The sequence below is a fragment of the Nocardia sp. NPDC049526 genome (assembly GCF_044465765.1).
In the GTDB taxonomy this organism is placed as follows: domain Bacteria; phylum Actinomycetota; class Actinomycetes; order Mycobacteriales; family Mycobacteriaceae; genus Nocardia.
Genome location: NZ_JBITMA010000021.1, coordinates 28,926 through 85,259, shown reverse-complemented (window position 1 = coordinate 85,259; position 56,334 = coordinate 28,926). Strand labels below are relative to the sequence as shown.

Annotated in this window: 55 protein-coding genes and 1 tRNA gene (1 of these 56 cut by a window edge); 25 read left to right on the top strand and 31 right to left on the bottom strand. The window is 65.1% G+C overall.

Going from position 1 to position 56,334, the window contains the following annotated elements; translation table 11 throughout:
* A protein-coding gene (locus ACIBW7_RS39540; protein WP_397055725.1) for a trehalose-6-phosphate synthase crosses the window boundary here: on the bottom strand, positions 1-1,564 show its 5' portion. 14 nt of this gene lie to the left of the window's left edge; the window shows 1,564 of its 1,578 coding nt (coding positions 1-1,564); its start codon is at positions 1,562-1,564; its stop codon lies off the left edge, out of view.
* An 83-nt stretch (positions 1,565-1,647) separates the two neighbouring features.
* Positions 1,648-1,818, bottom strand: coding sequence for a hypothetical protein (locus ACIBW7_RS39535; RefSeq protein ID WP_169338030.1), 171 nt, complete (start codon positions 1,816-1,818; stop codon positions 1,648-1,650).
* A gap of 188 nt (positions 1,819-2,006) precedes the next feature.
* On the opposite strand from ACIBW7_RS39535, the gene ACIBW7_RS39530 reads away from it, so the two are divergent.
* The 3 genes from ACIBW7_RS39530 (at position 2,007) to ACIBW7_RS39520 (ending at position 3,414) form a co-directional block, all read left to right on the top strand.
* Entirely contained in the window at positions 2,007-2,840 is an 834-nt protein-coding gene (locus ACIBW7_RS39530) for an alpha/beta fold hydrolase (RefSeq protein ID WP_397055648.1), read from the top strand.
* A gap of 129 nt (positions 2,841-2,969) precedes the next feature.
* On the top strand, positions 2,970-3,212 hold the full coding sequence (locus tag ACIBW7_RS39525; protein WP_011207082.1) for an MbtH family protein: 243 nt from the start codon (positions 2,970-2,972) through the stop codon (positions 3,210-3,212).
* A 127-nt stretch (positions 3,213-3,339) separates the two neighbouring features.
* A tRNA-Thr gene (locus ACIBW7_RS39520) sits at positions 3,340-3,414 on the top strand.
* 570 nt (positions 3,415-3,984) lie between these two features.
* Here the strand turns inward: ACIBW7_RS39520 and ACIBW7_RS39515 are convergent.
* The 12 genes from ACIBW7_RS39515 to ACIBW7_RS39460 all read right to left on the bottom strand — a co-directional run bounded on the left by ACIBW7_RS39515 (position 3,985) and on the right by ACIBW7_RS39460 (position 15,668).
* Complete coding sequence (locus tag ACIBW7_RS39515) at positions 3,985-4,521, bottom strand: h domain protein (protein ID WP_397055646.1); 537 nt, start codon at positions 4,519-4,521, stop codon at positions 3,985-3,987.
* Positions 4,518-5,246, bottom strand: a complete 729-nt coding sequence (locus ACIBW7_RS39510) for a hypothetical protein (RefSeq protein WP_397055643.1) — start codon at positions 5,244-5,246, stop codon at positions 4,518-4,520. Before ACIBW7_RS39510 ends, ACIBW7_RS39515 begins: the two co-directional genes overlap by 4 nt.
* 73 nt (positions 5,247-5,319) lie before the next feature.
* Positions 5,320-6,729 (bottom strand): MCE family protein, encoded by a 1,410-nt coding sequence (locus ACIBW7_RS39505; protein ID WP_397055641.1) that lies wholly within the window; start codon positions 6,727-6,729, stop codon positions 5,320-5,322.
* Entirely contained in the window at positions 6,726-7,946 is a 1,221-nt protein-coding gene (locus ACIBW7_RS39500) for an MCE family protein (protein WP_397055639.1), read from the bottom strand. Before ACIBW7_RS39500 ends, ACIBW7_RS39505 begins: the two co-directional genes overlap by 4 nt.
* Positions 7,943-9,211, bottom strand: a complete 1,269-nt coding sequence (locus tag ACIBW7_RS39495) for an MCE family protein (RefSeq protein ID WP_397055636.1) — start codon at positions 9,209-9,211, stop codon at positions 7,943-7,945. Before ACIBW7_RS39495 ends, ACIBW7_RS39500 begins: the two co-directional genes overlap by 4 nt.
* Positions 9,208-10,275 (bottom strand): MCE family protein, encoded by a 1,068-nt coding sequence (locus ACIBW7_RS39490; RefSeq protein ID WP_397055634.1) that lies wholly within the window; start codon positions 10,273-10,275, stop codon positions 9,208-9,210. Before ACIBW7_RS39490 ends, ACIBW7_RS39495 begins: the two co-directional genes overlap by 4 nt.
* Complete coding sequence (locus ACIBW7_RS39485) at positions 10,272-11,306, bottom strand: MCE family protein (protein ID WP_397055632.1); 1,035 nt, start codon at positions 11,304-11,306, stop codon at positions 10,272-10,274. Before ACIBW7_RS39485 ends, ACIBW7_RS39490 begins: the two co-directional genes overlap by 4 nt.
* 76 nt (positions 11,307-11,382) lie before the next feature.
* On the bottom strand, positions 11,383-12,594 hold the full coding sequence (locus tag ACIBW7_RS39480) for an MCE family protein (protein WP_397055630.1): 1,212 nt from the start codon (positions 12,592-12,594) through the stop codon (positions 11,383-11,385).
* A 6-nt stretch (positions 12,595-12,600) separates the two neighbouring features.
* Positions 12,601-13,452, bottom strand: a complete 852-nt coding sequence (locus tag ACIBW7_RS39475; RefSeq protein ID WP_397055628.1) for an MlaE family ABC transporter permease — start codon at positions 13,450-13,452, stop codon at positions 12,601-12,603.
* A gap of 4 nt (positions 13,453-13,456) precedes the next feature.
* Entirely contained in the window at positions 13,457-14,221 is a 765-nt protein-coding gene (locus tag ACIBW7_RS39470) for an MlaE family ABC transporter permease (protein WP_387286415.1), read from the bottom strand.
* A gap of 296 nt (positions 14,222-14,517) precedes the next feature.
* Positions 14,518-15,435 (bottom strand): 3-oxoacyl-ACP reductase, encoded by a 918-nt coding sequence (locus ACIBW7_RS39465; RefSeq protein WP_397055625.1) that lies wholly within the window; start codon positions 15,433-15,435, stop codon positions 14,518-14,520.
* Positions 15,436-15,479: 44 nt separating this feature from the next.
* Positions 15,480-15,668: a ferredoxin gene (locus ACIBW7_RS39460; protein WP_397055623.1), complete on the bottom strand. Its 189-nt coding sequence runs from the start codon at positions 15,666-15,668 to the stop codon at positions 15,480-15,482.
* Positions 15,669-15,876: 208 nt separating this feature from the next.
* Here ACIBW7_RS39460 and ACIBW7_RS39455 point away from each other — a divergent pair, with 208 nt between their 5' ends.
* The gene (locus ACIBW7_RS39455; protein ID WP_397055621.1) at positions 15,877-17,070 is read left to right on the top strand and encodes an acyl-CoA dehydrogenase family protein; all 1,194 of its coding nucleotides are present in this window, start codon (positions 15,877-15,879) and stop codon (positions 17,068-17,070) included.
* Between the two features lie 96 nt (positions 17,071-17,166).
* A complete protein-coding gene (locus ACIBW7_RS39450) occupies positions 17,167-18,273 on the top strand; it encodes an acyl-CoA dehydrogenase family protein (RefSeq protein WP_397055619.1) in 1,107 nt (368 codons plus the stop codon).
* 123 nt (positions 18,274-18,396) lie between these two features.
* Here ACIBW7_RS39450 and ACIBW7_RS39445 read toward each other — a convergent pair whose 3' ends face one another.
* Together ACIBW7_RS39445 and ACIBW7_RS39440 are read right to left on the bottom strand one after the other, a co-directional pair.
* Positions 18,397-19,164 (bottom strand): helix-turn-helix transcriptional regulator, encoded by a 768-nt coding sequence (locus tag ACIBW7_RS39445; RefSeq protein WP_397055617.1) that lies wholly within the window; start codon positions 19,162-19,164, stop codon positions 18,397-18,399.
* A 47-nt stretch (positions 19,165-19,211) separates the two neighbouring features.
* Positions 19,212-19,823, bottom strand: a complete 612-nt coding sequence (locus ACIBW7_RS39440) for a TetR/AcrR family transcriptional regulator (RefSeq protein WP_397055615.1) — start codon at positions 19,821-19,823, stop codon at positions 19,212-19,214.
* A gap of 86 nt (positions 19,824-19,909) precedes the next feature.
* Here ACIBW7_RS39440 and ACIBW7_RS39435 point away from each other — a divergent pair, with 86 nt between their 5' ends.
* From ACIBW7_RS39435 to ACIBW7_RS39410, 6 genes are all read left to right on the top strand, one after another.
* On the top strand, positions 19,910-21,049 hold the full coding sequence (locus tag ACIBW7_RS39435; protein WP_397055613.1) for a cytochrome P450: 1,140 nt from the start codon (positions 19,910-19,912) through the stop codon (positions 21,047-21,049).
* The gene (locus ACIBW7_RS39430) at positions 21,046-21,945 is read left to right on the top strand and encodes an SMP-30/gluconolactonase/LRE family protein (protein ID WP_397055610.1); all 900 of its coding nucleotides are present in this window, start codon (positions 21,046-21,048) and stop codon (positions 21,943-21,945) included. The genes ACIBW7_RS39435 and ACIBW7_RS39430 overlap by 4 nt, the downstream gene beginning before the upstream one ends.
* 37 nt (positions 21,946-21,982) lie before the next feature.
* Complete coding sequence (locus ACIBW7_RS39425) at positions 21,983-23,092, top strand: cytochrome P450 (protein WP_397055723.1); 1,110 nt, start codon at positions 21,983-21,985, stop codon at positions 23,090-23,092.
* Positions 23,093-23,163: 71 nt separating this feature from the next.
* On the top strand, positions 23,164-23,955 hold the full coding sequence (locus tag ACIBW7_RS39420; RefSeq protein ID WP_397055608.1) for an alpha/beta fold hydrolase: 792 nt from the start codon (positions 23,164-23,166) through the stop codon (positions 23,953-23,955).
* A gap of 189 nt (positions 23,956-24,144) precedes the next feature.
* Positions 24,145-25,119 carry a hypothetical protein gene (locus ACIBW7_RS39415; protein WP_397055606.1) on the top strand — a complete coding sequence of 325 codons (975 nt, stop codon included), beginning with the start codon at positions 24,145-24,147 and terminating at the stop codon, positions 25,117-25,119.
* A complete protein-coding gene (locus tag ACIBW7_RS39410; RefSeq protein ID WP_397055604.1) occupies positions 25,116-25,877 on the top strand; it encodes an SDR family NAD(P)-dependent oxidoreductase in 762 nt (253 codons plus the stop codon). The genes ACIBW7_RS39415 and ACIBW7_RS39410 overlap by 4 nt, the downstream gene beginning before the upstream one ends.
* On the opposite strand, the gene ACIBW7_RS39405 is transcribed toward ACIBW7_RS39410, so the two are convergent.
* Complete coding sequence (locus ACIBW7_RS39405; protein WP_397055602.1) at positions 25,850-26,464, bottom strand: TetR/AcrR family transcriptional regulator; 615 nt, start codon at positions 26,462-26,464, stop codon at positions 25,850-25,852. The genes ACIBW7_RS39410 and ACIBW7_RS39405 overlap by 28 nt on opposite strands.
* Before the next feature lie 100 nt (positions 26,465-26,564).
* Here ACIBW7_RS39405 and ACIBW7_RS39400 point away from each other — a divergent pair, with 100 nt between their 5' ends.
* Entirely contained in the window at positions 26,565-27,746 is a 1,182-nt protein-coding gene (locus ACIBW7_RS39400) for an FAD-dependent oxidoreductase (RefSeq protein ID WP_397055600.1), read from the top strand.
* 99 nt (positions 27,747-27,845) lie between these two features.
* Here ACIBW7_RS39400 and ACIBW7_RS39395 read toward each other — a convergent pair whose 3' ends face one another.
* Together ACIBW7_RS39395 and ACIBW7_RS39390 are read right to left on the bottom strand one after the other, a co-directional pair.
* Entirely contained in the window at positions 27,846-28,673 is an 828-nt protein-coding gene (locus tag ACIBW7_RS39395; RefSeq protein ID WP_397055598.1) for a thioesterase family protein, read from the bottom strand.
* A gap of 102 nt (positions 28,674-28,775) precedes the next feature.
* On the bottom strand, positions 28,776-30,425 hold the full coding sequence (locus ACIBW7_RS39390) for an acyl-CoA synthetase (RefSeq protein ID WP_397055596.1): 1,650 nt from the start codon (positions 30,423-30,425) through the stop codon (positions 28,776-28,778).
* A 105-nt stretch (positions 30,426-30,530) separates the two neighbouring features.
* Here ACIBW7_RS39390 and ACIBW7_RS39385 point away from each other — a divergent pair, with 105 nt between their 5' ends.
* Positions 30,531-31,307: a crotonase/enoyl-CoA hydratase family protein gene (locus ACIBW7_RS39385; RefSeq protein ID WP_397055594.1), complete on the top strand. Its 777-nt coding sequence runs from the start codon at positions 30,531-30,533 to the stop codon at positions 31,305-31,307.
* A gap of 94 nt (positions 31,308-31,401) precedes the next feature.
* Here the strand turns inward: ACIBW7_RS39385 and ACIBW7_RS39380 are convergent, their stop codons facing one another.
* The gene (locus ACIBW7_RS39380) at positions 31,402-31,821 is read right to left on the bottom strand and encodes a VOC family protein (protein WP_397055592.1); all 420 of its coding nucleotides are present in this window, start codon (positions 31,819-31,821) and stop codon (positions 31,402-31,404) included.
* A 242-nt stretch (positions 31,822-32,063) separates the two neighbouring features.
* On the opposite strand from ACIBW7_RS39380, the gene ACIBW7_RS39375 reads away from it, so the two are divergent.
* Positions 32,064-33,056 (top strand): sigma-70 family RNA polymerase sigma factor, encoded by a 993-nt coding sequence (locus ACIBW7_RS39375; protein ID WP_397055590.1) that lies wholly within the window; start codon positions 32,064-32,066, stop codon positions 33,054-33,056.
* A 146-nt stretch (positions 33,057-33,202) separates the two neighbouring features.
* Here the strand turns inward: ACIBW7_RS39375 and ACIBW7_RS39370 are convergent, their stop codons facing one another.
* Together ACIBW7_RS39370 and ACIBW7_RS39365 are read right to left on the bottom strand one after the other, a co-directional pair.
* A complete protein-coding gene (locus ACIBW7_RS39370) occupies positions 33,203-34,756 on the bottom strand; it encodes an acyl-CoA synthetase (protein ID WP_397055588.1) in 1,554 nt (517 codons plus the stop codon).
* Positions 34,757-34,778: 22 nt separating this feature from the next.
* The gene (locus ACIBW7_RS39365; protein WP_397055586.1) at positions 34,779-35,816 is read right to left on the bottom strand and encodes an LLM class F420-dependent oxidoreductase; all 1,038 of its coding nucleotides are present in this window, start codon (positions 35,814-35,816) and stop codon (positions 34,779-34,781) included.
* Between the two features lie 152 nt (positions 35,817-35,968).
* Between ACIBW7_RS39365 and ACIBW7_RS39360 the strand changes: the two genes are divergently transcribed.
* Genes ACIBW7_RS39360 through ACIBW7_RS39340 form a run of 5 tightly spaced genes read left to right on the top strand, consistent with a single transcriptional unit; the run spans position 35,969 to position 40,513 of the window.
* Entirely contained in the window at positions 35,969-36,934 is a 966-nt protein-coding gene (locus ACIBW7_RS39360; RefSeq protein ID WP_397055584.1) for a Zn-ribbon domain-containing OB-fold protein, read from the top strand.
* A 24-nt stretch (positions 36,935-36,958) separates the two neighbouring features.
* A complete protein-coding gene (locus tag ACIBW7_RS39355; protein WP_397055722.1) occupies positions 36,959-38,035 on the top strand; it encodes a thiolase domain-containing protein in 1,077 nt (358 codons plus the stop codon).
* On the top strand, positions 38,032-39,201 hold the full coding sequence (locus tag ACIBW7_RS39350; RefSeq protein ID WP_397055582.1) for a thiolase domain-containing protein: 1,170 nt from the start codon (positions 38,032-38,034) through the stop codon (positions 39,199-39,201). Before ACIBW7_RS39355 ends, ACIBW7_RS39350 begins: the two co-directional genes overlap by 4 nt.
* An 8-nt stretch (positions 39,202-39,209) precedes the next feature.
* Positions 39,210-40,100, top strand: coding sequence for a TIGR03619 family F420-dependent LLM class oxidoreductase (locus tag ACIBW7_RS39345; protein WP_397055720.1), 891 nt, complete (start codon positions 39,210-39,212; stop codon positions 40,098-40,100).
* Positions 40,097-40,513, top strand: a complete 417-nt coding sequence (locus tag ACIBW7_RS39340; protein ID WP_397055580.1) for a nuclear transport factor 2 family protein — start codon at positions 40,097-40,099, stop codon at positions 40,511-40,513. The genes ACIBW7_RS39345 and ACIBW7_RS39340 overlap by 4 nt, the downstream gene beginning before the upstream one ends.
* A gap of 134 nt (positions 40,514-40,647) precedes the next feature.
* Here the strand turns inward: ACIBW7_RS39340 and ACIBW7_RS39335 are convergent, their stop codons facing one another.
* Positions 40,648-41,955, bottom strand: coding sequence for a cytochrome P450 (locus ACIBW7_RS39335; RefSeq protein ID WP_397055578.1), 1,308 nt, complete (start codon positions 41,953-41,955; stop codon positions 40,648-40,650).
* Positions 41,956-42,054: 99 nt separating this feature from the next.
* On the opposite strand from ACIBW7_RS39335, the gene ACIBW7_RS39330 reads away from it, so the two are divergent.
* Together ACIBW7_RS39330 and ACIBW7_RS39325 are read left to right on the top strand one after the other, a co-directional pair.
* On the top strand, positions 42,055-43,218 hold the full coding sequence (locus tag ACIBW7_RS39330; protein WP_397055576.1) for a steroid 3-ketoacyl-CoA thiolase: 1,164 nt from the start codon (positions 42,055-42,057) through the stop codon (positions 43,216-43,218).
* A gap of 361 nt (positions 43,219-43,579) precedes the next feature.
* Positions 43,580-43,996, top strand: a complete 417-nt coding sequence (locus tag ACIBW7_RS39325) for a helix-turn-helix domain-containing protein (protein WP_011207048.1) — start codon at positions 43,580-43,582, stop codon at positions 43,994-43,996.
* A gap of 304 nt (positions 43,997-44,300) precedes the next feature.
* Here ACIBW7_RS39325 and ACIBW7_RS39320 read toward each other — a convergent pair whose 3' ends face one another.
* The 5 genes from ACIBW7_RS39320 to ACIBW7_RS39300 all read right to left on the bottom strand — a co-directional run bounded on the left by ACIBW7_RS39320 (position 44,301) and on the right by ACIBW7_RS39300 (position 49,139).
* Positions 44,301-45,311, bottom strand: coding sequence for a hypothetical protein (locus ACIBW7_RS39320; RefSeq protein ID WP_397055574.1), 1,011 nt, complete (start codon positions 45,309-45,311; stop codon positions 44,301-44,303).
* A complete protein-coding gene (locus ACIBW7_RS39315) occupies positions 45,308-45,823 on the bottom strand; it encodes an ImmA/IrrE family metallo-endopeptidase (RefSeq protein ID WP_397055572.1) in 516 nt (171 codons plus the stop codon). The genes ACIBW7_RS39320 and ACIBW7_RS39315 overlap by 4 nt, the downstream gene beginning before the upstream one ends.
* An 11-nt stretch (positions 45,824-45,834) precedes the next feature.
* The gene (locus tag ACIBW7_RS39310; protein ID WP_397055570.1) at positions 45,835-46,878 is read right to left on the bottom strand and encodes a hypothetical protein; all 1,044 of its coding nucleotides are present in this window, start codon (positions 46,876-46,878) and stop codon (positions 45,835-45,837) included.
* 514 nt (positions 46,879-47,392) lie between these two features.
* Positions 47,393-48,304 (bottom strand): SDR family oxidoreductase, encoded by a 912-nt coding sequence (locus tag ACIBW7_RS39305; RefSeq protein WP_397055568.1) that lies wholly within the window; start codon positions 48,302-48,304, stop codon positions 47,393-47,395.
* 37 nt (positions 48,305-48,341) lie between these two features.
* On the bottom strand, positions 48,342-49,139 hold the full coding sequence (locus ACIBW7_RS39300) for an SDR family oxidoreductase (protein WP_397055566.1): 798 nt from the start codon (positions 49,137-49,139) through the stop codon (positions 48,342-48,344).
* 152 nt (positions 49,140-49,291) lie between these two features.
* Between ACIBW7_RS39300 and ACIBW7_RS39295 the strand changes: the two genes are divergently transcribed.
* From ACIBW7_RS39295 to ACIBW7_RS39280, 4 genes are read left to right on the top strand one after another with little or no spacing between them, the layout of a single operon-like run.
* Positions 49,292-50,065: an enoyl-CoA hydratase family protein gene (locus tag ACIBW7_RS39295; protein ID WP_397055564.1), complete on the top strand. Its 774-nt coding sequence runs from the start codon at positions 49,292-49,294 to the stop codon at positions 50,063-50,065.
* Positions 50,065-50,949 (top strand): CoA transferase subunit A, encoded by an 885-nt coding sequence (locus ACIBW7_RS39290; RefSeq protein ID WP_397055562.1) that lies wholly within the window; start codon positions 50,065-50,067, stop codon positions 50,947-50,949. Before ACIBW7_RS39295 ends, ACIBW7_RS39290 begins: the two co-directional genes overlap by 1 nt.
* Positions 50,946-51,755: a CoA-transferase subunit beta gene (locus ACIBW7_RS39285; RefSeq protein ID WP_397055560.1), complete on the top strand. Its 810-nt coding sequence runs from the start codon at positions 50,946-50,948 to the stop codon at positions 51,753-51,755. The genes ACIBW7_RS39290 and ACIBW7_RS39285 overlap by 4 nt, the downstream gene beginning before the upstream one ends.
* Positions 51,752-52,816 carry an NAD(P)H-dependent flavin oxidoreductase gene (locus ACIBW7_RS39280; protein ID WP_397055557.1) on the top strand — a complete coding sequence of 355 codons (1,065 nt, stop codon included), beginning with the start codon at positions 51,752-51,754 and terminating at the stop codon, positions 52,814-52,816. The genes ACIBW7_RS39285 and ACIBW7_RS39280 overlap by 4 nt, the downstream gene beginning before the upstream one ends.
* A gap of 357 nt (positions 52,817-53,173) precedes the next feature.
* On the opposite strand, the gene ACIBW7_RS39275 is transcribed toward ACIBW7_RS39280, so the two are convergent.
* The 3 genes from ACIBW7_RS39275 to ACIBW7_RS39265 form a co-directional block, all read right to left on the bottom strand.
* Positions 53,174-54,361 carry an acetyl-CoA C-acetyltransferase gene (locus ACIBW7_RS39275; RefSeq protein ID WP_397055555.1) on the bottom strand — a complete coding sequence of 396 codons (1,188 nt, stop codon included), beginning with the start codon at positions 54,359-54,361 and terminating at the stop codon, positions 53,174-53,176.
* 94 nt (positions 54,362-54,455) lie between these two features.
* Positions 54,456-55,061: a TetR/AcrR family transcriptional regulator gene (locus ACIBW7_RS39270; RefSeq protein WP_397055553.1), complete on the bottom strand. Its 606-nt coding sequence runs from the start codon at positions 55,059-55,061 to the stop codon at positions 54,456-54,458.
* A gap of 45 nt (positions 55,062-55,106) precedes the next feature.
* Positions 55,107-55,835 carry a hypothetical protein gene (locus tag ACIBW7_RS39265; protein WP_397055551.1) on the bottom strand — a complete coding sequence of 243 codons (729 nt, stop codon included), beginning with the start codon at positions 55,833-55,835 and terminating at the stop codon, positions 55,107-55,109.
* Positions 55,836-56,334 lie beyond the last annotated feature (499 nt).

The following is a 56,334-nucleotide window of genomic DNA, read 5'->3' as shown; positions in this document are numbered from 1 at the left end:
CTCGCGACTCCGGGTACACATCGTCGTCGGTGAGCAGCGCGCTCCCGGCGACCTGGTCCTGAGCCAGCGCCTCCAGGAATGCCCGCGCCCAGCGGTCCACATCGTGCGCGAGCACCTGACGGCGCAGGGAGCGCATGCGGCGACGACGCGTATCGCGGTCGTCCTCCAGCGCGGAGATGACGGCATCCTTCACACTGTTCAGGTCGTGCGGATTGCACAGATATGCCTGACGCAATTCCGCTGCGGCACCGGTGAATTCGCTCAATACCAACGCTCCGTTGAGACCGCTGTGACAGGCGACGTACTCCTTGGCGACCAGGTTCATCCCGTCACGCAGCGGCGTCACCAGCATGACGTCGGCGGCCACGAAGAATGCGACGAGTTCGTCGCGCGGAATCGGGCGGTGCAGATAGTGCACGACCGGATAGCCGACCCTGGCGAATTCACCGTTGATCCGGCCGACCTGGCGCTCGATATCGCCGCGCATCTGGATATAGCTCTCCACCCGCTCACGGCTCGGGGTGGCCAACTGCACCATGACGGTATCGGCCGGATCCAGCCTGTTCTCCAGCAGCAATTCCTCCAGCGCGGCCAGGCGGATATCGATGCCCTTGGTGTAGTCCAAGCGGTCGACGCCGAGCAGGATATTTTTCGGATTGCCGAGTTCGGCTCGGATTTTCGCGGCCCGTTCGCGGACCGAGCGGCGGCGCGAATGCTCATCGAGTTCGGCCGAGGCGATCGAAATCGGGAACGCGCCGACCCGGACCGTGCGGAAGCCCACCTGCACCACGCCGAGCTTGGACCGCACACCGACGGTGCCACGCGAGGTGGGCTGGCCTGCCAACCTGCGGGCCAGGTAGAGGAAGTTCTGCGCGCCGCCCGGCAGGTGGAAGCCGATCAGGTCGGCGCCGAGCAGACCCTCGATGATTTCGGTCCGCCACGGCATCTGCATGAACAGCTCGACCGGCGGGAACGGAATGTGCAGGAAGAATCCGATGGTGAGATCGGGCCGCAGCATCCGCAGCATCTTCGGCACCAACTGCAATTGGTAGTCCTGCACCCAGACGGTCGCGCCCTCGGCGGCGACCTTCGCGGTGGCCTCGGCGAAGCGCCGGTTCACCGTGACATAGGCGGCCCACCACGCCCGGTCGTAGACCGGGCGCACGATCACATCGTGGTACAGCGGCCACAGCGTGCCGTTGGAGAAGCCCTCGTAGTACTCGGAGACTTCCTCCGCGGACAGCGGCACCGGATGCAGTTCGAGGCCGTCCTCGATGATCGGATCGATATCGACATCGGGAACGCCGGCCCAGCCGACCCACGCCCCCTTGTTATTACGGAGCACCGGTTCCAGTGCGGTCACCAAACCGCCCGGACTGCGCTTCCAACGAGTGGAACCGTCGGGCAGTTTCTCCAGGTCGACCGGCAGCCGGTTGGCGACGACAACGAAGCCGGAACCGGCCCCGCTCATCTCGGCGAGGGCGGAGGGGACCACCGTGGTGTCGGGTTCGGATGGGGGCTCTAGAAAGGCGTGTTCGGAGTCCTCGGACGGCTGTTGGGTCATCTGGTCCACTCACGCATCCTTTGCGCGTCGCTTTCGGCGTTTGAAGTTGTGAATAGTCGACGGCCCCGTTGACGTCGAGGTGGTTACTCGCCCCGAGAGTTAGGCCCGATGCCCAGCATGGACAGCAGCATCCGGCATTCGTCCGCATCCTCCGCGTAGGCCGCGACAACTCGCTGCGCCTGACGGGCGGTCTCGTCGGCGAGTGGTTCCAGATCGTCGTCCGCGATGTCGTTCGCGCTGCTCTTCGCGGCCATCTTCTTGTCCTCCCGGCTCAGTACGCTCGTACGTGCGAATAGTCAATGGTATCTGGCCACCACGGCGGTATGCCGCACCCGGATCCGGGTGACCTCCGACACGTTCGGCGTCATACCCTTCGCCTGCCCATCGAAAACCGAAGCCCTATACCTTGGGAACGCAGCACCAACTCCACGAAAGGGTCGATATGCCGCTGGCCACGGTGAACGGAATTTCACTCAACTACCAGGTCAAGGGCGACCGAACCAAGGGTACGGAAGCGAAGGGCTCGGGTCCGCTGGTCGTCATGATCATGGGCACCGGCAGCCCGGGCCGGGTCTGGGAGTTGCATCAGGTCCCGGCGCTGGTCAAGGCCGGATACCGGGTCTGCACATTCGACAATCGCGGCATCAAACCGTCCTATGAGGCGGCCGAGGGTATGACCATCGATCAACTGGTCGGCGATACCGCCGGACTCATCGAGCTGCTCGATGAGGGTCCCGCACTGGTGGTCGGCACCTCGATGGGCGCTCGGGTGGCGCAGGAACTCGCGCTGGCGCGTCCGGAACTGGTGCGCAAGGCCGTATTCATGGCCGGACACGGCCGCCTCGACCAGTTCCAGAAGACGCTCTCGCTCGGCGAACACGAACTAGACGCCAGCGGGGTCAGCTTGCCCGCGAAGTACGAGGCCGCCGTGACCGCGGTGATGAATATGTCGCCCGCGACCATGGCCGACCCGAACGCCGCCCGCGACTGGCTCGATCTGTTCGAATTCACCGGTGGTGCGGTGACGCCCGGTATCCGCGCCCAGCGCCGGATGGACCACGATTTCGACCGCGTGCAGGCCTATCGCGGCATCAAGGTGCCGTGCCTGGCCATCGGATTCGCCGACGACCGGATGATTCCGCCGTATCTGTCCAGGGAGGTTGCCGAGGCCATTTCGGGTGCGCGTTACCTGGAAGTTCCTGATGCGGGGCACTACGGCTATCTCGAGCGTCCAGAAGCGGTGAACAAGATCCTGCTCGATTTCTTCGCGGCCTGAGGTAACTGCCTACGCGTAACGTCTGCCTTGCTAGGGTCGACACAACGCTCGGGGACCTTCCGGCGCTCGAACAGCGTTGGACGAGCCAAGGGCGATCCCGTACATGCGCCAGTATCCAGTGAGGTGAAATTGAGCACCAACCCCTTCGATGACGAAGACGGCCGCTTCTTCGTTCTGGTCAACGATGAGGAACAGCATTCGCTGTGGCCGGCCTTTGCGGAGGTTCCGGCCGGATGGCGAGTCGTTTTCGGCGAGGACAGCCGCGCCGCGTGCGTGGAATACGTCGAGAAGAACTGGACCGACATGCGTCCGAAGAGCCTGCGTGATGCAATGGCCGCCGATGACGCGGCCCGCCAGGGCGCCCAGTCCTGACCCGCGGTATCCGATACTGCGCCGGGCCCACTGCTGAACCGTCACTGCGTGACACCGTAAAGCCGGTGTCACGCAGCTGGCGTGCCCGGTTATGATTGGCACCGTTTTGTTGAGTAAGACACCGTCCGCCTCCTTAGCTCAGTGGTAGAGCACTCGCCTTGTAAGCGAAAGGTCGTCAGTTCAATCCTGACAGGGGGCTCCAGCCGAGCACGTCGATCACGACGCACTCGATCACGTCATAGAGGCCCTGCCGTCTGCGTAAGCGAAAGGTCGTCAGTTCAATCCTGACAGGGGGCTCCAGCCGAGCACGTCGATCACGACGCACTCGATCACGTCATAGAGGCCCTGCCGTCTGCGTAAGCGAAAGGTCGTCAGTTCAATCCTGACAAGGGGCTCCAGCCGAGCACATCGATCACGTCATAGAGGCCCTGCAGTCGGTCAACCTCGCTCAACCCCGCCCATGCAAACGCCATGCTTTGCCGCATTTTCGGTGATCGCGATCAAGCTGCCTTGGATGGTATCCGCGGCCGCACCGACCTGTCGATGCTCAGCGGCGCGGCGCAAACCTTAGGTGCCGTCAACAGTCAGCGTGGATGCCCGGAAGCGAACGCACTACCGCCGCAGCGGTATAGACGTTCGTGACCCATGCAGCCCTCCCCCTGAGCTGACGGGAACGCGCGCACTCACTCGTCAATACTGGACCGGCCACAGAGGAGCACGGTCAGCCGAGTCACCCACCGAAAGGCGATCGAGTGACAGCGGCTGCCGGTTGCTAGATGGGCGTTACTGCGGATACCAGCCAGCGGCCATCGTTCTTGTCCAGGCTTACCCGGACTCGGCTGGTGCTGATGTTGGCTTGGGGGGAGTCCTTGCCGGTGCTTACCTGGTTCAGGTAGAGCAGGACAACTGCGTGGGCGGGTTCGGCGGAGACTACGCCGGTGGCCTGGGTGGTGGCCTGGACGTTGAGTTCCTTTTCCTTGGCGCCGGGGGCGATGGCTTCCTTGATCAGTTTCAGGTAGTCGTCGCGGAAGCTGCCGCCGAGATTGTCGGCGGCCTTCGGCAATTCGGCGTCCACCGTTTTGAAGTTGTAGGTGAACATCGCTTCGACGGTGCGCTGCGCCGCGGGGACGGCCTGGGTGCGGGCCTGTTCGCTCTTGCGGTCGTTCCAGTACTTGTATCCGGTGACGCCGCAGACGGCCGCCAGCGCGACGATGACGAGGGCGACCGCGGACGCCACCAGAATCAAACGCCTGCGCCCACCCGGCACCCGACCGCCGCCCCTCATCGAATCGCTACGCGATGCTGTCATGCCACGAACTCCACTTGTGAGGCGGTGATCCCGTTGTCGCCGCGGGTGACGGTGACCCGGAATCGGTAGAACCGCGTCTGCGGATCCGCCATACCCGCATTGGTCAGGGTCTGCTTGGCGGCGACCAGCACGCGTGCCGAATCCCCGTCCTCGCTCTCGATGGCGGATTCGATGATCTCACCGGTGGCCTTCACCTTGGCCTGTTCGACCACGCTCGCGTAGGCGTCCTTGCGCTGCGAGTATTCGGCCTTGAGTTCGCCGGAGGCCACCGCGAGGACGCGGTCGATATCGGCCTTGGCGGTGTCGTCCTTGATGGTGGTGAGATTGAGAATCGCCTGCTTGGCGGTCTGCACGTAGTCCGCGCGCCGCGCATCGCGGTCGGCTGCGGTGTGCAGGTTGTAGGCGAAGAATCCGGTGCCGATCACCAGCGCGATCGCCACGACCACGGCCGCGGCGGCACCGGCGATGAGCACCCCGCGCGGCGGGCCGGACTTCGGAGCGTCATCGCCGACCTCCGCGACGCTGGGTATCTCCAGCGTGGTCACGGGTTCGGCATCGTCGCTCGGACCGTCCGACTCCGACTTCGTCGCCTTGACGGTGACATCGACGGCCTTGGTCAGCTCGACACCTTCGGTCTCGAGCGGGAGCGTGTCCTCCGGCGGCGGACCCGCCGAACGCACCGCCCGTCGCCTGGGCCGAGCCTTGACCACACTGGATTCACTCATGCCTGCACCTCGCTGACGCTCGGTTCCGGCATGAGCGAAGCACGCTGTGACATGGTTCGTTCGCTACGCTCTCTCACTGCTGCTGCTCCTGAAGCATCGCCTGCCAACTCGACGGTATCGTGCCGGATCCGTCCTTTCCGATATCCCCCTGACGGTACGTGCGTCCGTCCGGTCCCATGAAGGTCCCACTGCCGGGATCCAATGTCGTACTGTGTGCGGCCGGGTGGGTCGAGCCCTGATCGCCGATCGGGTCACCCGACGGCGTCACCGGCTGCGGCTGACCGAACGCCGGGTTATTGCCTTCGGGCACATAGCCGTTCGGGTCGCGGCACAGCTCCGGTGACGGCGCCCGCTTACCCGGCACCTCCATGCACGGCGTATTGCGGATACCGCGCACGGCTTCCTTGGCGTTCTGCGCCACCTTGCAGTACAGCCCGGGCGGCGTGTCCGGAGTGTCGAGCTGGGCGGGTGAGCGGCGCTGTTCCGGCGTGAGGAAGCCGGTGGTGCAGCCGGGCGGATCGTTGAGTTCCAGGTGGAAGTCCACCACGGCACCGTATTCGACGGGACCGCGGATGGCCGTCAGGAACGCGGCGGTCAGCGGTGGAAAAATCACCAGGATCTGTTCCAGACCCGAGTGATAGGTCACCCCGACCTGACCCACGCTGACCAGATTCGACAGCAGGATCGGCAGGGTCGGACGCAGGTCCTGGAACAGCGAACTCACCTGCTGTGCCGCGCCGGGCGTCTTCTCGATGACATTGCGCAGCGCCGGATCATGGGCGCGCAGTTGGTCGGTGACCGTCGCCAGGTCCTGGGTCCACGACCGGATCGCCGCATCGGACCGATTCTGCGTATCCAGCAACGGCCCGATCTTTTCCAGCAGATCCTTGGTCGGCTCGGCATTCGCCTGGGCCTCCTGCACCAGCAGCGATGCGGAATCGATGAACTTCTGCAGATCCGGTCCGGCCCCGTTGAAGGCCTTGAACGCATCGTCGATCACCTGCCGCAGCTTGGTATCGGCAATGCTGGACAGCAGACGATCGGAGCGGTCGAGCACGGTGCCGATATCCTCGGGCAGCTTGGTGCGATCCACCGGAATCACCGAACCGTCGGAAAGGTTGCTGCCCTTGGCATTCGCGACCGGCACCAGATCGACGTACTGCTCACCGATGGCCGAGACGCTGCGCACCCACGCGTCGACATCGGACGGAATCTTGTAATCGCTCTTGATGGACAGCTTCGCGTCCACACCCGTCGGAGTTAGCCGAACCTCTTCCACCTTGCCGACATTCGTGCCGCGGTAGGCGACATTGGCCGTCGGATACAGCCCGCCGGTGGCCAACAGTTTGACGGTCACCTCGTAGCGGCCGATACCGAACATGGCGGGCAGTCCCACATAGGTACCGCCCATCACCACCAAGCCGATCACCGTCAGCACCGAGAAGATGGCCAATTGGATCTTGACGAATCGCGTGAGTTTCATCGTCCCGCACCTTCCTGCCCGGCGGGCGGAACGGTGAGGCCGGGAATCGCAGGCAGACCCGGAATCGGCGGCAGCCCAGGGATACTCGGTGTCGGAGCCGGAGTCGCGCCAGGTGACTGCAGCGGTGCCGTCGCCGGATTGCTATTGCCCTCCGCCGTCCCGGCCAGACCGCCGAGTGCACCCTCGACCCCACCGAACCGACCGCCGAGCGGAGTGCCGGTGAGGAAGTTCGAATCCAATCGCTTGCCCGTGATATCGACGGTCATGATCAGGTTCATGTAATCGCCCTTGACCGCGTGATCGAGATTCTTCATCGGGAACGGGAAGGTGAAGAGTATCTTCAGGACCTCGACCAGGCTGTTCCCGGTGCTGGCCAGCGTCTCCAGCACGGGTGCCAGATTCGCCAGATTCGCCTTCAGATTGTCCCCACCCTGCGCGATGATCCGCTGCACCACATCGCTCAGATCACCGAGGGCGGTAAGGGTATGCGTGATGTCCTCGCGCCGATCGGCGAGCACGGTGAGCGCCGGATGGATCTGTTCGATCGCCGCGGCTACCCGATCCTTCTGCTTGGCCAGCGTGCCAGCGAACCGGTCCAGTCCGCCCATCGCATCGATGATGTCTTTGGTCTGGGAATCCAGTGTGGTGGTCAGCTCGGTCAACTGCGGCAGCAGATCCCGGATCGCATCCTCGCGACCGTTGAATGCGGCATTGAGTTCGTGGGTAATGGTTTCGAGCTGACTGATGCCGCCGCCGTTGAGCACCACCGACAGCGATGACAGGGTCTGCTCGGTGGTCGGATAGACACCGGCCCGATCCAGCGGGATCAGATCGCCGTTCTTCAGCTCACCTTGTGCCGGAACATCTTTCGGCGCGGCGAGTTCGAGATGATTGCTGCCGAGCAGACTGGTCTGCCCGATTCGGGCGGTCGCATTGGCGGGCAGCTTCACATCGTTGTTCAACGAGACGGTGACCAGCGCGTGCCAGCCCTCGACCTCGATCTTCGATACCGTGCCGACCGTCACGTCGTTCACGCGGACCGGCGAGTTACGGGTCAGTGTGGTGACATTGGGCATCTGGATCTTGACTTGGTAGGCGTTGTCACTTCCGGCCGTACCTGGCATGGGCAGTGAATTGAGCCCGTCCCACTCACAGCCGCTGACTCCGAGCACGACGGCCAATCCGATTGCCGCACCGGCCATTCGCATGCGCATCATCGCCCTCCTCCCGGAATGGCCAGCCCGGCGATACCGTTCGGCACCGTGACCGGATCCGATTGCGGCACCGAATCACTCGGCCCGCGCGCGGCCAGACTCGGCGGACTGTAGACGAGCTGATTCGGGAACGCGGTCTGGTTGGAGGCCGGATTGGCGAGCAGCGGTGGGTAATTCATCATCAGTTGCTGGATGACCGGTGCCAGATACTGGCGGCACAGGGCGGCGCTCTGATCGGAACCGTTCGCGTCGTTCGCCTCGACCGCGCCGCAGAGGAAGGCGAACGGATTGGCGAAGTTCGGCGCGACGACGGCACCGGTGAGACTGCCCTGCGCCGGATCGTAGATCTGATAGAAGTTCGCCAGCGACGTCGGCCCGGCATGCAATACCTGCTCGAGCTGAGGCCGCTTATCCGCGAGGATCTGGGTGACCTCGGCCAGCCGCTGCACACCCTCGGTCAGCGCACCGCCGCGCTCTTGGATGAACCGCTGCACATCACCGACGGCGATGTCGAGATTGTCCAGTCCGGCACCGAGATCACCGGAAACATTCGCGAGCACCGACGAGACCGAGGCGAGCCGACCGCCGAATTGCACGATCTGATCGTTGCTCTTGGACAGCACATCCACGAACTGCTGCAGATTGCGGATGGTGCCGAACAGATCGGTGCGCCCGTCCGACAACGTACTCAGCGTGTGCGACAGCTCGCGCAGGGTATCGCGCAACGCCTCCGCATTGCCATTGCCGAGATTGTCGGCGGCGGTATTCACGAACCGACCGAACGAGCCCTGCTTATCGTCGCCGACCGGCCCCAAAGTCGTTGCCAGTTTGGACAATTCGGCCTTGATGTCATCCCATTCGACCGGAACCGCGGTGTGCTCGATCGGAATCACACTGCCGTCGTGCATTTTCGGCCCGCCGGTGTAGGCCGGGGCCAATTGGATGAATCGCGCCGATACCAGCGACGGCGAAATGATGATCGCCTTGGCGTCCGCGGGGATCTCGATGCCGCGATCGAGTGTCATCGCGACCCGGACCTGGTCCTTACCGGGATCGATGGAGTCGATCCGGCCGACCTTGACTCCGAGCACGCGTACCTCGTCACCGGCGTACAGGCCGGTCGTAGACGGAAAATACGCGGTGATCGAGGTCTTTCCGATCCGCGAAATCAGTGCCCACCCGCCGGCGATCACCAGCGCGGCGATGACGACCAGTGTGAGCACCCGCACCCATTGCGGTGCCGAACGAACAGTGCGCAATGCATTCATCGCGGCGGCTCCTGAATCGCGGGCTCGATCGACGGCAACGCGGGGTCGGTCAGATAGGCGCGGAAGGAGTCCGGCACATGCTGCGGCCAGACCAGCGCGTCGACCAGGATCTGCAGGCCGCGCGTGGTCGCGTTCGAGACATACGCCTGGAAGTACGGACCACTGCCGACCTGCTCACCGAGCGCGGCCGAGAACGGACCGAGGCCATCGAGCGCCTTCGACAGGTTGTCTTTATTGGATTGCAGCAGTGCGAGCACCGAATTCAGCCGGTCCAGTGTGGGTTTCAGCTGCGCCTCGTTGTCGTTGACGAGGCCGGTCAGCTGCTGGGCCAGCCCGTTGATGTACACGATCAACTGACTGAGCGCGCTGCGCCGCCGATCCAATTCGCCGAGCAGGTCATTGCCGTCGACCAGCAGCGCGTTGATCTGATTGCTGCGATCGGCGAGCACCTTCGTGACGTTCTGCGCCCGGCCGAGCAACTCGGTCAGCGCCTTGTCCCTGGCATTCAGGCTGCGCGAAAGCTGGGTGACGCCGTCGAGTGCCGACCGCAGCGGGGCCGGAGTATCGGCGAAGGTCGTGGACAACGCGTCCAGCGTCCGGTTGACCTGGTCCATGTCCAGGCCCTTGACGGTATTCGTCAGATCGCCGAGCGCGTCGGTGAGCGAATACGGCGAGGTGGTGCGGTCCAGCGGAATCGTGTCGTTCGTCCGGGTCGAACCGCTGCCCGCCGGGGTCACCTCGAGCGATTTGCGGCCGAGCACCGTATTGGTCTTGATGGCGGCACTCGTCTTATTGCCCAGCACGATTCCCTCGTCCAGCGTGAACCGGACGTAGACCTTCGCACCGTCCAGCTTCACCTGCTCGACGCGTCCCGACTTCACACCAGCGACCTGCACATTGTCACCGGGAATCAGTCCGCCCGCATCGGCGAAGTACGCGGTGTAGGTCGCGCCGGAGCGAATGAACGGCAGCCGGTCGACCTGCAGTGCGGACAGTGAGACCGTGGTCGCGACGACAATGCCGATGATGCCGAGCGAGACTGCGCGTGATCGAGTTTCCTTCATCGGCTCTTCGCACACCTTCCCGTCGTCTGCATACCGGGCAGGGTGATGTGCATCGGCTTGCCGTCCGGCCCGTCGACAATGAAGTTCGTGCCGCACACGTACATATTCAGGAACGACCCGTAGGAACCGATCCGGACCAGCTTCTTGTAGGTTTCGGGCAGCCGATCGAGCACCCACTGGACGGTGTCGGAGCCGTCGTCGAGAGTGGCGGCGACGGTGCCGGTCTGCTCGATGGTGGTCTTCAGGTCCGGCCGGGCCTGCTGCAGCAAATCGGTCAGATCCCCTGTCGCACCGGCGATTCGCGGCAGAGCGGCACCGATCGGATCCTTGTCGGCGGCCAAACCGCTGACCAGTCGCTGCAATTCCTCGAGTGTGGTGGCGAACTGCTGATCGCGGTCATCGATCGTGGCGAGCACGGTCTTCAGATTCTCGATCACGCTGCCGATCAACGCATCTCGATCGGCGAGGGTTTTGGCGAACGATCCGGAACTGTTCAGCAGCGCGACAAGCGTGCCGCCCTGGCCCTGGAAAACCTGGAGCAGCGCCTCGGTCAGATCATTGACCTGAGCCGGATCGAGACCGCGCAGCAGCGGTTTGAAGCCACCGAGCAACATATCCAGGTCGAGTGCGGGCGAGGTCCGATCAAGGCCGACGGTGCTGCCCTTGGACATCACCTTCGCGGTGCCCGGCCCCTCCAGCAGTTCGAGATACCGGTCCCCGACCAGGTTTTCGTAGCGGATGGTCGCCTTGGTGCTGGTGTAGAGCCGGTACTTGCTGTCCACATCGAAATCGACGTGGGCGAGATTGTCCTTGCCGACATGTACCCCGGTCACCGAACCCACCGGCACACCGGCGATTCGAACCTTCGCACCGTCCAGCATGCCGGAGGAGTTGGTGAAGACCGCGTGATAGCCGGTCTCCCTGGCGAAGCGCATCTGGCTGAACACCACCACCAGTCCGGCCAATACCAGGGCCATCACCAGCGTGAAGATCGTCAGCTTGACCGTTGTCGCGCGCGGTTTGAAACTCACGACTGCACCTCACCGGTGCTCGGCTCCGTCGTGTGCTTCGCCACGCTGTGTCTATGGTTCACTCGCTGACGCTCCCTCACAGCTGCCCCACCCCCGGCAATCCGGCGAACAGCAGCTGGAACACCTTGGGCCCATTGAGATGTGTCGTCGTCGACGGCGTCCACACATGCCCCTCGGAGGTATCGGTGACCACGAAGTTCGCGTGGCTGTCGGGCACCCGGTCCAGCACGCCCTCGCAGTGCGGCCCGCCGGTGGCATTCACCTTCGGCAGATCCTGCGGGTACTGGTAGGCATCGGCGCCCGGCATGAAACTCGCATTCAGCGGCACCGCGTCGAACCGTCCGCCGAAGATGTCCTCACCGATCGGGAGCACATTGGCGAGGCCGACGACCAGGCAGTACAGCGCCGGCTTGTAGTCGTTGAGCAGCTGCGTGGTCGGACGCAGCAGATCCAGCGCCGTCACCAGTGGCTGTTCGTTCTCGTGCAGCACCGAGCCGGTGGTATCGGCCAATCCGATGAGGTTGGCCAGCATCGCATCGACGTTCTCCTGCTCCTCGACGAGCGTTTTGGCCGTCACAGTCGCGTTGTCGGTGGTGCGCAGCAGATCCGGCACGGTATCGGCATACAGATTGGTGACGCCGGTCGAGGCGACCAGATCCCGTTGCAGCGCGGGCAGACTCGGATTGATATCGCGCAGGTAGGCATCGCTGCGGGCGAGCAGATCACCGAGCTTCTCGCCACGACCCTGCAGCGCGGTGCCCAGCGCAGACAGTGTGGCATTGAGCTTTTCGGGCTCGATCTTCTGCAGCACATCGGTCAGATGCTGGAACAGCGTATTGAATTCGACGGTCACCGATTCGGCCGTCACGGTCGACCCCGGCTTCAGCGGGGTCGACGAAGCCTGTTCCGGCGCAGTGAAATTGATGTACTTGGCGCCGAATACGGTGGTGGACTTGATATCCACGGTCGCATTGGACGGAACCATTTTCAGCAGTTCGGGATCCATCGCCAGCGTCAGCTTCGCACCGTCGGCGGTCTGCTTGATCTCCGAGACCCGACCGATCTCCGCACCGCGGATCTTCACCTTGGCGTCGGGATCGAGTACCAGGCCGCTGCGCGGCGCGTCCACCGTGATGGTCACCGTCTTGGTGAATCCGCCGAAGAACATGACCATCGCGATGGACACGATCGCGACCAGCGCGATCACCATGCCGAGCCCGGCGAGCTTGAGCCCGAGCCCGCCGCGCAGTGCCGCGCCGAAACCGATTCCCGATTGCTTCGTTGCCATACCGCTCTACCCGGAGAGATGGAAGTTGCCGGAGGTGCCGTAGATGGCCAGCGAGATCAGCAGTGTCACCGTGACCACCGCGACCAGCGAGGCCCGCACCGCATTGCCGACCGCGATCCCGACGCCGACCGGTCCGCCCGCGGCGTTGTAGCCGTAGTAGGTGTGAATCATCATGACCGCCAAGGCCATGAAGATCGCCTGGGCGAAGGACCAGAGGATGTCGCTGGGGATCAGGAAGGTGGAGAAGTAGTGGTCGTAGACGCCCGCCGACTGCCCGTAGATGACCACGGTGGCGAATCGGCTGGCGATGAACGAACAGATCACCGCGAGCGCGTACAGCGGCACGATCGCGATCATGCCCGCGAGCACCCGGGTGCCGACCAGATACGGCACCGGCCGGATCGCCATGGACTCCAGCGCGTCGATCTCCTCGGCCACCCGCATGGCGCCCAGCTGCGCGGTCGAACCCGCGCCGATGGTTGCCGCCAAACCGATTCCGGAGATCACCGGCGCCGCGATGCGCACATTGATGAATGCCGCGAAGAAGCCCGTCAGCGCCTCGACGCCGATATTGCCGAGCGAACTGTAACCCTGCACCGCGATGGTGCCACCGGTGAACAGCGTGAGAAATCCGACGATGACCACCGTGCCGCCGATAACCGCCAAAGCGCCTGTGCCCATACTGATTTCGGCGATCAAACGAATGGTCTCGGTGCGATAGTAGATCAGTGCGCGTGGGATGGAACGGATTGTCTGCGCATAGAACACCGCATGTTTACCCAGCGAATCGAGCGAGTTCGAAAAGCGACGCACTCGCCGCACGGTACGCGGGAAGCGGGATTGGATTACGAATGCCATCGCCTCACCGCGCCGCGAACTTGATACCGACGGCGGTGACCACGACATTCACCACGAACAGGGCCATAAAGGCGAAGACAACGGTCTGATTCACCGCATCACCGACACTCTTGGGACCACCTTTGACATTCAGGCCGAGATAACAGGCCACCAGTCCGGCGATCAGCCCGAACAAACCGGCCTTCACTTCGGAGATGACCAGCTCGGGCAGATGGGTGAGCAGCGTGATGCCATTGACGAAAGCACCCGGATTCACATCCTGCAGCAGTACCGAGAACAGGAAGCCGCCGACGATGCCGATGGTGCACACCAGGCCGTTCAACATCAATGCCACGAACATCGAGGCCAGCACCCGCGGCACCACCAGCCGCTGTACCGGGTCGATACCGAGTACCCGCATCGCATCGATCTCTTCGCGAATGGTCCGCGCCCCGAGATCCGCGCAGATCGCGGTTGCGCCCGCGCCCGCCACGATCAATACGGTGACAATCGGCCCGACCTGGGTGACCGCACCGAATGCCGCACCGGCGCCGCTGAGATCCGCGGCGCCGATTTCGCGCAGCAGAATGTTGAGCGTGAAGCTCACCAGCACGGTGAACGGAATCGCCACCAGCAGTGTCGGAATGATCGAAACGCGTGCGATGAACCAGGCCTGATCAATGAACTCGCGCCCTTGGAACGGACGTCGAATGCTGGCCCGTGCGACGTCGGCAACGAGTTCGAAGAATCCGCCGACTGCCCGCAATGGCACAGCAAGGACCTCGTTCATGCACGATCCTCCTTGCTCATCCTGCTGATTCTGCTCATCGCACGATGCCCCGCCCTGGCCACATCGCCGCAACGATTAGAACATGTTCACATTGCTGTAGGAAGCTTTTTGGCACATTTGAACTGCCATTTTTCTCAAATTCGGCCCATGAATTTGTAACAGGTGTCATTTGAGGGTGGCCTAACCCTTGTGAGGCGTCACACACCGCTGACTCCCATGTCTACCAAGCGCGGCATCGGTGATCAACAACTGGTCGAGTGATCAGCTGGTTTCCGATGGCACCTGCCATCACAGTGTCAGTTGTCCAGATCGATCAAAGAAGACGCTGAAAACGTACGCCCCGCGGGCCGTTGCGCGAAGTAACCGCCGAGCGTGGCGGCGAGATCATTTACCGACCAGTGGTCATCGGCGGCATCGAAGCGCTCTTCGACGACCGGCGCGGCCATCAAGGCGACCATCGGCCCGTACACCACGAACAGTTGCCCGTTGACCGCATCGGCGGCGGGCGAAGCGAGATACGCGACCAACCGCGCTACATGATCCGGCGAGAGCGGATCGATGCCGCCCTCCGGCGCCGCACTGAAGACCGCTTCGGTCATCGCGGTGCGCGCCCGCGGCGCAATGGCATTGGCGCGCACGCCGAATCGGGACAGACCGCGCGCTGCGGAGAGCGTCAGCGCGGTGATACCGGCCTTGGCCGCACCGTAGTTGGCCTGCCCCTCCGGGCCGAGCAAGCCGGCCTCGGAAGAGGTGTTGACGAGCCTGCCGTAGATCGGCGCGCCCGCCGCCTTCGACTTGGCCCGCCAGTAGGCGCCCGCATTGCGGGTCAACAGGAAGTGGCCGCGCAGATGCACCGCGACCACCGCGTCGAAGTCCTCGTCGGACATGTTGAACAGCATGCGGTCGCGGGTGATGCCCGCGTTGTTCACCACGATGTCGACGCTGCCGAACGCTTCCTCGGCGGTGCTGATGAGCGCGTCGGCGGTCGCGCGCTCGGCAATGCTGCCGGCGACGAACTCGGCCTTGGCGCCGAGGGCACGGATATCGGCGAGGGTTTCGGCCACCGCATCCGACTCCGTCAGGTCGTTGACCACCACCGACGCGCCCGCCCCCGCCAAGGCCAGTGCCTCGGCGCGCCCCAGTCCGGCGCCGCCACCGGTAACGATGGCCACCCGCCCCGCAACGCTCACATCCGTGTTGTCTACATCACTCACGGGGCCGACTCTAGAACGTGTTCCTATCTGACGGCAAGCACCGGCTACTGCAACTTCAGCGCCGCCTTCGGACACTGGGCCACCGCGTCCTCGACATCGGCGAGCCGATCCGCAGGTACGTCGGCTTCCACGATGTGCAGCACGTCGTCGTCGTCGAGTTCGAAGACGTCGGGGGCGATTCCGACACAGATTCCGTTGGCCTCGCACTGATCCAGATCGACCGTGACCTTCATGGGAACTCCTTAAATGCGACTCTGGTCGAAGCCTAACAACACCAGGTCATATCGGGTACCGCCATTGTGCGGATTCGGTAGCAATACTGGAACATGTTTCAGTTCATATGCAATGATCGGTTGACCGACACCGAACGAGGGCTCAGCTGATCCCACCCCGCCGACTGCGCAAGCTCCGTCGGCTGACCATCCCCCAAGAGGTATTGCCATGCGCATTGCGTACACGTCGCAGCAGGAAGAGCTCCGCGCGGAGCTGCGCGACTACTTCGCGCGGCTGATCACCCCGGAGCGCCGAGCCGCGCTGAGCGCGACCACCGGCGAGTACGGCCACGGCAACGTATACCGCGAGGTGGTCCAGGAAATGGGCCGCGACGGCTGGCTCACCCTGGCCTGGCCCAAGGAGTTCGGTGGCCAGGACCGCCCGACCATGGACCAGCTGATCTTCACCGATGAGGCGGCCATCGCGGGTGCGCCGGTGCCCTTCCTCACCATCAATTCGGTGGCGCCGACGATCATGCATTACGGCAGCGAGGAGCAGAAGAAGTTCTTCCTGCCCAAGATCGCCGCGGGCGAATTGCACTTCTCCATCGGCTATTCGGAACCGGGCGCGGGCACCGACCTGGCCAGCCTGCGCACCGCCGCTGTGCGCGACGGCGACGACTACGTGATCAACGGCCAGAAGATGTGGACCAGCCTGATCGCGTACGCCGATTATGTCTGGTTGGCGGTTCGCACCGATCCGACTGCCAAGAAGCACAAGGGCATCAGCATGCTCATCGTGCCGACCACCGCCGAGGGCTTCTCCTGGACCCCGGTGCACACCATGGCCGGACCGGATACCAGCGCCACCTACTACCAGGACGTCCGGGTGCCGACGAGTTCGCTGGTCGGCCAGGAGAACGGCGGCTGGGCGCTGATCACCAATCAGCTCAACCACGAGCGCGTCGCGCTGACCTCGGCCGGACCGCTCATGGTCGCGCTGAACCAGACTACCGAATGGGCACGCAACACCAAGGCGGGTGACGGTTCCCGGGTCATCGATCAGGAATGGGTGCGACTCAATCTGGCCAGGGTGCAGGCCAAGGTCGAATATCTGAAGCTGCTGAACTGGGAGATCGCCAGCCGGGCCGATGCGGGCGGGGATGCCGCACCGCGGCCGTGGGACGCCTCGACCTGCAAGGTCTACGGCACCGAACTGTCCACCGAGGCCTACCGGCTGCTGATGGAAATCCTCGGCCCGCAGGCTTATCTGCGTCAGGATTCGCCGGGCGCCGAGCTGCGCGGACGGTTGGAGCGGTTCCACCGCGCCGCGCTGATCCTCACCTTCGGTGGCGGCACCAACGAGGTCCAGCGCGACATCATCGCCATGACCGCACTGAAGCAACCCGCCGCGGCGCGCTGAGCTGTATTCAATCGCGGTGCTCCCGGGGACCTACGTGGTCACGCAAGCTACCGCCTCCGGGCCCGTCGCTCGCACCGCAGAAAGCAGGTAGACACCATGGATTTCACACCCACCGAAGCTCAGCTCGATCTGACCCGCCTGACCGCCGAGGTCTGCGCCAAATTGGTCACCGCCGACCGAATCCGCGAACTCGATGCCGAGGGCCGTTTCGACGAGCCGCTGTGGCAGTCCCTCGCCGAGACCGGCGTATTGGCCGCCGCACTGCCGGAGTCGGTGGGCGGCGGCGATTTCGGCGCGCTCGAGCAGAGCGCCGTGCTGCGTGAACTGGGCAAGCATGTCGCCGCGGTCCCGTATCTGTGGTCGATCGTGGTGGGCGCGGGTGCGCTTGCGCGCTTCGGCTCGGACGCTCAACACGATTGGGCGCGTCAGGCGGGTGAAGGCAGCGTCATCCTCACCGCCGGGCTCGCCGAAGAGCACAACTGGGAGCCGGCCAAACCGACCACCGTGGCGCACGAGGCCGATGGCGGCTGGCGACTCACCGGCGCGAAGACCACGGTGCCCTATGCCGACCGCGCGGCCCGAATCCTGGTCCCCGCCACGGTTTCCGGAGCACCCGCGCTGTTCCTGGTGGATCCCGCCGATGCGACGGTGAACCTGACCGCCCAGCGTGTGGTCGACTTCAGCGCCGAGTTCGGCGTCGAATTCCATGACACCCCCGCCGAATTGGTCGCGACGGTGGACGCCGGTGCGGAGATCCTGGACTGGATCCTGACCCGCGCCTGGCTCGGCCTGAGCGCACAGCAACTGGGCACCCTGGAGCGCGCACTCGAGCTGGTCGCCGAATATGCCCGCGAGCGTGAGCAATTCGGCAAGGCCGTCGGCAGCTTCCAGGCCGTCGCGCAGCGCCTCGCCGACGCCTACATCGACGTACAGGGGCTGCGCCTGGCGGTCACCCAGGCCGCCTGGCGGGTTTCCGAGGATCTGGCCAGCGCGGAAGCCGTACACACGGCCAAGTTCTGGGCCGCCGATGCCGGACATCGGGTGGCGCACACCGTGGTTCACGTGCACGGCGGCGTCGGCATCGACCGCGATCACATCGTGCACAACTACTTCACCGCCGCGAAGCACAATGAATTCGCACTGGGCGGGGCGAGTGACCACCTGCGGGCCATCGGCTCTCTGCTCGCGGAAACTCCTGCCTGACCCAGGTATCCGCACCCTCGAATCGGCCCGCCGGACCTGCCACCGGCGGGCCGATTGCTGGGCGACGCGGCAACACAGACCAGCGGTGGGTCGTTGTGCGGGTGATGCTGGCGATGTCCCGCCCTATAGCGGTTGTCCGGCCTCATTGTGCTCGAGCAACCCGACGAAAAGTTGTCGGGTCGGCTCGGGCAGCGTGGTGCGGAATCGTTGGACGTGGATTTCGAACGGCTTGCCGGTCTTGCGATTTCGGAGCCGGATGGCCGGGTCGCGACGGCCGATGTACACCCGGCCGGTATTCCACAGGCGGTGGAAGTCGGGCTGCGCGCCCAGCTCGCGTAGCAGCAGCTGGACATCGGCTCGTGCACCGGCACGGCCCGCGTAGCCGCGAAAACGCCCGACCATCAGATCGGCCTCCCGCTCCCATTCCTCGATCACCAGACGTGCCCGCGGATCGGTGAACATCCAGCGCAGCGCATGTCCGTTCGGTCGCAGACCGGGAAAAGCTTCGTCGAAGGCGTCGTTGCAGTCGATGACGCGCCAGCCGTCGTCGAGCGCTGCCGCGAGATGCGGGGTCAAGGCATCGAGCGTCTTGCGCACGGGCGGCAGCACCGGGCCGGGCCGGCGCGGACCGCCGCTGAATCGCTGCTGCGCAAGGTGATACAGGTGGATGCGCTCGTCCGGATCCAATGCGAAGACCTCGGCGAGCGCATCGAGAATCGATGGGCTCGGATTGAACGCACCGCCCTGCTCGATCTTGGCGAGATAGCCGACGCTGGAATGGATCGCCTCGGCGAGCTGCTGACGGCTCAGGCCGCCCGGATGCGCCGCGGTCGGTCGCTGCCGCCGCATCCGCACGAATTCGGCGAGAGTCGGCACCTGTAGTTCATCCATGTTCCTCCTTCGGGTCGCCGCCCATGGATGACGTTATGCCTTGCCGCTCAATCCTTCTGGACCAATTCGCCGCCTGCCACCTCGATGAGCGCACGGGCCGCGCGATTGATCCGTTCGGCGGCATCGTCGAGATCCGGCTGTCCGGCATCGAGCCAGGCGATCACCGCGTCCAGGATGAAGGTGGGGATGACCTGCGCGGCCCAGTCCTGCCACGGCCCCGCCGGCACGGCATCGGTGAGATACCGCTGCGCGATCATCGTCGAATAGCTGCGGACCATATCGATGACATCGCGGAATTCGGGCTCGCGGACCGCGTGGCGGAACAGCAGCCGGAAGGCGTCAGGATCCGCCGCGGCCGCCCGCAGCAGCGCGGAAATGCTGGTGCCGTCCAGCTTTTCGGTACCGACGGCGTCACCGAGCCTGGTGTAGGCCCGTTCCAGCACGGCCCGGTACAGATCGGCCTTCGAGGCGAAGTGCCGGTAGAGGATCACGTGCGTAATGCCGGCCTCGGCGGCGATATCGGGCAGGCCCGTCCCGGCGAATCCGTTGCGGGCCACCGCGCGCGTGGCGGCGGCGAGGATCTGCTCGCGCCGCTGGGCACGCGGCATGCGCCGGACGGGTTGCGCCGAAGTCTCGGCGGGCGTTGGGCTTTCGGGCACGACATCACCTCCTTGTTCAAGTGGAATAGTACAAGCAATTATGTTTAAGCTTGCTTGTACAAGAGCTTGTTAGCAAGGAGTGAGCCATGACCACCGACTCATCGGAACTCGCATGCCCGTTCACCGACGCCGCCCCCAGCTCGATCAGCCGCGTGCGCACCGCGACGGGCGACGAAGCCTGGAAGGTCTGCGGCTATCACAAGGTGAAAGAGCTGTTCACCGATGTGCGTCTGGGCCGTTCCCATCCGACACCGGAGACCGCGGCACGGTCGTCGGAGTCGGTGTTCTTCGGCCGCCCCTTCGGGAACTTCGAGACCGAACCCGCCGATAACGCGCGCATGCGCGGGCTGCTGAATCCGCTGTTCTCGGCCAAGCGGATGCGCGAACTCACGCCGCGGGTGGCCGCGTTCACCGCACAACTGCTCGACGATATGGCCGAAAAGGGCTCACCCGCAGACCTGCACAAGGCCTTCGCCGAACCGCTGCCGCTGCTGGTCATCAGCGAACTACTCGGTGTCCCCTACGAGGATCGCGCACAGTTCCGGATCTGGAGCGAGGCGCTTTTCGACACCAGCGACGGCGCGAAGTCGGGACAGGCCGGGGCCGAATGGTTCCTGTACTGCAAGTCGCTGGTCGAACGGCTGCGCCGGGAACCGGGCGAGGGCGTGATCGCCAAGCTGTGCGAGGTGCCGGACCTGGCCGACGATGCCATCGCGACGCTGGCCATGGGCTTGCTCTTGGCCGGGCATGAGACCACTGTCGTCGAAATCGGCCTGTGCACCGTGCAATTGCTGCGGAATCCGGCGCAGTGGCAGCAACTGGTCGACCGGCCGGAGCTGGTGCCCGCCGCGATCGAGGAACTGCTGCGCGTACACGATTCCACCGCCTTCGCCCGCTATGCGCGCACCGATATGGAGATCGACGGCGTCACCGTCCGAACGGGCGATCTGGTGCTGCTGGACGTCGATTCGGCCAACCACGATCCGGAGATCTTCACCAATGCGCGCCAACTCGACGTAACCCGCGCGGAGGGGCAGCATCTGGCCTTCGGCTACGGCCTGCACTATTGCACCGGTGCGCCGCTGGCTCGTATCGAATTGCAGGTCGCCTTCGGTCAGCTGATATCTCGCTTCCCGACACTGCATCTGACGGTCGACCCGGATGAGTTGCAGGTGCGCGAGAACGTTGTCACCAAGGGCCTGACCTCGTTGCCCGTCGCATGGTGAACGCGGTAGGGGTCGGCACCGCGATCGTCTGCGCGGTCGTCGGGGTAATTCCGGTTTCGGCTGCGGCCGAATCGGTTTCGTGCGCGACAGCCACCGCGACGATCGCGGCGGCAGCTGTCGTTCGGGATGAGGACTGGGCCGAAGGTCTGGCCTATGACACGCGCGGTGAGCTGTGGGTCTCGCGGGTGCGACGCAACGAAGTGGTTCGCTATGACCCGTCCGGCCGCGTTACCGCCAGGGTCGCTGTCGCGTATCCCGGTGCGGTGAAACTCGGCCCGGACCAACTGATCTACGTGACGTACGGGAACTTCCCGACCAATCTGGTACCCGGCTCGACCGGTGGCGGCGTTGTCCGCATTGATCCCACAGCCGAGACGCCGCGGGCCGAGATCTTCGCCTCCGGTCTGGGGATGGCCAATGGCGCCGCATTCGATACCGTGGGAAACCTTTTCGTCGCCGACACCTCGACCGGCGTTGTCCGGATCCGACCGGACGGCAGCGTCGACACCGAATGGTCCAACCGGGCAGAATATTTCGGCGCCGACGGCATTCTGGTCGACGGCGACGCGCTCTACGTCACGCTGTATCTCAGCCCGACCGGCCGCATCCTGCGCATCCCGCTCGACGATCCGTCGCACGCCACCGTCGTCGCGGATCTGGCCGCCGGACCCGGCGCGCCACCGCTTCCCGACGATCTCGCCATCGGCCCGGACGGCATGCTCTACGACGCCACGACCTCGGGCCGACTCGTCCGCATCAATCCGGCGGACCACTCGACATGCACCGTCCTGACGGGTGAGCCGATGACCGCGATCGTCGTATCACGAAGCGCCGAAAGGGAATTCGTGGTCGGCACCGCCAGCGGCAATCTGCTGCGGGTGCGTTTGCCCGAATGACTCCGACTCGAGAACTACGTAAGGAGTGACTGTGGACATGGGCTGCCCCGTCACGGGTGAAACCATCCAGCGGACGCGCACCGCGCTCGGCCATGAAGGCTGGTTGGCCACCAGCTACGCGCAGGTGCGGACGTTATTCGCCGATCCGCGCCTCGGCCGTGCCCATCCAACGCCGGAAACTGCTGCGCGGGCATCGGATTCGATGTTCTTCGGTGGCCCGCTCGGCAATTTCGAGACCGAACCCGCCGATCAGGCCCGACTGCGCGAGTTGGTGGTGCCGTTCTTCTCGCCGCGACGAATGCGCGACTTGCGGCCCAGGGTGGAAGAACTCACCACACGGTTGTTCGACGAGATGTCCGTGCAGGGCTCCCCCGCCGACCTGCACACCGCCGTGGCGCTCCCGCTGCCGCTATTGGTCATCTGCGAACTGCTCGGTGTGCCATACGCCGACCGCGATAAGTTCCGTGCCTGGACCGAGGCCCTCGGCGAGCAGCAGGACGCCGCGAAGGTGCAGCAGGGTGTCGCCGGATTGTTCGAGTACTTCATGGCATTGGTGCAGCGCAAACGGCACGACCAGGCCGATGATGTGCTGTCGCATCTGTGCGCCCGGGACGATCTGTCCGATCAGGGCATCGCGACGCTCGGCCTCGGTTTGTTGTTCGGCGGCCACGAGACCACGGTGGTCCAGATCGGGGTCGGCGCCAAACGGCTGCTGGAAAACCTCGACCAGTGGCAGGCCCTGGTCGACGAACCCGAACTGGTGCCGACCGCGGTCGAAGAACTGCTTCGAACCGCGGATGCCACTCAGATGCCCCGCTATGCGCGCACCGATATGGATATCGACGGAAACGAGGTACACACCGGCGATCTCGTCCTGCTGGATCTGACCGCGGCCAACCACGATCCGACGGTCTTCGCCGATCCCGACCGCGTCGACGTGACCCGAAAGGACGGCTCCCATGTGACCTTCGGCTACGGTGCCCGGCACTGCATCGGCGCACCGCTGGCCCGCATCGAATTGCACACCGTATTCACCCAATTGGTGACCCGGTTCCCGACCATGCGCCTGGCCGTCGACCCTGCTGCCGTGCCGATGCGCACCAGCAGCTTCACCGGCGGTGTCGAGGAGTTGCCCGTGATGTGGTGAAAACCGGTGGTATAACCGGTTCTTGTTAGGCTGCTCTCTTTCGGGGGACGCAGTCTGACAGGAGCACGGTTATGCCCTTCGTAACCTCCGCCGGCGCGAAAGTGCACTTCGTCGACAGCGGAGGATCCGGGCCCGCGGTGGTGCTCGGGCACGCCTTCTTCATGGATCACGAAATGTTCGCGAACCAGATTGCCACGCTCGCCCCGGAATACCGTGTGATCTCGATCGATGCGCGCGGCCACGGACTGACCGAACACGACGGCGGCGCATACAGTTTCTGGGATCTGGCCCGCGATGCCTGGTCGGTGGTCGACCAGCTCGGCATCGACCGGGTGGTCGTCGGCGGTGTCGGGCAGGGTGGGTTCACCGCGTTGCGCATGGCCTTGCTGTGCCCGCCGCGCGTGGATGGGCTGATCCTGCTCGGCTGTTCTGCGCAGGCCTACAGCGACGTGCAGCGGATCGGCTATCGCCAGGTCACCGATGCCTGGATCGGCACCGGGCCGCTGACCGTGATCGCGAAGATGGTGGCGGGCTTGATCATCGGTGGTGATCGGTCCGATCATCAACCGTGGCTGGCCAAATGGTTGAGCGGTGACCGGGAACGGGTCGCCGCGGCGGCCGACTGTCTGATCAACGTGGACGACATCTCCGATCTCATCGGCGATATCACCTGCCCCGCACTATTGGTCCGCGGCGCCTCCGATCCGGCCTTCGATCACGACGCCGTGGATTTACTGACAAAGGGACTCGGTGGTCCCGCGGAGTTCCACACCATCGAGGGCGCCGCGCACACACCGAATCTCACGCACGCGTGTGAAATCGACCAGCTGATGCTGCAATTCCTCGGGCGACTCGGCCGGTAGCACTATCGGCCAGGGGTACTACCGGCCAGGGGGTGGCCGATGCCTGGTCCGGGGAAACTCTTGCCCACAGGGGCGCCTGCTTGATGTATTCGATACGGCGGCGCCGCCAATTCCGTTCCGGTCGAACGTGATTCACATATACGCAGTGGGTGTCGCCATTGTGCGCCCCCGGCGTGGGTAGGACATGCAATGAGGGTTTCTTTTCTGTTCGGTGGACAGGTCAGTCTGACCGCCGAAGTCATCGATGAGTTCTGCGAGCGGTGTCCGTCCATCGCACTCGCCTACGAAGAAGCCGCCGCGGTGACCGGATTATCGGTGGACCGACTGCGCGCGCGGGAATCGGCCGCGGAAATGGCGAGCGAACCCGAGGATCGGCACAGCCTCGGCGCATTGCGTCAAGCCGCATTCGCACTCGGTCTCGCCGAGGACCTGGCCGCACGCGGTTTCGAACCGGAAGCCGCCGGTGGGCTGAGCCTGGGCGCGTTGATCAGCACCTGTGTGGCCGGAGCCGTGGAACGACACGAATTGTTCGGCATGCTGCATCACCGCCGACTCGTGCCGGAGTTGCCGGAAGGTGTTGCCGCACAAGGGATGGGCCTGATGTACACGCCGATCGGGGACGATCCGGCGAACTATTACGGTGCACGCCGCCCCGGTGTGCACCTGGCCGTCGACACCGGCCCGATCGATGAGGTGCACCGATCATTCGTGATCTCGGGTTATCTCACGGCGCTGCAAGAGATCCTGGCCGAAATCGAGGCGTCCGCGGATACCCGCCAAATGTTCGTACTGGACGCGTACAAGGGCGCGTTTCATTCGCCGCTGCAGCAGCATGCCGCGGATTTCATGCGCGGCTTCGTCGACGATATGACCTTCCGCGATCCGAAATTCCCGGTCTGCTCACCGGTGCGGCAGCGCAGTTTGACCACCGCCGACGATGTTCGAGATTTTGTGCTGCACAACAACTTGCAGCCTGCCCGCTACGAGCCGTTGATCCAGGAAATGGATCGCATCGGCATCCGCGGCGGCCTGATCCTCGGCCCCGGCCTGCCACAGCCCGCAGATCGGCCCTTTCCGGTCGAATTGGTCGCCGAGCCGATTGATCTCGACCGGCTGCCCGAGATAGCGCAGTTGCCGGCCGAGCGGGATGTACAGAGCGTATGAAACGTTTCACGCAACGCCGAGCGCTGGTGACGGGCGCGGGTTCCGGCATCGGCCGGGCCATCGTCTTGCGGCTGCTCGAGGAGGGAGCGGAGGTGGTCGGCGTGAGCAGGACCGGCGATGGCCTCGCCAAGACCGCCCAGCTCGCGATGGATCAGGGCTCGGGCGACCGGATCACCGTCGCGTCGGTCGATATCGCGGACGAGGCCGCTGTCGAGCAGATGGTGCCCGGACTGATAGCCGACGGCCTGGACGTGCTGGTGAATGCCGCGGGGATCGTGCGCATGTCGCATACCCACGAGACCACGACCGAGCTGTGGAATACGGTCCTCGGCACCAATCTGACCGGAACATTCCTGATGACCCGGACCGCCCTGCCCGCACTACTGGAGTCCGGGCGCGGGGTGGTGGTCAATATCAGCTCTAATGCCGCGTCCTATGCCGCGCCGTACCGCGCGGCGTACGCGGCGAGTAAGGGCGGACTGGAGGCCTTCACGCGAGTGCTGGCGCTGGAGTACAGCAAGCAGAATCTACGCGCAGTCTGCGTCTCGCCCGGCGGCATCGAGACGGCCATGACCTACAGCTTGCTCGATGTGCCACCGGATATCGATCCGGGCCTGATGAGCAAGATGGCTCCGGCCATCGGGCCGCTGCTCGGCTCACCCGAGATGGTCGCCGGTGTGGTCGCGATGGTCGCTTCCGAGGACGGCGAATTCATCACGGGCACAACGATTCACGTCGACGGTGGCGCGCACGTCTGAGCGCTGATCGGCACCGATGTCAGATAGCGCTGCAAGGTCGGTGCGATATCGGCGATGATCTGCTCGCGCGTCAGGCCGACCACCGGCGGCAGCTCGAGCACATAGCGGCACAGCGCGAGCCCGAGCAACTGGGTGACGATCAAGCCCCCGCGGCGCTGCGCGTCGGCCGGATCGCCGAAGCGCAGCACCGCGGGCAGCACCTGTTCGGCGAAGATCTGCCGAAAGCGTTGGCTCACACCTTCATCGGTGATGGACGAGCGCAGCAAGATCACCAGCACCTTGTTATCGGGCTGGTCCTCCCAGATCGCCAGGAATCGGCGAACCAGCAACTCCCCCAGGGCATCCGGATCGGCCGCGGCGAGATCCGGCAGGTCGAGGCGGACATCGACGGCCGCGGCGAAGAGTCCGTCCTTACTGCCGAAGTAGCGCATCACCATCGACGGATCGATCGCGGCATCGGCGGCAATGGCGCGAATGGTCGCCTTGCGAAACCCCTCGGCGGCGAAGCGGGTGCGCGCGGCCGCCAGGATGGCCGCGCGGGTGGCATCGGAGCGACGTGCAGGTGGTTGATCAGGCTCGACGTTCATGCCAACAAGTGTAGGCCAACAACTGTTGACTTCTATAGACCGAGGGCGCTACGGTTATGCCAACAAGCGTTGGCCTACAGATGTTGACCTAGGAGTTCCGATGAACACCACCCCGCCGCCGGAGACCACCTCCGTCGTCATCGTCGGGGCCGGTCCGGCCGGACTGACCACCGCGATCACGCTGGCCGACGCCGGCATCGACTTCGTTCTGCTGGACCGGCTCGCCGAGGGCGCGAACACCTCGCGCGCCGCGGTCGTTCACGCCAGGACCCTGGAGGTGCTGCAGGAACTGGGCATCGCCGAGGAACTCGTGGACCGCGGCATCGTGGTGCCGACCTTCCGGGTGCTGGACGGCAACCGCACACTGGCGACAGTGCCGTTCGGCGGGCTGCCCACCGAGTACCCGTACACGCTGATGGTTCCGCAGGACACCACCGAGGCCGTACTGCTCGCTCGACTGCGCAAGGCGGGCGGGGATGTGCACCGGCCGTATCGGATCACCGAGGTTGCTGATGAAAATGACGGCGTCACAGTCGAATACCTCGACGACGAGGGCACGACCGGCACGATCCGCGCGGACTATGTGGTCGGCGCGGACGGCATGCACAGCGTCGTCCGTGAGCAGGCGGGCATCGGCTTCACCGGCGACACCTACCCCGAATCCTTCGTACTCGCCGATGTCCGGATGGACTGGCCGATCGCGCGTGACGAAGTGGCACTGCACCTTTCACCGGAGGGCGTGACGGTGGTCGCGCCGCTGCCGGACGAGACCGATCCGAATCGGTACCGGGTCGTCGCGACCGTCGACGAGGCACCCGAGCACCCGCGCATCGAGGACATTCAGACCATCCTGGACACCCGCGGCCCCGGCGGCAGCGTGAAAGTCCGTGAGGTGCTGTGGAGCTCGCGCTTCCGGGTGCACCACCGCGTCGCGGATCACTACCGCGCGGGTCGTCTGCTGCTGGCCGGCGATGCCGCACATGTGCACAGCCCGGCGGGCGGGCAAGGTATGAACACCGGCATCCAGGATGCGGCTTTCCTCGGTCCGCTGCTGGCCCGGGTCGTCGACGGCGCGCCCGACAGCGTGCTCGACGCCTACGAAACCACCCGTCGCCCAGTGGCTCTCGGCGTCGTCGCCTTCACCGATCGGATGACGAAGATGGCCACCCTGCGGCCGCTTCCGGCACGTATCGTCCGGAATACCGTTATGACGGCGGCGACCCGCATTCCCGCGGTCCGCACCAAGCTGGCCTTCCGCCTCGCCGAACTCGCCAACCGCTGACCCACCGCCCCCGAATGCCTCCACCCTGGGTGGAGGCATTCGCCGTCGCACGCGGATTGCCCGGCACCCACCGGTTTGCGTGGTCGATCAGTGCGTGGCCTACTGAACGTAGACCCGCTGGCGCGGATCGCCATTGGCGAAGTCGACCTGCCGGTCCGCATTGGACAACGCCGTTACCACACACGTGCCGAACGATCCGGACCGATCGAACAATGTCGCGCTGCCGACGGCTATTCCGTCCGCGCTGATATGACTGTCCGCCTCCACCCCGATCTCCAAGCCGATGACGGGCCGGGCCAGCGCGAGCGTCAGATCGGCATTGATGAAACCGATTCCGGCCGTCCCCCAGTTGGTCATGAGGCTCGTCGACTCACCGATCATCGCGGCCGCGGCGAAGGCCGATGGTGGCTCACCCTCAACCACCGAAAGCGGTGCCTGCCACATGCGTTTGCGCCCGCTGTTCTGATGCTCACCGATCCGCGTCGACCAGCCATCGGCAGTACCGTCGCTGTTCCACATCGGCGCGGTCGGGCCGTCCGCTATCGGCACCGGCGGCGGCTGCGGGGATTCCGCGCGCGTCCACAGCTCACCCGGCGGCTGTTGCGACCGCTTCAGGAAGACCACGCTGGCGCGGGCCACATCCACGCCGTCCTGCATCAGTGCGGCATCGGCGACCCGGATCCGGCGCCCCTCGCGTACCAGCTCGGTCACCACCGTCACCGGCTTGGCCAAGGTAGGGCGGAACAGGTCGACCGTCAGCCGGGCCGGTGTGAATTCCGGTGCACAGTGCTGCTGTTCCAACGCCCTGGCCAGCAGGCCGCAGATCGCGGGCCCATTGACCATATTCGGTGACCAACTGCTGGCCGCGAACGGCAAAGGCTCGAAGCCGTCCTCCGTTGCGGCGAAAAACGCATAGGGCGTTGTCAATTCGATCTCCCATCGCAAGCGTTCGACTCGCCGAAGCCGCAAAAGGCAAGGTCTGCCGCAATATCGCGGCAGACCTCGCCGATATCGGTCGTACCTACCGTTTTACTTGCTGCTCGCCTCGGCGTGCTCGTCGGCCGGACGCTCCTCGGTTTGCGCCTTTGCCCAACGGTAATCGGGCTTGCCCGCCGGATTGCGCTTGATCTGATCTACGAACCACACACTGCGCGGCAGCTTGTAGGGCGCGATCTCCTGGGTGAGCACCGGACGCAGTTCGTCGAGGGTGGGGCGTTTGTCGCCGCGACACTGCACGACCGCAGCCACCCGCTGTCCCCACCGCTCGTCCGGAACGCCGACCACCAGCGCGTCGAAGATCTCGGGGTGGATCTTGAGCGCGCCCTCGACCTCCTCCGGATAGATCTTCTCGCCGCCGCTATTGATGCTCACCGAACCGCGGCCGAGCATGGTGACGGTGCCGTCCTCCTCGACCCGGGCGTAGTCGCCGGGAATGGAGTAGCGAATTCCGTTGAACTCCTTGAACGTTGCCTTGGTCTTGGCCTCGTCCTTGTAGTAGCCGACCGGAATGTGGCCGCTGCGCGCGAGGAACCCGACCTGTCCGGAGCCCGGTGCCACCGGATTGCCCTGGTCGTCGAGCACCTGGGTGGCGGCATCGATCTTCACCCGCGGACCGCCGGTGTGGTTGGCGCCCTTGGCGACAACGGAGAGACCGCCGAAGCCGGTCTCGGAGGACCCGATGGAATCGGTGATCATCCGGTTCGGCAGGCGTTCCAGGAACTGGTCCTTGAGCGTCGGCGAGAACAGCGCAGCGCTGCTGGCGATCAGATAGAGGCTCGAAAGATCGTACGGCTCACCGGTTTCCGGATTGCCCTCGGCCAGCGCATCCATCATCGGCCGGGCCATGGCGTCACCGGTGATGAAGATGAGGTTGATCTTGTGCCGATCGATGTGCTGCCATACGCCGTGCCCGGTGAACTCCGGAATCATCACGGCCTTACCGCCATCGAACAGGCTGTGGAACGTCGCGGTCTGCGAGCCGCCGTGGATCATCGGCGGAATCGGGAACCGGACCATCTGCGGATTGCCCGCACCGGTCTTGGCCTGATGCCATTCGTCCTCGACATATTCTCCGGTGAGGAAGTTGATGCCGCCGCCGAGCACGCGCCACCAGTCCTCGTGCCGCCACATGACGCCCTTGGGCAGGCCGGTGGTGCCGCCGGTGTAGAGCATGAAGATGTCATCGGCCGAGCGCTCGCCGAAGTCACGCTCACCGGAGGACTCGGCCAGCACCGTCTCGTATTCCACCGAATCCGCTGCGGTCGCAATGGTGCCGGTCGTATCGTCGTCCACGACGATGACCGTCTTCAACAGGGGCGTATTCGGGCGAACCCCGGCCACCCGGTCGCTGTAGCGGCGCTCGTGGATCAGCGCGACCATATCCGAATTGTCGAAAATGTACTGCAACTCGTTCTCGACGTAACGGAAGTTCACGTTGATCATCACGGCGCGCGCCTTGAAGACCGCGACCATGGCCTCGACGGCCTCGACCGTGTTCCGCGAATAGATGCCCACCTTGTCACCCGGTTGGACACCCTGTTGCAGCAGGTAGTTCGCGAGTTTGTTGGCCCGCTCCTCCAGCTGCGCGTAAGTCACCTCGCGGCCGTCGTCGGCCAGCGCTACGCGGTCGGGCATCAGATCGATGGCGTGTTCGACTAGGTCCGCTATGTTGTAGCTCACAGAGCTAAAAATAGAACGTGTTACTGTTTCTGACAAGGCCGAATTTGCCCACCCCGGCCGGCTCCGCCGACCTGCCGTACCCCTGGAAAGTCAGGAGAATCAGCAATGCCAGATTGCCTCGTCGAGAAGCGCGCTCACGTTCTCATCGTCACCATGAATCGGCCCGAGGCCCGCAATGCCCTTTCGGCCGAGATGATGGCGATCATGCGCGACGCCTGGGACCAGGTGGACAACGATCCCGATATCCGCGTCGCGATCCTGACCGGTGCGGGCGGTGCGTTCTGCGCGGGCATGGACCTCAAGGCGATGACCGCACAACACCCCGGCGACAACGCGGGCAGCTTCGATCCGACCAAATTGGAGGCGCTGCTCAAGGGCCGCCGACTCACCAAACCGCTGATCGCGGCGGTGGAGGGCCCGGCCATCGCCGGTGGCACCGAAATCCTGCAGGGCACCGATATCCGGGTGGCCGCCGAAAGCGCGAAATTCGGTGTATCCGAGGCGCGTTGGGGCCTGTTCCCGCTCGGCGGCTCGGCCGTGCGGCTGGTCCGCCAGATTCCCTACACCGTCGCCGCCGACATTTTGCTGACCGGCAGGCACATCACCGCCGGCGAGGCCAAGGAGATCGGGCTGATCGGGCATGTGGTCCCGGACGGCACCGCATTGGACAAGGCGCTCGAACTCGCCGCGCAGATCGCGGCCAACGGCCCCCTCGCGGTGCAGGCGATTCTGCGCACCATTCGGGAGACCGAGGCCATGCCGGAAGAGGACGCCTTCCAGATCGAGGCAAAACTCGGCATGTCGGTCTTCCGGTCGGCCGATGCCAAGGAGGGCCCGAAGGCCTTCGCCGAGAAGCGCAAGCCCACCTTCACCGGCAGCTGAATGTGTCGCGCCGACGGTAGTCGAATGGTGGTTCCGGGTAGGGGAAGCGACCATATGACTACCGTCGACAACGGGTGGCTCGCGGCGGGCGTGGTCAGTTGGTGCCGGGGTAGTCCATCCAGAAGGGCTCCCACTGATGGCCGTCCGGATCGATGAACGTGCGGCCGAACATGCCGACCTGGGCTTCCTGGGCGCGGCGATCCTCGTTGATTTCCTCGGTGGCACCTGCGGCCAGGGCGGCATTGGTGAGTGCGTCGACCTCTTGTGCGCTGGCCAGGGATAACGCGTACGCGCCGCCGCTGGTCGCGATCGTGTCGGCGATCGGGCGCTTGCTGAAGTTCGAATAGAAGTCCTTGGTCAGCAGCATGGCGCAGATGTTGTCGTCGATGACGATGCACGCGGCATTCTCATCGGTGAAGTCCTGATTCACCTTCCAGCCGATCGCCTCGTAGAAATCTCTGGACCGGCCCAGATCCGCGACGGGAAGGTTGATGAAGATCATCTTGCTGGGCATGCGGGATCCCTTACGTCGGCTTCGGCGGTCTCTATGTAGAGACGGATCGAGTGCGCGAAACTCATCGGTTCCAGGCACTGTGTGGCCGAACACATCTGTGGCGCCGGCGTGATGATCTTGAAACCGCAGGTAGGGGTGGTCTCGCCTTCGCTCGCGAAGCGCAAGGGGCGCATAACGGACGGCGCTCGATTGTGTGAATTCGGGTCTCGAATGTGTCGGTGGGCTGTGGCAGGGTGACACCCATGAACGACTCCGTCGGCCTCACCCCGGACGTCCTCGAATCCTTCGAAGGGCACCGTCGAGAACTGTGCGCCTACGCCTATCGCATGCTCGGCTCCTCCTTCGAAGCGGAGGACGCGGTGCAGGAGACCTTCACTCGCGCGTGGAAGTCCTACGACTCGTTCGAGGGTCGCGCCAGCCTGAGGTCCTGGCTGTACAAGATCACCACCAATGTCTGCCTCGATATGCTCGACGGACCGCAGCGCCGGGCCCGGCCGATGGATCTGTCCGGTCCGTCGCGGCCGGAGTCGCCGCTGCCGATGCCGCAGCCGGATTACGTGTGGATCGAACCGATCCCGAATGCACTGGCCTTCGGCTCGGATCCGGCCGAGCACGCCTCGGCCAAGGAGACATTGCGGCTGGCGTTCGTCGCTGCCTGTCAGCATCTGCCCGCGACCCAGCGCGCCATCCTGATCATGCGCGAAGTGCTGCGGTTCTCGGCCAGCGAGACGGCCGAGGCACTCACCATGTCCCCCGCCTCGGTGAACAGCGCACTACAGCGTGCCAGGGCCACCATGTCGAAGGTGCAGCCGACGGCCACCGACACCTATGACGAAACCGATAACGATCAGCGCAAACTCGTCGACGATTTCGTCAAGGCCTTCGAGGCCTACGATATGGACACCCTGACCACCCTGCTGAAAACTGATGTGGCGCTGTCCATGCCGCCGATCGAACTCTGGGTCTCGGGCCCCGAGAATGTGGCCGCGTTCATGCTCGGCCACGGCAAGGGTTGCCGCGATTCCCGCATGATCCGGTTGGAAGGCGCCAACGGGCTGCCCGCGTTCGGCCACTACAAGCCGAGCGAGACCGAGCCGGGCGTCTGGGTGCCGTGGTCCATCACGGTGCTGGAGTTGGACGGCGACTCGATCGCCGGGCTCAACTTCTTCCTCGACACCGAAAAGCTGTTCCCGCTCTTCGGTTTGGCGCCGGAGCTGCGCGAACCGGCTGGATGATGTGGGCCGCGCCCGGATGCTGTCGCACAGAAGTGAAGGTCGCACAGAGGCAATGACTATCGCGCAGAAGGTATAGCCCCTGCGCGACGTTCACTCGGTGTGCGACAACACTTTTTGCGACAGCAATTCCGCTGCGCCCGAGGGCGCTACGACGCCGGGATGTAGCGGTCGCGGAGTTTGCGTTTGTAGAGCTTGCCGTTGGGGTCGCGGGGCAGTTCATCGAGGTAGTCGATGGAGCGGGGCATTTTGTATTTCGCCAATTGGGTTGCGGCGAAGGCCAATAGCTCGGCAGTGAGTTCGTCGTTGCCCTCGACACCCGCGACCGGCTGGACGACGGCCTTGACCTCCTGGCCCCAATCCGGATGGGGCAGACCGAAGACCGCGACATCCTCGACCTTCGGGTGGGTGGTCAGCACGTTCTCGATCTCGGCCGGGTAGATGTTCACACCGCCGGACAGGATCAGATCGGAGCGGCGGTCGTGCAGGTAGAGGTAGCCGTCCTCGTCGAGGTGGCCGATATCGCCAACCGTGAAAAGGTCCCCGACCCTTGCCTCTTCGGTCTTCTCCTTGGCGTGGTGGTATTCGAAGCTGGACGCGCCCATGCGCATGTAGACCAGGCCGGTCTCGCCCGCGGGGACTTCGGAGCCGTCTTCCTCGCTCAGCACCTTGATCACCGACCAGGGCCAGGCCTTGCCGACCGAGCCGGGCTTCGTGAGCCATTCGGTCCCGTTGATCACCGTGCCGCCGCCCTCGGTGGCCGCGTAGTACTCGGTGACCGTCGGGCCCCACCACTCCAGCATCTGCCGCTTGGTCTCGGCCGGACACGGCGCCGCGCCGTGCACCATGCTGCGCAATGAAGAAACGTCGTACTTGGCGCGCACGTCGGCGGGCAGCGCGAGCAGGCGGTGGAACTGGGTCGGAACCATATGACTGTGGGTCACCCGGTGCTTGTCGATGAGTCGCAGCATTTCCTCCGCATCCCAGCGATCCATCAGAACGAGCTTGTGCCCCAACTGGATCGAGATGGTGGCGAAGTTCAGCACGGCGGTGTGGTACAGCGGCGAACCACAGATGTGCACGTGCTCGTCGTAGGGCTCGAGTCCGAACAGCCCGAAGAACGCGGTCGAATACACCGGAACGACATCCGGGTCGGTGCCGGTGAGCGGGCGCCGAACCCCCTTGGGACGCCCCGTGGTTCCCGAGGTGTAGAGCATCGGCGCGCCGGTGGTCCGGTTATCCGGCCGACCGGTATCGGCCGCACCGAGCCACGACACCGACTTGAAGCCCTCGATCTCGCCGACCGCGAAACGCGCGGCGGCGGGCAGCCCTGCCTCATCCGCGGCGGCGATCGCGGCGGCGGCGAACCGGTCACTGGCGATGAAGGCCTTGGCCTCGCTGTCGGCGAGGATATAGGCGACCTCCGGGCCGGTCAGATGCCAGTTCACCGCGACGATGTACAACCCGGCCTGATAGGCCGCGAAGTAGGCGGCGACCGCCTCGACGCAGTTGTGCACCATGGTGACCAGCACGTCGCCGGGCTGCAAGCCGAGTGCCCGTAGGCCGGTGCCGTAACGGTTTGCGAGGGTGGCCAATTCGCGATAGGTCACCTCGCGGCCGGATGGATCCACCACTGCGATCCGATCGGGTTCCGCGTTCGCGATGTTCCAGAGACCGAGAATTTCTACTGACTCCTGCGTCACGTCTACGAATCTAGAACGTGTTCTACATCTGTACAAGGGGGGCGAGCCGATGCAATTGCTCGATATCCGGAACCGACACCAGCATCTCGGTGACACCCGCGGCCTCCCAGACCCCGAGTTGCTTACGCACATGCTCCTCGTCACCGATGATCGATGTATCCAGAATCAGCTCATCCGGCACGATTGCGGCGGCCTCGGCCTTCTTCCCGGATTGGAACAGCCTGCCGATCTCGTCGACCTCGCGCTCATAGCCCATCCGCCGGTAGACCTGGGCATGGAAATTCAGTTCGGGTGCGCCCATGCCGCCGATGTAGAGCGCCATGATCCAGCGCATCCGCTCCAACTCGCTCTCGGGATCGTCGGTGATCACCACCTGACAGCTCGCGGCGATCTCGAAATCCGCCCGCGAACGCCGTGCGCCGGCCCTGGCGAAGCCCTCGTCGAGCCAGTCGTTGTACATCCCGGCCAGCCGGGGGGCGTAGTAGATCGCCAGCCAGCCATCGGCGATCTCGGCCGTCAGCGCCACATTCTTCGGCCCCTCCGCACCGAGCCAGATCGGCAAATCCGCTCGTAGTGGATGCACGATCGGCTTGAGCGGCTTACCGAGCCCGGTGGCGCCAGGGCCGGCGTAGGGCAGCGGGTACTGCGGTCCGTCATTGGTGACCGGCGCCTTCCGCTCCAGAATCCGGCGGATGATGCCGACGTACTCCCTGGTGCGCTGCAACGGCTTGGCGAACGGCTGCCCGTACCAGCCCTCGACCACCTGCGGCCCCGAAACGCCGAGCCCGAGGATGGCCCGGCCGCCGCTGAGATGGTCCAGCGTCAGCGCGTGCATGGCCGTCGCGGCGGGCGTGCGTGCCGACATCTGCACCACCGAGGTGCCCAGCCGCACCCGATTCGTCGACGAGCCCCACCACATCAGCGGTCCGAAGGCATCCGACCCCCAGGATTCGGCCGCGAAGACCGCGTCGAAGCCGGCCGCTTCGGCGGCGACCACCATCTCACCGGCATTCTGTGGCGGCTGCGCCATCCAGTATCCGAGTTGCAATCCGAACTTCATGGGAGGCCCTCTTTCTATCGCTAGCGACTGCGTGCAGGTCGCTCGAAAAGATCAGCAACTTCTTGCCACCAGAATAAGAACCTGTTCTACTCGATATCGTGACTCAGGGGAATACCGCATCCGGGACAATCACGGATGAGAGAGGGTCGGAATTGAACACTGCCGCGCCCGACGTACTCAGTGCACCCCTTCGGGTGCAATTCGACTACACGCGATCGGTCGGACCGATCATCGGCGCCTTCCTGGCCAAGCTGCGCGCCCGCCGGATCGTCGGTGTGCGCGGCTCGGACGGGCGGGTATTGGTGCCGCCGCCGGAATACGATCCGGTCACCTCCGCACCGCTGACCGAATTCGTCGACGTGGCCGATACCGGCACCGTCCAGTCGTGGACCTTTGTGCGCGAGCCGCTGCCCGGACAGCCGTTCGACCGCCCGTTCGCCTGGGCCCTGATCAAGCTCGACGGCGCGGACACCACGCTGCTGCACGCCGTCGATGTTTCCACACCCGAGGACATCCACACCGGACTGCGCGTGGTCGCACGCTGGGCCGACGAGACCATCGGCAGCATCAAGGACATCGCCTGCTTCGAACCGGGCGAGACCTCCACCGCACCGGCGGAATCCAGCGCGGACGGCGAGCCGATCGAGGTGCTCATCACACCGGTCGACCTGCAGTACATGCACAGCGCATCGCCGCAGGAGACCATCTACCTGCGCGGTCTGGCCGAGGGCAAGCTGCTCGGCGGGCGCACGGACGCCGCGGGCAAGGTGTACTTCCCGCCGCGCGGCGCCAATCCCACCGACGGCAGGCCGACCGACGAAATCGTCGAACTGCCCGACCGCGGCATCGTCACCACCTTCTGCATCGTGAATGTGCCGTTCATGGGCCAGCGGATCAAGCCGCCGTACGTGGCCGCGTATGTGCTGCTCGACGGCGCGGATATCCCGGTGCTGCACCTGGTGCTCGGATGCGACGCGAGCGAGGTGCGGATGGGCATGCGGGTGGAGGCGGTGTGGAAACCACGCGAGGAGTGGGGCTTCGGGCTCAGCAATGTGGACCACTTCCGACCCACCGGCGAGCCGGATGCCGACTACGAGACCTATAAGCACCATCTCTGAGAGGCCACGTTGACGAACAACGCTCTGCCTACCCACCCCGCCGTCTCCGCACGCTCCGACGGCTACCGTCCCCCTTGCGACATCGCGGTTGTGGGCTTCGCTCACGCACCGCATGTGCCGGAGACCTTCGGCACCACCAATGGTGTCGAGATGCTGGTGCCCATCTTCCAGCAGCTCTACGCCCGACTCGGCATCACCAAGTCCGATATCGACTTCTGGTGCTCCGGTTCCTCGGATTACCTTGCCGGCCGCGCCTTCTCGTTCATCTCGGCGGTCGACGCCATCGGCGCGGTGCCGCCGATCAACGAATCGCATGTCGAAATGGACGCCGCGTGGGCGCTCTACGAGGCATTCGTGAAACTCCGCTCCGGCCAGGCGCAGACGGCGCTGGTGTACGGGTTCGGCAAGTCCTCCGCGGGCACGCTGCGCCAGGTTCTGACCATGCAGCTCGATCCCTATCTGGTCACTCCGCTGTGGCCGGACGCACTGTCCATCGCGGGGCTGCAGGCGCAGGCCGGATTGGATGCGGGACGCTGGACCGAGCGCGATATGGCGGCGGTGGCCGCCGGTGATTCCGGCGATATCGAGACTCTGCTCGCCACACCGTATGTCGCCGATCCGCTGCGCGCGCACGATGTCGCACCGGTCACCGACGGAGCGGCCGCCATCGTGCTCGCGGTCGGCGACCGGGCGCGCGAACTGTGCGAGCGTCCGGCCTGGATCACCGGCATGGCGCATCGGGTGGACACCCCCAATCTCGGCGCCCGCGATCTGACCGTCTCTCCGTCGACTTCGGCTGCGGCACAGTCGGTTACCGGCGGCGATACCAGCGGCTTCGATATCGCCGAACTGCATGCGCAGTTCAGCCATCAGCAGCTGATTCTCGCCGAGGCCATCGGCCTGCGGCCCGAGACCAAGGTGAATCCGTCGGGCGGCGCACTCGCCGCCAATCCGATGTTCGCGGCGGGTCTGGAGCGCATCGGCTTCGCGGCCGAGGCGATTATCGCGGGCAGCGCGAATCGCGCATTGGCCCATGCCAGCAGCGGTCCCGCCCTGCAACAGAACTTGGTAGCCGTTTTGGATTCGGAGGCGAGCCGATGAGTTTCCCCGCTGCGGTGCTCGGCACCGGACAAACCCATCACGTGACGAAACGAACCGATGTGTCCATGGCGGGCATGTGCCGCGAGGCGATCGATCGTGCACTCGTCGACGCCGGACTCACCATCGCCGATATCGATGCGGTGGTGGTCGGTAAGGCGCCGGACTTCTTCGAGGGCGTCATGATGCCCGAGCTGTATCTGGCGGATGCGTTGGGCGCCACCGGAAAACCGCTGCTGCGCGTGCACACTGCCGGATCCGTCGGCGGCTCCACCGGTATCGTCGCGGCCAATCTGGTGCAGGCCGGGGTGCACAAGCGCGTGCTCGCCATCGCCTGGGAGAAGCAGTCGGAATCGAATGCCATGTGGGCGCTGTCGTTTCCGGTGCCCTTCACCATGCCGGTCGGCGCGGGTGCGGGCGGCTACTTCGCCCCGCACGTGCGTTCCTACATCCGCCGATCGAATGCGCCGAGCCATATCGGCGCGATGGTGGCGGTGAAGGATCGCCGCAACGGCGCGAAGAATCCGCTGGCACATCTGCACCAGCCGGATATCACGCTGGAGAAGGTGCTCTCCTCCCAAATGCTGTGGGATCCCATCCGATTCGACGAGACCTGCCCGTCCTCGGACGGTGCGTGCGCCGTGGTGATCGGTGACGAGGATGCCGCGAAGGCCGTCGAGGCCACCGGTAAGAAGGTCGCGTGGGTGCACGGCACCGCCATGCGCACCGAGCCGACCACCTTCGCCGGACGCGATCAGGTCAATCCACAGGCCGGACAGGACGCGGCCGCCGCATTGTGGCAGGCCGCCGGAATTACCGACCCGCTCAACGAAATCGACGTCGCCGAGATCTACGTGCCGTTTTCCTGGTTCGAGCCGATGTGGCTGGAGAACCTGGGCTTCGTCCCGCAGGGCGACGGTTGGAAGCTCACCGATAAGGGTGAGACCGAGATCGGCGGCACGCTGCCGGTCAATCCGTCCGGCGGCGTGCTTTCCTCGAATCCGATCGGCGCCTCCGGGCTCATCCGATTCGCCGAGGCCGCCAAACAGGTCATGGGCCGGGCAGGCGACTACCAGGTCGCGAATGCCAAGAAGGCGCTCGGACACGCGTATGGCGGTGGGTCGCAGTACTTCGCGATGTGGGTGGTCGGCTCGGAGCAGCCGAACTGATGACCCCGCTGAAGTTCACCGTCGGTATCGCGCTGAGTCCGCTGGAGCAGCTGCCGGAATTGGCGAAAACGGCTGAGGAGTGCGGGTTTTCGTCGATCGCCCTACCTGATTCGCTGTTCTACATGAAGTCGGCGGCGGCGAAGTATCCCTACACCGCCGACGGCAGTCGCTTCTGGGGCGCGGACACGCCATGGGTCGACCCGCTCATCGGTGCGACTGCCATGGCGGCGGTGACCAGCCGGATTCGCTTCTACACCAACGTGCTGAAACTCGGTTCGCGCAATCCGCTGCTGCTTGCGCGCCAGGTGGGCTCGGTCGCCAACCTGTCCGGTAACCGGTTCGGGTTCGGCGTCGGAATCGGCTGGGCACCTGAGGAATTCGAATGGTGCGGCGTACCCTATGCCGACCGTGGCGCGCGGGTCGATGAGATGATCGAGGTCCTCGAGTTGGTACTCGGCGGCGGCATGGTCGAGTATCACGGGAAGTTCTTCGATTTCGAGCCGCTGCAGATCAGCCCGGCGCCGAGCGAGCGGGTGCCGTTCTACATCGGCGGCCACACCGCGCCCGCGCTGCGCCGGGCGGCCAAGGTCGGCGACGGCTGGACCTCGGCGATGATGACCTACGACGAACTGTGCGTCACCATCGACAAGCTCGGCGCACTGCGCACCGAATTCGGCCGGGAGAGCGTACCTTTCGAAATCCAGGCGGTGTGCATCGACAAGTTCGGGCGCTCCGGATATCAGGATCTGGCCGATGCCGGGGTGACCGATGCGATCGTGGTCCCGTGGCTGGCTGACGGCATCGGCTTCGACGGTGAGCTGGCGGCCAAACAGGAGTCGCTGCGCCGCTTCGCCGCGAAGAATATCGAGGACCCCATCGTCGCGAAGGCACGCGTATGAGTACTTCCGAACATCCAGCAAGGACCGCCGGGCTTACATCGCAGGCCGCGGTGCGGGCCAGGGACAAGCAGGCTTGGGTCGATCTGTTTGCAACCGACGGCATTGTCGAAGATCCCATCGGCCCTTCGGGTTTCGATCCGGAAGGCAAGGGCCATCGCGGTAAGGAGGCCATCGCGGCCTTCTGGGATATGGCGATCGCGAAGACCGATTCGATCGAGTTCCTGTTCGAGGACTCTTTCGCCTGCGGTAACGAGATCGCCTTCACCGGTCTGATCCGTACCAAGATGGGCGGCCACCAGATCGATGCCGAGGGCGTATTCACCTACAAGGTCGACGAATCGGGCAAAATCGCTGCGCTGCGGGCCTTCTGGGAGGTCGACCGCGCCATGGCTACGGCCGAGCCGATTACCTGAGCGCGCTGCCTCTCCCCTCGGGGGCAGCACAACAAGGGCCCCGTACCGGCTTTGGGCAAACCGGTACGGGGCCCTTGTCTGTCACCGAAGGCCGGGGACCCAGGCTGCCGACACAAGCCTGGATCCCCCGCGCTTCAGTGCGCGACCGGGCAGCCCGAGGCCTTGTAGTCGACCTGGAATTCCTTGACCCCGTTAAGCCAGCCGGAACGCAGTCGCTTGGGGTCACCGAGCTTGGTGATATCGGGCATGGCGTCGGCAATGGCGTTGAAGATCAGATCGACCTCCATCCGCGCCAGATTCGCGCCGATGCAGAAGTGCGCGCCGGTACCGCCGAAGGACAAGTGCTGGTTGTCCTTTCGCATGATGTCGAACTTCTCCGGGTTCTCGAAGACCTCCTCGTCGAAGTTGGCCGAGCGGTAGAGCATGACCACCCGCTGGCCCTTCTTGATCTGCACGCCGCCGAGTTCGGTGTCCTCCAGCGCGGTTCGCTGGAACGAGGTGACCGGGGTGGCCCAGCGGATGATCTCGTCGGCGGCGGTGGCCGGACGCTCCTTCTTGAACAGCTCCCACTGGTCCGGATGCTCCAGGAAGGCCGCCATGCCGTGGGTGATCGCATTGCGGGTGGTCTCATTGCCCGCGACGGCCAGCATGATCACGAAGAAGCCGAACTCCTCCGGCGTCAGCTCATCGCCGTCGACATCCGCCTCGATCAGCTTGGTCACGATGTCGTCGGCCGGACATTCCTTACGCGCCGCGGCCATTTGGTACGCGTAGCCGAGCACCTCGGCGGAGGCGGCGACCGGATCGGCCGTGCTCTCCGGATCGTCGTAGCCGGTCATATCGTTCGACCAGGTGAAGACCTTCCTGCGGTCCTCCTGCGGGATGCCGATCAGCTCGGCGATGGCCTGCAGCGGAAGTTCGGAGGCGACCTGGGTGACGAAGTCGCCTGCGCCGTTCTCCCCCGCTTCCTTCACGATGGCCTCGGCCCTGGTCTTCAGTTCGGCACGCAGGCCATTGATCACGCGCGGGGTGAAGCCGCGGGAGATGATCTTGCGCAGTTTGGTGTGCTGGGGTGCGTCCATGTTCAACAGGACGAAGCGCTGCAGTTCGATCTGCTCGCGGGTGATGTCGTCGTTGAAGCGTGGGATCGCGGTGTTTTCGAAGGTGGAGAACACCTCGCTGCGGCGCGACACCTCCTTGACGTCCGCATGCTTGCTCACCACCCAGAAGCCGTCGTCGTGGAAGCCGCCGACCTCGGGGGGCTGTGGATTCCACCAGATCGGTGCGGTACGGCGCAGTTCGGCGTACTCCTCGACCGGAACACGCTCGGCATAAATGTCCGGGTCCGTGAAATCGAACCCATCCGGCAGATTTGGCCGGGCATTCCGCTGGTCTACCACCAGATGTCTCCTTCGACAAACTGAAACACGTTCTACAATCATTGAAGCATAGGCTGCATAATGAGGGAAGAACAGGACAGATTCCGCCGTCACGGGCGTAAACACACGTTTCAGTTTCTATCCCCAGAGGAAAGGTTGGACATGGGCACACCCGTCATCGTCGAGGCCGCTCGCACCCCCATCGGCAAGCGCGGCGGCTGGCTCGCCGGTCTGCACGCCGCCGAACTGCTCGGCCTCGCCCAGCGCGGACTGCTCGAGCAGGCGCACCTGGATCCCGCAGCGGTGGAGCAGGTTATCGGCGGCTGCGTCACCCAGGCCGGCGAACAGTCCAATAACGTGACCCGCGTCGCCTGGCTCCACGCCGGACTGCCGTGGCAGGTCGGCGCCACCACCATCGATGCACAGTGCGGATCGGCGCAGCAGGCCAACCATCTGATCGCCGGACTGATCGCGACCGGCGCCATCGATATCGGCATGGCCTGCGGCGTGGAGGCGATGAGCCGAGTTCCGTTGGGCGCCAACGTCGGCGAAAACGCGGGCCCGCGTCGCCCGGCCTCCTGGAACATCGATCTGCCGAATCAATTCGAGGCCGCCGAGCGTATTGCCAAGCGGCGCGGCTTCACTCGCGACGATCTCGATGAACTCGGCGTCCGCTCGCAGCGGCTGGCCGCCCAGGCCTGGGCCGAGGGACGCTTCGATCGCGAGGTGCTCACCGTGACGGCGCCCGCCGTCGATAAGGAAGGCAAGCTCACCGGCGAAAAGCTGGACGTGACAAGGGATCAGGGCCTGCGCGACACCTCACTCGAGGGACTGGCCAAGCTGAAGCCGGTACTCGAGGGCGGAATCCACACCGCGGGCACCTCCTCGCAGATCTCCGATGGCGCGGCCGCCGTACTACTGATGGACGAAAAGGCCGCGCAGCGAGCGGGTTTGCGCCCGCGCGCGCGGATCGTGACCCAGGTGCTCGTCGGCGCGGAGCCCGAGTTCCATCTCGACGGCCCGGTGCAGGCCTGCACCCGGCTGCTCGAACGCTCCGGAATGAATATCGGCGACATCGACCTTTTCGAGATCAATGAAGCCTTTGCGGCAGTGGCACTTTCATGGGCTTCTGTACACAAACCAGACATGGACCGGGTCAATGTAAACGGCGGCGCGATTGCCCTCGGACATCCCGTCGGTTCAACCGGATCTCGGCTCATCACAACGGCTTTGCACGAACTGGAGCGTTCCGGCGGCAGCACCGCGATGGTGCTCATGTGTGCAGGTGGTGCGTTGGCGACAGGCACCATCATCGAGCGGTTGTAGCAGTTTCAACCACTTCTGCCCCAAAGTTGAACGTTCATCCCAATGAGCCCAAAACGTGTCGTACGCCACACAAAGTCCAGCACAGGCACGTAGATGACCTATCAGCTATCTTTTCGCTATCATAGACCTATCGGGGAAGACCCTCGCGACGGGCCAGAACCGGTTCACACCACCCCTTCTCAAGAGCCGTTGGCGTGACCCGCAAACGCAACCGTCGCAGTGACTTCACCGGAGCGGCACCTAGAAGCTTCAAGGAAATCCTGAATCAGGCGTAGGTTTTCAGTTACTGAGCCGCTAATATCAATGATACGTATCCGAGATAACGACTGTTAGTACAGCGAAGGGAATTGGGCGGCTCACAATGGCTGATTTCGCGGCGCGGCTGAACAAGCTGTTCGAAACCGTGCATCCCCCGGGGCGCAAGCCGCACACCAACGCGGAGGTTGCGGCTGCGCTGACGGCCTCCGGGCATCCGATCTCGAAACCGTACCTCTCGCAGTTGCGGTCGGGACAGCGGACCAACCCGTCGGACGAAACGGTGGCTGCACTGGCCAAGTTCTTCAAGGTCAAGCCGGACTACTTCTTCAACGACATCTATGCCGCCAAGATCGATCACGATCTGGAGTTGCTGTCCCAGCTGCAGGGCTACGGGCTGCGACGGTTGTCGAGTAGGGCGTTCGATCTGTCCGAAGAATCACAGAACCTCCTCACCTCCATGGCGGAGAAATTGCGGGCAAGCGAAGGTCTGCCCGAAATTCCTCCGGACGGTACCGAATAGGTTCTCCCACAGCGCAGTACGGTGCGGCCCACAGGGTCGCACCGTACTGCGTCATGGGTATGGATGCTTCTCGACATGCGCCACCCATGAATTATGGGCTTGGCAACAAGTGCAGGGTTGCGATAAAAGCGCGCGCCCGGAGTGACGGCGTTGTGACGAAATCAGTTGTGCGGATACGTCGGTAGACACATGGAATCCGGCATGCCATCAGACCTTGCCGGATTCCTTGCTATGTCAACCTTATTGAATACCCGGAGCGAGTCCTTCGGAATGCTTCAGACTGATCGGTTTTGATTGCACACGATCAATTTCGGGCAGCGGCTCCAGTGCCCGCTTCGTAGGCCCGCGCGATTGCCTGGACCCAACCGCGGGGACTAATGCCCTCGGGCGGAGCAATCCACCGCGCGTCGACTACTACATCGCCCAATGGGTTTCGCGCCCACTGCGCAACTCGGTCCGCACGCACCGATACCAGCGGCGGTGGCGGACCCGCGGCGACCAATTCGACGCCGCCGCCGGATTGCAGATACAGCGCGTCCATGATCTGCGCGACCTGATCGGATGCCCTGAGCTGCGTCGAGGTACCGGTCTGCTCATGGGCGACCACCTCCGGAAACCGGCCGACCATGACGTGGTGCAGAACCTTGGTCTGCCGCAACAGGATTCGCGCACGCACCCACAACTCCACCACGATCCAGACCGCACCGAACGCGATGAGCAGCGCGGCCGCCGCCCAGATCGGCCAGGCCCAGTCCGGTTCGCCGGCCTGCGCGGGCTGCGCACCGGTGCGGGCCCGGCGGACCTGCAGCACGGCCAGTACCGCGACGACCGCGGTGCCCGCGGTGTAGATCGCGATACCGCGACCGAGGGCGGTCCAATCCAGATTGCGCACACCGGTGACGACGATGAATACACAACCGAGTGCGACGACTATCCAGCCGAAGGTGGTGGACCAGAACAGATTCACCGCCACCGCGAGCACACCGACGCCATAGATGACGAAGGCGATCTGGCGCAGATTGCTGCGGGAGACGACCGGCCACGCGGCCGAGGCGACCACCGAGGTCGCGGCCGCGAAGAGGATCCAGGCCGAGGCGACGATGCCGTCGGAGAGCATGCCCGAATGCAGGCCGCGCGGTAGCAGATTGTCCAGCGCCAGCGCGATCTCGGGAACCGCGACGGTGGCCGCGCCCGCGACCGCCGCGACCGCGACGACGATCGCCACCCGGGCTGTCGTGGCCGGCTTCACGAGCACGCGCCCCACACGCGCACCGGCGGCAACCCAGACCAGCATGGCCGTCAACCAGAGGGTCATCCCAGCGCCTCATCGAATCGAAGGACCGAGACGCCTGCGCCCCGGCTGTTGAATACGCGGAGTCGGGTCATCAACATGGCGGCGAAGGTTTCGGCCTCCCATTCGGCGAGTTCGTCCGTGCCGTCGGCGACGATCTGCTGATGCGCCCGCTGACTGAGCATGTAGGCGATCAGATCGTCGCTGGCCTCCAGTGTCACCTCCGGCGCGGGCGCACCCTCGTGATCGAAGACGATATGGCCCAATTCGTGTGCGAGCGTGTGGTCGCGGCTCGGCAGTGCCGTGGCGAGCACGATGACATCGCGGTCCGGATAGAACCGGCGCTGGCCGCAGACACCGGGACCCAGTTCGGCACTGGCGATTTCGATCTCACGGCGCCGCTCGCCGGCAATGGAGGCGACGACCTCCTCCAAGGTGGTCGCATCGGAATCCGCGGCGACCGCGCATACCGCGTCGACCGCCGCCGCGACCCGGCGGTAGGCCCGGAGTCCGTTTTGGGTCCTGCTGTCACTCATCGAACGCCCCCTTACGTCCTCGGTCCGAAGAATTCGGCACGAGCGGCATCGATGCGGGCCTGCGCGGCCGACGCGCTCTGGAAACTCACTGCACCGGAACCGGTTCCGGCCAGTGCGAGCGCGATCAGACCGCCGACGACACCCAACACGTTGGGCTGCGGCAGGCCGTCCTCGGCACTGGTGGGCCGGACGTCCGGATTCGGTTTGGCCGCGGGCGGTGCGGCAGGCTCGGCAAGCGGCGGTGCCTGCTCAGGAGCGGGGGCGGGCGGCGCAGCCACTGGGACCGGCGCGATCTGTGGCGCCGCGGGTGCGGGCGGTGCAGGCGGAATGATGATCGGCGCGGGCGGCACCGCGGGCGGCGTCGGCAGCGGGATCAGGAGCAGCAACAGTGGCGAGGCAGAGCCGACCGCCGCGGAACCGACTGCGGCCGAACCCACAGCGGCAGAACCAGTTCCGGCCGAACCCACGCCCGCGGAACCGACACCGGCCGAGCCGACCGCGGCCGAACCCGTGCCCGCCAGTGCCGATCCGGTGCCGATACCGGCGGAACCGACTGCGGCAGAACCGGTTCCGAGCAGAGCCGAACCGGTGCCGAGCGCGGCCGAGCCCGTACCGGCGGCCGCCGAGCCGACGGCGGCGGATCCGGTACCGAGAATGGTGGCAACACCGGTCGAGCCGGTGCCGATGATCGCGCCGGCGCCCGCGGAACCGGTGCCGATGATGGTGCCCACGCCTACCGAGCCACCGCCGAGGAGTGCGCCGAGCAGACCTGTCGCGCCTACCGCGGCTGAACCCGCGGCCGAGCCGGGACCGACGGCGGGGTTCACACCGGCTGCGACATCGGTCGGATCGACCGGCGAACGCACATTCGACTGGCCCGGAATCGTCAGCGGCATCCAGACATCACCGTTCGAATCCGGCGTCGGATTATTCGGGTCCGTGCACTGCGCACAGGCGCCGCCGGGCTGCGCTTCGGCCGAGACGCCCCCGAGTAGCGCGAAGCCGGCGACAGTCGCAAGTACTGCGACCACACGCGACGTGCGACCAACGGCCATGCGCCAGCCTTCCCCTCATCGAAATAGCGCAGATCTCTTGCCCGGTCGCAACACTTCAGTTCCGGGACTTTGACGGACGGGAGCCCATAGTAAACCTCAGCCCAAATCCGCGCAGTGGCTCGGGCCACGCCCGGCATTCGACACGCCCGACCGGCCGTGCGCCCGTTATCGATCGACCGCCCAGATCATCTCCTCGGAAGTCCGGCTGTAATCCCGAACATATTTCCGCGTTAATCCCCCTACACGCACTTGGGCCAAACGGGCAGACCAGTACGTATGTCGATGCCGCGCAGCGGCGAATTGGACGCGCCCGCAGTGGAACCCGTGCCGGTCCGTTCGCCCGGCGATGGACCCACCGCGGACCGCATCCGCGCATCCTTACGACCAGAACACGAATCCAGGGACGCGCCGTCGCGACCGAGCCGAGCCGGAGCGACAAATAGTACGGCCGTACCGATCCCTGTCGGGTGAAGCAACCGTCCAGCTTTTCGGCGCGGCCGGAACTATTCGGCGCTCAGGCGCCGTAGACCGCCTCCGGCGGGACAGACTTGGCGATCAGGTCGGCGACGACCGGGCCGAGTTCGGCGGGATTCCAGCGGGCGCCGCGATCCACCGCGGTGCCGTGCCGCCAGCCGTCGGCGAGTGCAACCTTGCCGCCTTCGACCTCGAACATCCGGCCGGTGACGGCCGCGGATTGCGCACTACCGAGCCAGACCACGATCGGCGAGACATTCTCGGGAGCCATGGCGTCGAAGCCGTCCTCCGGGGCGGCCATGGTCTCTGCGAAGACGGTTTCGGTCATGCGCGTGCGGGCGGAGGGGGCGATGGCATTGACGGTGACGCCATAGCGCGCGAATTCGGCCGAAGCGGTGAGGGTCAGGCCCGCGATACCCGCTTTGGCGGCACCGTAATTGCTCTGGCCGACACTGCCCTGCAGGCCCGCGCCGGAGCTGGTGTTGATGATGCGGGCATCGACCGGGCGACCCGCCTTGGACTCACCGCGCCAGTACTCGATCGCATGGCGCATGGTCGCGAAGTGGCCCTTGAGGTGGACCCGGATTACCGCATCCCACTCGTCCTCGCCCAGGTTCACCAACATGCGGTCGCGCACGAAACCGGCATTGTTGACCAGCACGTCCAGGCCGCCGAAGGCATCGACCGCCTGACGGATGAGATTGCGGGCGCCGTCCCAGTCCGCGACGTCGTCGCCATTGGCCACGGCCTCGCCGCCCAGTGCCTTGATCTCGGCGACGACCTGTTCGGCGGGCGTCTCGCTGGTCGCCGCGCCGTTCAGCGCGGACCCGAGATCATTGACGACCACGCGGGCTCCGGCGGCGGCGAAGGCGAGCGCGTGCGCCCGGCCGATACCGCGGCCGGCGCCGGTGACGATGACAATGCGCCCCGCGCAGATCTGCTCGGTGTCCATAACCTGTTGTGTCCTCTTCGTTTTCGGATTCGATTGTTCAGGCCTGAGCGGTCTGCTCGCCGAGATTCGCATTCGACGCCGCGAGGAATGCCGGACGCTCACCGCCGCCGTGCACCAGCAGCGACGCGCCGCTGACAAAGGCGGCCAGCGATGAGGTCAGGAATGCGGCGCAGCGGCCGATGTCCTCGGGGCGAGCCATCCGACCGAGCGGAATGGTCGCGCCGACGGCGTCGATACCGTCTTGATCGCCATAGTGCAGTTCGCTCAGTTCGGTGACGACCGGACCCACGACCAGCGAATTCACCCTGACCTTCGGCGCCCATTCGACGGCGAGCGAGGAGGTCAGGCTGTCGATGCCCGCCTTGGCCGCGCCATAGGCGGCGGTCCCCGGCGACGGTCGGTGCCCGCTGACGCTGGACACCATCACGATGGAGCCACCGCCCGGCTGCCGCTGCATCACCGCATTGGCTGCCTGCGAGACCAACAGGGGCGCAAGCAGGTTCAGCTCGACGATCTTGCTGTGGAAGTTCTTGCTGGCGTCGGCGGCGAGGGCGAACGGGGCGCCGCCGGCATTGTTGATCAGGTGATCGAGGCGGCCGTGCCGCGCGACGATCGTGTCGACCAAACCCTGCACGGCATCGGCATCGCGCACATCGCAGGGCAGGTATTCGATCTCCCGGCCCCCATACGCCACCGGCTCGTCACCGGGGCGTCGCGCGCAGGCCACGACAGTCGCGCCCGCGGCCAGGAAGACCCTGCTGACGCCCGCGCCCACCCCGCGCACACCGCCGGTGACCAGGACGACGTTGCCGGTGAGGTCTATTTCGAGTGCCACCGTGCTAACCTACCAAGCAACTGCTTGCTTCGCCAGTTCGTAGCGACTGCTTGCAGGTCGCTCGAAAGGGTCAGCAGCGACTGCTTGCAGGTCGCTCGAAAAGATCAGCGCCGAGGTTTCGGACCATCTCGGCACACACGATGGGACATGCGATGGGGATCAACCGTCACTCCGAATCAACCGGCATCACCGTGGTCACGGTCGACTACCCGCCGGTCAACGCCATACCGTCCGACGGCTGGTTCACGCTGGCGGATGAGATCCGCGCGGCCGGGCGCGACCCGGAAACCAAAGTGGTGGTGTTGCGCGCCGAGAACCGCGGCTTCAATGCCGGTGTCGATATCAAGGAGATGCAGCGCTCCCCCGGCCATCAGGCGCTGATCGACGCGAATCACGGCTGTTTCGAGGCGTTCGCGGCCGTCTACGACTGCCCGGTGCCGGTGATCGCGGCGGTGCAGGGCTTCTGCCTCGGCGGCGGCATCGGCCTGGTCGGCAATGCCGATGTCGTAATCGCCTCGGATGACGCGACTTTCGGCCTCCCCGAGGTCGACCGCGGTGCGCTCGGCGCGGCCACTCACCTGTCCCGGCTGGTGCCGCAGCATCTGATGCGCGCGCTCTTCTATACCGCGAGCACCATCACCGCACAGCAGTTGCAGCACTTCGGCTCGGTGTACCAGGTGGTACCGCGCGCCGAACTCGATGCCGCCGCACTGGAGGTCGCCAAGAACATCGCGGCCAAGGACGGCCGGGTCATCCGGGCGGCCAAGCGGGCGCTCAATGGCATCGATGTGCAGGACGTGCACCGCAGCTACCGCTATGAGCAGGGCTTCACCTTCGAACTGAATCTGGCCGGTGTCGCGGATGAGATCCGTGCGCGGTTCGACGACGATCTGGCCGCGCGCAAGGAAGAGAGCAAGGAAAACTGATGCGGGACAAGCGAATGTCGCTCGACGAGGTCGTGGGCGAGCTGCGCAGCGGTATGACCATCGGCATCGGCGGCTGGGGCTCGCGGCGCAAGCCGATGGCGCTGGTGCGGGCCATCCTGCGCTCGGATATCACCGATCTGACCGTGGTCAGTTACGGCGGACCCGATATCGGTCTGCTGTGTTCGGCGGGCAAGGTGCGCAAGGCGTACTACGGCTTCGTCTCGCTGGATTCGCCGCCGTTCTACGATCCGTGGTTCGCCAAGGCGCGCACCTCCGGCGCATTGGTCGCCCGGGAGATGGATGAGGGCATGTTGAAATGCGGGCTGGAGGCGGCGGCCGCACGACTGCCGTTCCTGCCGATCCGCGCCGGTCTCGGATCCGATGTCGTCAATTTCTGGGATGGCGAACTGAAGACCGTCGCGTCGCCGTATCCGGACGGCGATGGACGAACCGAGACGCTGATCGCGATGCCCGCGCTGAATCTCGATGCGGCGCTGGTGCATTTGAATATCGGCGATAAACACGGCAATGCCGCCTACACCGGTGTCGATCCGTACTTCGATGACCTGTACTGCCTGGCCGCCGAGCGTCGCTACGTGTCGGTGGAGCAGGTGGTGGAGACCGAGGAACTGGTGAAAGCCGTTCCACTGCAGTCGCTATTGCTCAACCGGATGCTGGTCGACGGCGTGGTCGAGGCGCCCGGCGGCGCGCACTTCACCCTGGGCGCCGATAGCTATGGCCGGGACGAGAAGTTCCAGAAGCACTATGTGGAGTCGGCCAAGACGCCGGAGTCCTGGCAGCAGTTCGTCGACAAGTATCTGGCGGTCTCCGAGGACGAATATCAGGCCGCCGTTCGCGAGTTCGCACAGGAGGCGCAGAAATGACAGCATCGCGAAGCGATTCCGTGAGGGGTGGTGCTCAGGTGACGGGCGGGCCCACAACTGAAACTGTCACCAGGGCCGAGATCTGCGCCATCGCGTGCGCCGAGATCTTCAGCGGCGCAGGCGAAATCATGGCCTCACCGATGTCACCGATGACGATCATCGGCGCGCGGCTGGCCAAGTTGACCACCGAACCGGATCTGCTGCTCTCCGATGGCGAGGCACTGTTCTTCGCCGACACTCCCCCGCTGGGCGGTAAAGCGCCGATCGAGGGGTGGATTCCGTTCCGCAAGGTGTTCGATGTGGTCGCCTCCGGCCGGCGCCATGTGGTGATGGGGGCCAATCAGCTCGATCGGTTCGGCAATCAGAATCTGTCGGCATTCGGTCCGTTGCAGCAGCCGACCCGGCAGATGTTCGGTTCGCGCGGTGCGCCGGGCAACACCATCAATCATCCGACCAGCTACTGGGTTTCGCGGCATACGCGTCGGGTGTTCGTCGATCAGGTCGATATCGTCTCCGGCGTCGGCTACGACAAGGTCGATCCGGCCGATCCGGCGTATCGGTTCCATCATCTGCACCGGGTGGTCACAAACCTCGGCGTCTTCGATTTCGAGGGACCCGACCACACGATGCGGGCGCGCAGTTTGCACCCGGGCGTCACCGCCGATGAGGTCGCCGAGAACACCTCGTTCGAGATCGCCGGACTGGCCGAGGCGGGCCAGACCCGGCTGCCGACCTCGGAAGAGCTGCGGTTGATCCGGGATGTGCTCGATCCCAGGAAGGTTCGGGAATCGGAGGTGCCGTCATGAGCTCGCTGCGGACACCGCTGACCGAGTTGGTCGGCATCGAACATCCGATCGTGCAGACCGGTATGGGTTGGGTGGCCGGGCCGAGCCTGGTGTCGGCGACGGCCGAGGCGGGTGGGCTCGGGATTCTGGCCTCGGCCACGATGACATTCGCCGAATTGGAAGCCGCGATCGCGAAGACCAAGGCGCATACCAAGAAGCCGTTCGGCGTGAATATCCGCGCCGACGCCACGGATGCGCCCGAGCGGATCGATCTGTTGATCCGGGAGAAGGTCGCCGTCGCGTCATTCGCGCTGGCACCGAAGCAGGAACTCATCGCCGAGCTGAAAGATGCCGGTGTGGTGGTGATTCCGTCGATCGGCGCCGCCAAGCATGCGGTGAAGGTCGCGTCCTGGGGCGCCGATGCGGTGATCGTGCAGGGCGGCGAGGGCGGTGGGCATACCGGTCCGGTGGCGACCACGCTGCTATTGCCGTCGGTGCTGGATGCGGTCGATATTCCGGTTGTCGCGGCGGGCGGATTCTTCGACGGACGCGGTCTGGCCGCCGCATTGGCCTACGGCGCCGCGGGTGTCGCGATGGGTACGCGCTTCCTGCTGACCAAGGAGAGCACCGTGCCCGACGCGGTCAAGCAGGAGTATCTGAAGCGACAGCTGCAGGACACCGTGGTCTCGGTCAAGGTCGACGGCATGCCGCACCGGGTGCTGAATACCGAACTCGTTGATCGCCTGGAACATTCGGGGCGCTGGCGGGGGTTGGCCGCCGCGGTCTCCAATGCGGCGAAGTTCAAGGGCATGACCGGCATGAAGTGGTCGACCATGGTCCGTGACGGTCTGGCCATGCGAAAGGCCAAGGACCTCAGCTGGTCTCAGGTCGTGATGGCCGCCAATACCCCGATGCTGCTGCGCGCCGGACTCGTCGAGGGCAATACCCATGCGGGCGTGCTCGCCGCAGGCCAGGTCACCGGCATCATCGATGACCTGCCCACCTGTAAGGAACTCATCGACCGCATCGTCGCCGATGCCCTCACGCGGATCGACACCATCGCCGCACTCGCCGCGGGCTGACACCATTCACCCTCCCCCGCACCGACATTCCGGGGTTCAGCTGTCACGGGATGGCTTGCCGTCCCGTGGTTACCCGGCCGTGCCGGGCACGTCGTGTGCCGTACCCGGCTTACCTCCCGCAGCCAGGTGGACGGGCCCACAACTTCCAGCCCGGTCCACCGGCTGCGGTTGCGTTCTCGAGCGTTCCTTTGCCGAGGGTAGTCAAATGGTCGTCGGGGCCGGGGTGTGCTGCGCCCCTTTGACTCCCCTGGATGTGAGGCGACCGCCGGGCGTGCCGGATGGGTGTCGAGGGTAGTCGAATGGTTGTTGCGGGCCGGGGTACCAGCCGCCATTCGACTACCCTCGATGGGGACCGGGCTAGCTGAGGCGTTCGATGATGGTGGCGTTGGCGGTGCCGCCGCCCTCACAGATGGTGAGCAGGCCGTAGCGGCCGTTGCGGCGTTCCAGCTCATTGAGCAGGGTGGCGAAAAGCTTTGCGCCAGTGGCACCGAGCGGATGGCCGAGGGCGATCGCGCCGCCGTTGACGTTCACCTTCTCCGGATCGGCGCCGGTCTCCCGCAGCCAGGCGAGCACGACCGGGGCGAAGGCTTCATTGATCTCGACGACATCGATATCCTCGATGGTCAGACCGGTCTTCTCCAGCGCCCACTTGGTGGCCGGAATCGGGCCGGTGAGCATCATGATCGGATCGGCGCCACGAGCGCTCACATGGTGGATGCGGGCGCGCGGCCGCAATCCGTATTCCGCGACAGCCCATTCGGAGGCGAGCAGGGTCGCGCTCGCGCCGTCGGAGATCTGGCTGGCGACCGCGGCGGTCAGCGTGCTGCCCTCGGCGAGCACGGGCAGCGACGCCATCTTCTCGAGCGAGGTCTCGCGCGGTCCCTGGTCGATCCAGAAATCACCGACGGGCACGATCTCACCGTCGAAGCGGCCGTTCTTGATGGCATCGCGGGCGCGCTCATGGCTGCGCATTGCCCAGCGCTCCATCTCTTCTCGGCTGATATTCCACTTGTCGGCGATCAGCTGCGCACCGTTGAACTGCGAAACCTCGGCGGTGCCATAGCGATGGTCCCAGCCCTGCGCACCGACGAAGGGTGCGTCGAAGCCATATTCCTTACCCGCCAACATGGCCGCCGAGATCGGGATGGCGCTCATGTTCTGCACGCCGCCCGCGACGATCACCTCGGCGGTGCCGCTCATGATGGCCTGCGCGCCGAAATTGATGGCCTGCTGGGAAGATCCGCACTGCCGGTCGACAGTGACCCCGGGAACTTCCTCCGGATAACCGGCGGCCAGCCACATGGTGCGGCCGATATTGCCCGCCTGCGGGCCGATATTGTCGACGCAGCCGACGATCACATCGTCGACCACCGCCGGATCGATCGGGTTGCGATCCAGCAGCCCGCGCAGTGCGGCCGCGCCGAGATCGGCCGGATGCACCGCGGCCAGCGCGCCATTGCGCTTGCCGACCGGGGTGCGCACCGCGTCGATCACATAGGCATCCCGCAGCGGGGCGTAGGGGCGACGAGCGGATGGTGCTGACATGGAGAACTCCTACTTGGTATTGCCCGGCGGGAGCGACGGGCCCGGAGGCGGTAGCTTGCGTAACCTTGGAGGGCCTCGCGACCGCCAAGATCAACTACGGCACGGTCAGGCCGTCCAGCACGATGGTCAGGTACTGCTTGGCGAGGTTCTCGACGGTGATCGAGCCGCCGGGCTCGTACCACCGCACCGCAACCCAAACCGTGTCCCGGAGGAACCGGTAGGCCAATTCGACGTCGAGTTCGGGCCGGAAGCTGCCATCCTCGACGCCATTGATCAACACCCGGTGCCACAGCTCGCGGAATTCGCGGTTGTATTCCGCGATATAGGTGAACCGCTCCGAATCGCGCAGGCGCTTGGCCTCGGCCTGGTAGATCGCCACTGCGGCGTGTGAGCGGTCGAAGGATTCGTAGGACGCGATCACCAAGGCTTCCAAGGTATCTCGCGAACTGAGCCCGGAGGCCACGATCTCCCGGTACCGGCCGAACAGATCGTCGAGGAAGCCGCGCAGAATCTCGTCGACCATCGACTCCTTGGAATCGAAGTGGTGATAGAGGCTCCCCGATAGAATCCCGGCCGCATCGGCGATATCCCGCACAGTGGTCGCACGCAGCCCACGCTCGGCGAACAGTTGGGCCGCGAGTGCGAGCAATTCGTTGCGCCGAGCTGATTTCGAGGCGTCTGGTGCGGTCACACGGCTCATAATACAACCAAGCATTTGCTTGGGCCAGCGGCGTAGCTCGATTGGTCAGCGCATCGAATAGCGCAGTGGTGACGACACCGACAGGTCCGCCAGCAGTCGGTCGCAGATCACGACCGGTGAGACGCCTGCGCGCGCCATCCGGGCGACCAGCGCGAGTCTGCGCTCACAGCTGTCCCATTCGACGGTCAGCGGACCGCGATCCGGGCCCGCGTCCACGGTCGCCATGACGCGCGGTGGACCGAATGGGACCGGCTCCTCGATGAGTTTGAGGATCATGCCGCGCTGCCAGGCTCGATAGGTATCCATATCCGCGCCGACCACCAGCTTGTCCGTGGCGGCGCACAGCCCTTGGGCGATCTCGTCGGCGAATGCCCCGCGATCGAAGCGGAATCTGCGGCATTTGCGAATGACGTCGAGCAGATCCGCTCGCACCTCACACAACAGTGCCGTCTGCCGCCGCCGTCTGCGGTCCTGTTCGGATCCGAGCGATGCGGCACTGAGCCCGATGCGGCAGGCACGTTCATAATCGCGTGCGATATCGGCACGCAACGCACCGCGCGGATCACGGGCGACCTCGGACTCGTCGATCGCATACTGCTCGAGAATCTGGGCGGCCCGGGTCGCGGTCGTGCGCTCGGACGTGTGGTCCATGAGTTCGGCACCGAGGGTGAGTGCCGCGAGCACCATGCTGTCCAGACGTCGCCTGGCCAGCACGACTTCGCGCACCAATTCGAGTTCCAGTTGTTCGCGGGCCTGTGGGCGATCCTGCCCCATAGCCATCGCCCCTTAGGGGAGTGCGGGATTCGACCACTCCCAGCATTGCACACCTGGATGCGCCGCGTCCCGGCCTTTTTACCTGATCAGGCAGTGTTTGATTTGCCGCGCCTTCGGCGCGGCGGGTTCGCGGCCCCCTGGTGTCTCGCGTCCGAGCCGTCGAGACTCGCGCCTGCGGCGCATGCGCTTCGACGACTCGGACGCGAGACGGACCGCGAACGGGTCGCTCGTAAGACTCGCTCCATCGGGGTCACCAATGGCGGATCGCTCGGCGCCTGATGGGTACGTACCGGGCGGGCGAGGCCCGCGTCTGTCGCGCATGCGCTCGGGACGACTCGGACGCGAGACGGGCCGCGAACGGGTCGCTCGTAAGACTCGCTCCATCGGGGTCACCGATAGCGGATCGCTCGGCGCCTGATGGGTACGTACCGGGCGGGCGAGGCCCGCGTCTGTCGCGCATGCGCTCGGGACGACTCGGACGCGAGACGGGCCGCGAACG

Coding starts and splice junctions, on each gene's coding strand:
- ACIBW7_RS39535 (WP_169338030.1), bottom strand. CDS start 1,818: ATGGCCGCGAAGAGCAGCGCGAACGACATCGCGGACGACGATCTGGAA.
- ACIBW7_RS39530 (WP_397055648.1), top strand. CDS start 2,007: ATGCCGCTGGCCACGGTGAACGGAATTTCACTCAACTACCAGGTCAAG.
- ACIBW7_RS39515 (WP_397055646.1), bottom strand. CDS start 4,521: ATGACAGCATCGCGTAGCGATTCGATGAGGGGCGGCGGTCGGGTGCCG.
- ACIBW7_RS39510 (WP_397055643.1), bottom strand. CDS start 5,246: ATGAGTGAATCCAGTGTGGTCAAGGCTCGGCCCAGGCGACGGGCGGTG.
- ACIBW7_RS39505 (WP_397055641.1), bottom strand. CDS start 6,729: ATGAAACTCACGCGATTCGTCAAGATCCAATTGGCCATCTTCTCGGTG.
- ACIBW7_RS39500 (WP_397055639.1), bottom strand. CDS start 7,946: ATGATGCGCATGCGAATGGCCGGTGCGGCAATCGGATTGGCCGTCGTG.
- ACIBW7_RS39495 (WP_397055636.1), bottom strand. CDS start 9,211: ATGAATGCATTGCGCACTGTTCGTTCGGCACCGCAATGGGTGCGGGTG.
- ACIBW7_RS39490 (WP_397055634.1), bottom strand. CDS start 10,275: ATGAAGGAAACTCGATCACGCGCAGTCTCGCTCGGCATCATCGGCATT.
- ACIBW7_RS39480 (WP_397055630.1), bottom strand. CDS start 12,594: ATGGCAACGAAGCAATCGGGAATCGGTTTCGGCGCGGCACTGCGCGGC.
- ACIBW7_RS39475 (WP_397055628.1), bottom strand. CDS start 13,452: ATGGCATTCGTAATCCAATCCCGCTTCCCGCGTACCGTGCGGCGAGTG.
- ACIBW7_RS39470 (WP_387286415.1), bottom strand. CDS start 14,221: ATGAACGAGGTCCTTGCTGTGCCATTGCGGGCAGTCGGCGGATTCTTC.
- ACIBW7_RS39460 (WP_397055623.1), bottom strand. CDS start 15,668: ATGAAGGTCACGGTCGATCTGGATCAGTGCGAGGCCAACGGAATCTGT.
- ACIBW7_RS39455 (WP_397055621.1), top strand. CDS start 15,877: ATGCGCATTGCGTACACGTCGCAGCAGGAAGAGCTCCGCGCGGAGCTG.
- ACIBW7_RS39450 (WP_397055619.1), top strand. CDS start 17,167: ATGGATTTCACACCCACCGAAGCTCAGCTCGATCTGACCCGCCTGACC.
- ACIBW7_RS39445 (WP_397055617.1), bottom strand. CDS start 19,164: ATGGATGAACTACAGGTGCCGACTCTCGCCGAATTCGTGCGGATGCGG.
- ACIBW7_RS39435 (WP_397055613.1), top strand. CDS start 19,910: ATGACCACCGACTCATCGGAACTCGCATGCCCGTTCACCGACGCCGCC.
- ACIBW7_RS39425 (WP_397055723.1), top strand. CDS start 21,983: ATGGGCTGCCCCGTCACGGGTGAAACCATCCAGCGGACGCGCACCGCG.
- ACIBW7_RS39420 (WP_397055608.1), top strand. CDS start 23,164: ATGCCCTTCGTAACCTCCGCCGGCGCGAAAGTGCACTTCGTCGACAGC.
- ACIBW7_RS39415 (WP_397055606.1), top strand. CDS start 24,145: ATGAGGGTTTCTTTTCTGTTCGGTGGACAGGTCAGTCTGACCGCCGAA.
- ACIBW7_RS39410 (WP_397055604.1), top strand. CDS start 25,116: ATGAAACGTTTCACGCAACGCCGAGCGCTGGTGACGGGCGCGGGTTCC.
- ACIBW7_RS39405 (WP_397055602.1), bottom strand. CDS start 26,464: ATGAACGTCGAGCCTGATCAACCACCTGCACGTCGCTCCGATGCCACC.
- ACIBW7_RS39400 (WP_397055600.1), top strand. CDS start 26,565: ATGAACACCACCCCGCCGCCGGAGACCACCTCCGTCGTCATCGTCGGG.
- ACIBW7_RS39385 (WP_397055594.1), top strand. CDS start 30,531: ATGCCAGATTGCCTCGTCGAGAAGCGCGCTCACGTTCTCATCGTCACC.
- ACIBW7_RS39380 (WP_397055592.1), bottom strand. CDS start 31,821: ATGCCCAGCAAGATGATCTTCATCAACCTTCCCGTCGCGGATCTGGGC.
- ACIBW7_RS39375 (WP_397055590.1), top strand. CDS start 32,064: ATGAACGACTCCGTCGGCCTCACCCCGGACGTCCTCGAATCCTTCGAA.
- ACIBW7_RS39365 (WP_397055586.1), bottom strand. CDS start 35,816: ATGAAGTTCGGATTGCAACTCGGATACTGGATGGCGCAGCCGCCACAG.
- ACIBW7_RS39350 (WP_397055582.1), top strand. CDS start 38,032: ATGAGTTTCCCCGCTGCGGTGCTCGGCACCGGACAAACCCATCACGTG.
- ACIBW7_RS39340 (WP_397055580.1), top strand. CDS start 40,097: ATGAGTACTTCCGAACATCCAGCAAGGACCGCCGGGCTTACATCGCAG.
- ACIBW7_RS39335 (WP_397055578.1), bottom strand. CDS start 41,955: ATGATTGTAGAACGTGTTTCAGTTTGTCGAAGGAGACATCTGGTGGTA.
- ACIBW7_RS39330 (WP_397055576.1), top strand. CDS start 42,055: ATGGGCACACCCGTCATCGTCGAGGCCGCTCGCACCCCCATCGGCAAG.
- ACIBW7_RS39325 (WP_011207048.1), top strand. CDS start 43,580: ATGGCTGATTTCGCGGCGCGGCTGAACAAGCTGTTCGAAACCGTGCAT.
- ACIBW7_RS39320 (WP_397055574.1), bottom strand. CDS start 45,311: ATGACCCTCTGGTTGACGGCCATGCTGGTCTGGGTTGCCGCCGGTGCG.
- ACIBW7_RS39315 (WP_397055572.1), bottom strand. CDS start 45,823: ATGAGTGACAGCAGGACCCAAAACGGACTCCGGGCCTACCGCCGGGTC.
- ACIBW7_RS39310 (WP_397055570.1), bottom strand. CDS start 46,878: ATGGCCGTTGGTCGCACGTCGCGTGTGGTCGCAGTACTTGCGACTGTC.
- ACIBW7_RS39305 (WP_397055568.1), bottom strand. CDS start 48,304: ATGGACACCGAGCAGATCTGCGCGGGGCGCATTGTCATCGTCACCGGC.
- ACIBW7_RS39295 (WP_397055564.1), top strand. CDS start 49,292: ATGGGGATCAACCGTCACTCCGAATCAACCGGCATCACCGTGGTCACG.
- ACIBW7_RS39290 (WP_397055562.1), top strand. CDS start 50,065: ATGCGGGACAAGCGAATGTCGCTCGACGAGGTCGTGGGCGAGCTGCGC.
- ACIBW7_RS39285 (WP_397055560.1), top strand. CDS start 50,946: ATGACAGCATCGCGAAGCGATTCCGTGAGGGGTGGTGCTCAGGTGACG.
- ACIBW7_RS39280 (WP_397055557.1), top strand. CDS start 51,752: ATGAGCTCGCTGCGGACACCGCTGACCGAGTTGGTCGGCATCGAACAT.
- ACIBW7_RS39275 (WP_397055555.1), bottom strand. CDS start 54,361: ATGTCAGCACCATCCGCTCGTCGCCCCTACGCCCCGCTGCGGGATGCC.
- ACIBW7_RS39270 (WP_397055553.1), bottom strand. CDS start 55,061: ATGAGCCGTGTGACCGCACCAGACGCCTCGAAATCAGCTCGGCGCAAC.
- ACIBW7_RS39265 (WP_397055551.1), bottom strand. CDS start 55,835: ATGGGGCAGGATCGCCCACAGGCCCGCGAACAACTGGAACTCGAATTG.